Origin of the sequence: Adlercreutzia muris, from assembly GCF_008831045.1 — a bacterium.
Lineage (GTDB): Bacteria > Actinomycetota > Coriobacteriia > Coriobacteriales > Eggerthellaceae > Adlercreutzia > Adlercreutzia muris.
In genome coordinates this window covers 1-57,671 of the sequence record NZ_WAJS01000007.1, presented here as the reverse complement: position 1 = coordinate 57,671, position 57,671 = coordinate 1, and the positions used below count along the sequence as shown (strand labels likewise).

Here is a 57,671-nt window from a genome sequence, read left to right as displayed (position 1 = left end):
GGCGCGGCCTTCCTCATCGACTATAAGACCGGCGGCCGCGACGACGAGACCGCCGCGGAGCTCGATGCCAAGCATCGCCTGCAGGCCAGCTGCTACGCCTACGCGCTCATGCGCGCGGGCTACACCTCGGTGGAGGCCCACTTCCTGCGCATCGAGCGCCCCTCGGCCGAAAACCCCCGCGATCCGCAGATCGTGCCCTATCGTTTCGAAACGGCCGACCTGCCCGCCTTGGAAGCCCTTATAATCGGCAAGCAGAAAGAGGTGGCAACCTAGCGCAACCCCGTGGGCGCAAGCCCCGCGACAGACAAGGAGGCCCCCGTGGCCCGTGAGCATACCGGAACCAACCGCGAGCGCAGCGAATACTACGGCGCGCTCCAGGACATTGTGGACGCGCTGTTTGCGCAGTACGGCGATATGGACCCGACCATCGCCGAGGCCATCGGCGCCACGGTGCGCCGGCTCGATGTGGTGGTGGCCGCCGAGGCGGCTGATCTGCCCGAGGAGTTGTACCGCATCGTCACCCTGCTGCCGCCCGGCGACTACACTCGCGCCCGCCTGTGCACCCAGCTGAACAGCGCCATTGCCGGTCACGCCTGGGGCCAGGTCTACGGCACGGTGGAGTAAAACCTTCTCGGCGCCTCAATGCTCTATCGCCCGGAACGGCTGCCTCTTCTGAGAGGGCATCGTCGATGCAATAAAAGAGGGAGCCCCGCGGGGCTCCCTCGTGTGCTCGAGCTCTTCTGCTTCTAGAAGCGCAGGGAGAGGCAGGACAGGCCGCCGTCGACCTTGCGGTACTCGGAGGTGTCCACCACAAGCGTCTTGTAGCCGAGGTCCTGCACCGCTTTCAGCACGGTGGGATAGCCCTCGGGCACGATGACGGTGCCGTTCACCCAGATACAGTTGGCGCCGTAGGCCTCCTCCTCGGGCACGATCACCTTGTTGTACTCGGCAAAGTCGGGCTTGTCGATGAACTCGCCGGACACGAGCATGTTGCCGTCCTCCAGGTAGTTCACGCCGGTCTTCAGGTGCAGCACCTCCTCCAGCGGCACCTCGGAGCCGGACAGCCCCCAGCCTTCCAGGATCTCGATGAACTGGCGGATGCCCTCCTCGTTGGTGCGGGCCGAGCGGCCCACGAAGAAGTGGTCGCCCACCATCATGACATCGCCGCCGTCGAGGGTGCCCGGGGCCACGATGTGAGCCACGTGCTCGTCGTCGAAGAACTGGCGGATGGTCGGCTCGATCTCGTCCTTCTCGCCGTTGCGGGAGTCAGCGCCCGGGTTGGTGATGATGGCGCCGCAGCGGGTGATGACCGCCGGGTCCTCCACGAAGCAGGAGTCCGGGTAGGCCTCCAGGGCCGGCAGCTCGGTCACTTCCACGCCGCACTGCTTGAGGGCGGCGATGTAGTCGTCGTGCTCTTCCACAGCGCGCTCGTAGATGGGCTGGCCCAGCTCCGGGGCGCTCGTGATGCCGTCGCAGAGGGAACGGCCCGGCTTGCGGACGATGACGTTGCTGAACTTGGTCATAGATGACTCCTTGTCTCCGTGGAACGCGCTTTTTGTGCGCGGGAACAGTGTATCCCTAACCCGGGGCCGCGGGGCCGAGAATGACATCTTCTTCAAACGCGAAGCGCCGGTGCCGCCCGTGGCGGGCGACACCGGCGCTAGCATCGTCCCAGGTTGGGCTGGGCTAGCCCTCCTCGCGCTCCACGATGACGTCGCCGAGGAAGCGGATGATGTCGTCGGACTCGAACATCGGCTCGCCGTCCACGATCAGGCAGGGCACCTGGCCCTTGCCGGCGATGCGCATAAGATCGTCCTTCACGCCCGGCTCCAGGGTGTTGCGCATGGGCAGGGCGATATCCTCCTCTTCTATGAAGGCGAGCACCTTCTGGCAGAAGGGGCAGGTGGGCTTGTAGTACAGAACCATGTTGTCGAGATACATGGCGGACTCCTTTCGTTTGGCGATCTCGGTTTCCGCCCAAAGAGGAGAGCACTTTCGGGTTTTGTGGACAAAAAGCCGTCGAGTGAGCTGCCAAGGCGGTCAACCTGCATTCTAAAGGTCGTTTTGCGGGTGAAAAGACGGGTTTTTCGGCCTTAAACAAAGCGTAACCGTCGCTTTTTCCTTCTCCGGGGGGAATGGCGAGCTCACTCGACGACTTTTTGTCCATAAAATCTAAATGTGCTCGCCACTGCTGAAGGGAGCGGCACGGGCCAGCGGTTGGCGCATGGTGAAGGTGCCGCTCGGCCCTTACGTGGGGCTTTCCGCTCACCGTTGGGGGTACAATGGCCGGGCAAGCAACAGGTAGCCCGGGTCATGCGCCCGCGCGGCGATGCGGGCCTACGACGAAGGAGAACGAGAACATGGGTAGGGTCTACAACTTTTCCGCCGGTCCCGCCGTGCTGCCCGAGGAGGTGCTGCGCCAGGCGGCCGCCGAGATGCTCGACTACAACGGCACCGGCATGTCCGTCATGGAGATGAGCCACCGCTCTAAGCCCTTCGCCTCCATCATCGAGACCGCCGAGGCTGACCTGCGCGAGCTCATGGCCATTCCCGACAACTACCAGGTGCTCTTCCTCCAGGGCGGTGCCACCCAGCAGTTCGCCGCCATCCCCATGAACCTCATGAGGAACAAGAAAGCCGACTACATCGTGTCCGGCTCCTGGTCTAAGAAGGCCTTCAAGGAGGCCCAGCTCTACGGCGAGGCGCGCTGCGTGGCTTCCTCCGAGGACGAGAACTTCTCCTACGTGCCCGACGTGACGGGCCTCGCTTTCGACGCCGAGGCCGACTACGTCTACATCTGCCAGAACGAGACCATCTACGGTACCACCTATCCCGCGTTGCCCGACACCGGCGATATCCCGCTCGTGACCGATGTGAGCTCCATGTTCCTCTCCGAGCCCATGGACGTGTCCCGGTTCGGCCTCATCTACGGCGGCGTGCAGAAGAACATCGGCCCGGCCGGTGTGACCATCGTCATCGTCCGCGACGATCTGGTGCGCGAGGACGTGCTGCCCTTCACCCCCTCCATCATGCGCTACACCACCCAGGTGAAGGCGAAGTCGCTGTCCAATACCCCGCCGGCCTACGGCATCTACATCTGCGGGCTCGTGTTTCAGTGGCTGAAGGAGATGGGCGGCCTGGCCGTCATGGCTGAGCGCAACCGCGAGAAGGCCGCCATCCTCTACGATTACCTCGATCAGAGCAAGCTCTTCCGCGGCACCGCCCGCAAGGAGGACCGCTCCCTCATGAACGTGCCCTTCGTGACCGGTTCGGACGAGCTGGACGCCCTGTTCGTGGCCGAGGCGAAGTCCCACGGCATCGAGTCCATCAAGGGCCACCGCTCCGTGGGCGGTATGCGCGCGAGCATTTACAACGCCATGCCGAAGGCCGGCGTGGAGGCGCTCGTGGCCTTCATGGCCGAGTTCGAGGAGAACAACGGTTAGCAAGCAGGGCACGGGGCCCTCGGCATCGCATCGCGCGGTCCGGTAGGAGCGGAAGGGGACGCTGCCGTCTGCTCCCGGGCGGATCGCGTGACGGGCCGGGCCCCCTCAAGGCACTCCGAATTGAAAGGGAAGCCATGACGAAGAAGATCCTGGTCACGGAAGACTTGGTGCAGGAGGGCATCGACCTTTTGCGCGAGCACGGCTGCACGGTGGACTTCCTCATCGACCCCACGGCCGATGAGCTGGCCGGGGCCATTGCCCCCTACGACGGGCTCATCGTGCACCCGAACACCGTGGTGGACGCCGCGCTTTTGGCCGCGGCCGAGAACCTGAAGATCATCGGCCGGGCCGGCGTGACCGTGGACAACATCGACATCGACGCTGCCTCGGAGCGCGGCATCATCGTGTGCAACGCCCCGAACTCCAACGTCATCTCGGCCGCCGAGCACACCATGGCCCTGCTCCTGTCCGCCGCGCGGCGCATCCCCGAGGCGAGCGCCTCCATGCACGCCGGCCAGTGGCGCCGGGCCGACTTCATGGGCAGCGAGCTGTACGGCAAGACGCTCGCCATCTTCGGCCTGGGGCGCGTGGGAGGGCTCGTGGCCGAGCGGGCCGCGGCCTTCGGCATGAACCTCATCGGGCACGACCCCTACTGCTCGCCGGAGCGGGCGCTGCATCTGGGCGTCACCCTCTACGACGATCTGGCCCCGGTGCTGGCCCAGGCCGACTTCATCACCGTGCACCTGCCCCGCACCGTGGGCACCCGCGGCATGTTCGGCGCCGACGAGTTCGCCGCCATGAAGGACGGCGTGGTGCTCGTGAACGCCGCCCGCGGGGGCATCTTCGACGTGGCGGCCCTGGCCGACTTCGTGGCGGCGGGGAAGGTGGCCGCTGTGGCCCTGGACTCCTTCGAGGAGGAGCCCTGTACGGCCTCGCCGCTGCACGAGTTTCCCAACGCCATCCTGACGCCGCACCTATCGCCTATGACCCACGAGGCCCAGCGCCGGGCGAGCACCCAGATCGCCGAGGCCGTGGTGGCCGGCCTGGCCGGCGGCATGGTGGCCACGGCGGTGAACCTCTCGCCGCTGCCGCCGGAGGTGCTCGACGCCGTGGGGCCCTACGTGCCCGCCTGCCGCATGATGGGCACCATGGTCAGCCAGATCCTCGGCCGCACGCCGAAGTCCCTGAAGGTGGAGCTGGCCGGCGCCATCTGCGACGCCGACCCGGCCCCGCTCGTGGCCGCCGTGCTGGACGGGGGGCTGTCCTACCGCCGCATCGGCTCGTTCACCGCGGCCAACGCCGATGCCGTGGCCGCCCGCCACGGCATCGCCCTGACCACGTCGGCGGTGCGCGATGCCCAGGAGTACGCCAGCTCGGTGCGCCTGACCGCCGACGGCATCGAGGTAGGGGCCACGCTGTTTGGCACCGAGCACACCCCGCGCATCATCTCGCTGCTCGACTACAAGATCGATATCGCCCCGGCCCGCTGCTCCCTTGTGTTCGAGTATGTGGATGCCCCGGGTCGTATCGGCACCATCGGCACCATTCTGGGCGAGGCCGGCGCCAACATCACCACCATGCAGATCGGCACGAAGCCCGAGGACTCCTGTGCGCTCGTGTACATGAATGTGGAGGGGGATGTGGACGGGGCCGTGCTCGATCGCCTGCGGGAGGCCATCGACCTGCGCAATCTCTGGAAGATAATCCTGTAGGGGCATCCTGTGCGCTGGTTCTTGGCCCGAAGAGCCGCCCCGCCCGTCGCGCTTCCGGCTCGGTGCCATCCCGTTTTTCGCGCGGCGGCGCTGCGGTGGGGCGGGCGCCATCGGGCGCGCCGATGATAGGCCATCGGAACTTTTAACTGCTTTTGGCGGTGCCATCGCGAGGTGGCGCCGCTCGTTTTGCTATGATGCTCTCGGTCAGTTTTGCCCGCGCCGCGCGACGCGGGGCCACGGAAGGAAAGAAGGAACGGCATGACACGCAAGATCGACATCTTCGACACCACGTTGCGCGACGGCGAGCAGTCGCCCGGCGCTTCCATGAACACCGAGGAGAAACTGGTCATCGCGCGTGAGCTCCTTCGCCTGAACGTCGACGTCATCGAGGCCGGCTTCCCCATTTCCAGCCCGGGCGACTTCGAGAGCGTGCGCCGCATCGCCGAGCTGGCAGGTGACGCCGCCACGGTGTGCGCCCTCACCCGCGCGGTGGAGAAGGACATCGACTCGGCCGCCGACGCGCTGCGCTACGCCAAGCGCCCCCGCATCCACACCGGCATCGGCGTGTCGCCCTCGCACATGCGCGACAAGCTGCGCATCACCGAGGACGAGTGCGTCGAGCGCGCCGTGAAGTGCGTGAGCTACGCGAAGAAGTTCGTCGAGGACGTGCAGTTCTACGCCGAGGACGCGGGTCGTTCCGACTTCGCCTTCCTGGCGCGGGTCATCGAGGCGGTCGTCGCCGCCGGCGCCACGGTGGTGAACATCCCCGACACCACGGGTTACTCGCTGCCCGAGGACTTCGGCGCCCGCATCAAGTACCTCATGGACCATGTGAAGGGCATCGAGAACGTCACGGTGTCGGTGCACTGCCACAACGACCTGGGCATGGCTACGGCGCTGTCGCTCGCGGGCGTGCGCAACGGCGCCACGCAGATCGAGTGCACCATCAACGGCCTGGGCGAGCGCGCGGGCAACACGGCCATGGAGGAAGTGGTCATGGCCATGCGCATGCACGGCGCCGAGCTGGATGCCCACACCGATATCAACACCCGGGAGTTCATCAAGGCGAGCCGTCTGGTCAGCTCCATCACGGGCATGAACGTGCAGGCCAACAAGGCCATCGTGGGCGCCAACGCCTTCGCGCACTCCTCGGGCATCCACCAGGACGGCGTGCTGAAGAAGCGCGACACCTACGAGATCATCGACCCGGCCGAGGTGGGCGTGGGGGCCAGCCAGATCGTGCTGACGGCCCGCAGCGGGCACGCGGCCTTGAAGCACCGCCTGGAGGAGCTGGGTTATGTCTACGAGGGCGATGAGCTCGACCGCATCTATACCGCCTTTCTGGATGTGGCCGACAAGAAGAAGGAAGTCTACGACGAGGATCTGGAAGCCCTCGTCAACGAGAGCGACCGCGAGCTGACGGCGCTCTACACCCTGGAGGGCGTGCAGGTGAGCTGCGGCTTCCCGCTGAAGCCCACGGCTACCGTCACCCTGCGCGGGCCCGAGGGCGACGAGCGCACCGTGTGCGACTGGGGCACCGGCCCCATCGATGCGGTGTACAAGGCCATCGACCAGATCGTGCAGGTGAACAACGACCTGTCCGAGTTCGCGGTGACGGCCGTTACCCGCGGCATCGACGCGCTCGGCGAGGTGACCGTGCGCGTGAAGGCCGCCGGCGGCGAGGTGTACGTGGGCCGCGGTGCCGACGGGGACATCATCGTGTCCTCGGCCAAGGCCTATCTGAACGCGCTCAACCGCCTGCTTGCCGAGAAGCGCTAGGGCGCGGCGCGGCCGCGCGTCGGAAAGCGCCCCCCCTTGGCTCCGTGAAGCCGACGGCCCGTCCGTCGGCTTCTTCTTTTCCCAGGTGTTTTCGTGTATGATACGCCGATACCCTAGGAGAAGGAGAGGCTATGGCTGAGGACAACAAGCTCGGGCGCAAGATCACGACCCTGCGCGAGGCGCACCACCTGTCGGCCCAGGATCTGGCCGATCGCTGCGGTTGCGACGTGGCGCTCATCGAGCAGCTGGAAGGCGGGGAAGTGCCCGCGTCGCTCGCGCCCCTCATCAAGCTGACCCGCGCCCTCGGGGTGCGCCTGGGTACTCTGATGGATGACGACGAGGACTTCGGGCCGGCCTATATCAGCGCCGAGGCCATGGCCGAGGTGGAGCGCGTGAAATCGCTCCAGACTGCCAAGGACGCCGGCGACCTGGCCTATTTCAGCTTGGCCGCGGGCCGTCCGTCCCGCCATATGGACCCCTTCATCATCACGGTGACCCCCACCGGCGAGGCCACGCACAAGCTGGATTCCCATGAGGGGGAGGAGTGGCTCTATGGCATGGAGGGCTCCATCGAGATCGAGTATGGCAGCGAGACCTACGTGCTCGGCCCCGGCGAGTCCATCTACTACGACTCCATCGTGCCCCACCAGGTGCGCGCCCACGCGGGCCAGAACGCGAAGTTCCTCGCTTGTGTATATACCCCCTTTTAGGAGGCGCAATGACTGAAGAGCAGAACGCTGCGCCGGTGCCCGGGTCTCCGGATTACCCGCTGCACTCGGAGCTGACCCTTGGCGCCTACCTGAAAGAGCAGGTGGCGAAAGACCCCGACCACGAGTTCGTGGTGTATCCCGACCGCGACCTGCGCTGGACCTACCGCGACTTCGACGAGCGCACCGACAACCTGGCCAAGGGTCTCTTGGCCATCGGCATGAAGCCGGGCGATCACTTGGGCGTGTGGGCGCGCAACATCCCCGACTGGCTTACCTTCATGTACGCTTCCGCCAAGATCGGCGTGGTCATGGTGACGGTGAACCCGGTGTACAAGTCCCACGAGCTGGACTACGTGCTGAAGCAGTCGGACATGAAGGCGCTGTGCGTCATCGATGCCTATCGCGATGTGGACTACCTGCAGATCATCCGCGATTTGGTGCCCGAATCGCTCAATGTGCAGCGCGGGTTCCTGCGCTCGGAGGAGTATCCCTTCCTGGAGAACCTCATCTACATGGGGCCCGAGAAGCACCGCGGTTTCTACAGCGTGCCAGAGCTTCTGCTGCTCGGCCAGCACAAGCCCGACAGTTCCCTGGAGTGGGCCCAGGGCCAGTTCGACAACAACGACGTGGTCATGATGCAGTACACGAGCGGCACCACGGGCTTCCCCAAGGGCGTCATGCTCACCCACCGCAATATCCTGAACAACGGCTTCTACATCGGCGAGGGGCAGAAGCTGGGCGCGTGCGACCGCGTGTGCCTGCCGGTGCCCTTCTTCCACTGCTTCGGCTGCGTGCTGGGGGTCATGGCCTCGCTCACCCACCGCTGCACCATGATCATCGTGGAGGATTTCGACGCGGGGCTCGTGCTGCAGGCCCTGCACAAGGAGCGCGCCACGGCGGTCTACGGCGTGCCCACCATGTTCATCGCCGAGCTGAACCACCCGGATTTCGACTCCTTCGACCTGTCCCATCTGCGCACGGGCATCATGGCCGGCAGCCCCTGCCCGCCCGAGACCATGCGCGAGGTGATGGAGCGCATGAACATGCGGGATGTGACCATCTGCTACGGCCTCACCGAGACGAGCCCCGTGTTCACCCAGACCTCGGTGGACGACGACATTCCCCACAAGTGCGAGACCGTGGGCCGGGCGCACCCGCCTGTGGAGGTGCGCATCCTGGACCCGAACGACGGCCACATCTGCGCCCCCGGCGAGCACGGCGAGCTGTGCTGCAAGGGCTACAACGTCATGAAGGGCTACTACAAGATGCCCGAGGAGACGGCCAAGGCCATCGATGCGAACGGCTTCCTCCATTCCGGCGACATGGGCACCGTTGACGAGGACGGCTACTTCCGCGTCACGGGCCGCATCAAGGACATGATCATCCGCGGCGGCGAGAACATCTACCCCCTTGAGGTGGAGAACTTCCTGCTCACCATGCCCGGCGTGCTGGATGCCCAGGTGGTGGGCATCCCCGATGCGAAGTACGGCGAGATCGTCGGCGCCTTCATTCGCGTGCGGCCGGGCCACGAGGCCATGACCGAGGATGACGTGCGCGAGTATGCCATCCCGCGCATCGCCCGCTACAAGGTGCCCAAGCGCGTGTTCTTCGTGGACGATTTCCCCATGACGCCTTCTATGAAGGTGCAGAAGTTCAAGCTGCGCGAAATGGCCGAGGAGCTGGTGAGGGCCGGGAAGTAGCTGGCGCTCGGCGGAAAACGGGCTTCCTGCGCCACCCGCGCCAAGAAGGGCTCGCGGTTCGCTCGCGGGCCCTTCTGCGTTATCGGGGCGGCTTTTTCGCACCGCAGGGCGCCGATAGGCAAGGAGTTCGGCGACCGGCCCGACATCCCCAAGACCGATCCGGTGATCTCCATCACCCGCGACGGCGAGGAGGTCGATGCCATCGACCCCAGCCGTCCGGGCACCTATGTGGTGACGGCCACCTATATCGACGATGACGGCAACGTGAGCATCGTGCGACGCACCTACATCGTGGGCGCTGACGAGGCCCTGCGCGATCCTTCGGCCCCTCAAGAGCCGGCAGGGGAGGAGGCTGGCGGCTCCGACGGCACCACCCGCCTGAGGCTGCTCGCCGCTACGGGCGATGATGGTGCATGGCCCGTAGCGGCCGGCGCCATGGCCCTTCTCGGCGTAGGGGCGGCTCTGGGCGCTCGGCTCCGTCTGCGCCGTTCCTGAGGCTGAGCCTCTCTGCTCAAAGTCACCCGCACGGGAGCGGCCCTCGGGGCCGCTCCTCTTCGTCAGAGCCGCGGGCTCTGGCTCGTCCGGCGGGCTTTCTGCCGGCCCGCATCGCTCTCTTCGCTGGATTGAGGTCGGCGCTTCCGGCAAATCAGGTACACTGGGCCGTGCGAAAAACCCGCTGCGGCGGGATGGTCTCCCGAGAAAAGGAGCTGCTGTGAAGCGTGCGCTCACCCCCGGTACCTTCGACCCCATCACGGTGGGGCACCTCGATGTCATCACGCGGGCCGCCCAGCTGGTGGACGAGGTGGTGGTGGCCGTGGCCGTATCGGCGAAGAAGCGACCGCTGCTGTCCCTGGACGAGCGCGTGGCCCTGGCCCGGGAGGCCACGGCGCATCTGCCCAACGTCACCGTGGAGCCCTTCGATGAGCTGCTCGTGGATTTCGCCCATCGCATGGGGGCCCAGGCGGTCGTCAAGGGCCTGCGGGCTATCACCGACTTCGAGTACGAGTTCCAGATGACGGCCCTGAACTACCAGCTCGACCAAGAGTTGGAGACGCTGTTCATCATGTCCACGCCCCAGCACATGTACCTGTCGTCGTCCATCGTGCGCGAGATCGCGTCCCTAGGCGGCGATGTGTCGCAGTTCGTCACCCCTGCTGCGGCCGAGGCCCTGCGCCGCCGCTACGCCGAGCTGGCGGAGGCGCAGCGCTAGGGGTATGGATCTTCGCGGTCTCTGCCGTCAATGAGCAGAAGGCGCCCCGAGGGGCGCCTTCCGTGTTCCCGAATGAAAATGAGGCTGATCCGACCGAACTTAGGCCAGCGCGTAGGCGGCGGCGTTGGTGCCGGCGTTGCGGCCGAAGGTCATGCAGTCGGCGATGGCGTTGCCGCCCAGGCGGTTGGAGCCGTGGATGCCGCCCGTGACCTCGCCGGCGGCGTACAGGCCGGGGACGACCTCGCCGTCGGCGGAGACCGCCTCGGACTCCACGTTCACGTGGATGCCGCCCATGGTGTGGTGCACCGTGGGCACCTTGCGGCAGGCGTACCAGGGGCCGTCCACCATCTCGGCGTCGGCGGTGTTGTCGGCCACGAAGCCGAACTCGTCTTCCGCGCCGCCCACCACGGCGTTGTAGGCGTCGATGGAGGCCTGCAGGTTCACGGCGTCCACGTCCATGGCCTTGGCGAGCTCGTCGACGGTCTCGCCGGTCACGATGTGCTGCAGGGCCAGCATGTTGTTGATGGTGGCGCCGTTGGCGTCGGGCTCGTCGGGGTCGGGGTAGCGCAGGGTGTTCACGACTACCCAGTAGGTGCCGTCGGGCTGGGCGAAGATGTTCTTGCACAAAACGTCGCGCTCGGCGCCCTCGTTCACGAAGCGCTTGCCCTCCTTGTTCACGAAGATGCGGTTGCGGCCGGAAGTGCGGATGTCCTCCATGAGGCCCGTGCCCGGGGTGCCGCAGGGGTGCAGTTGGATGTCGGACAGGCCGATGAGCTCGGCGCCGGCCTCTTCGGCGAGCGCCAGGCCCTCGCCCTGGGCGCAGGGCTTGATGTTGGTGCAGCCGATGGAATCATCCAGCACGACTTCCTTCCACACGCCGTCGTTGACCGACTGGCGGTACTCCACATTGGCGCCGAAGCCGCCGGTGGCGATGACCGTGGCCTTGGCGTTCACGGTCACCTCGTCGGTACCGTCGTAGAGGGCCCTCACGCCCACGACCGCGCCGGCGTCGTCGGTGATGAGCTCGGTGGCCTGCATGTCGTTGAGCAGGGTGATCTTGTCGGCGTTGTCGGCGATGAATTGCTGGAACGAGCGGATGTAGGTGTTGCCCGACGGGGTGGCCGGGTAGTGGCTGCGCTCGCCGAGGGAGCCCGTGGCGCTGCCGCACTCGTCCTTGAACTCCACGCCCAGGCTCTCCAGCCAGTGGACGGAGTCGAGAGCGTTGTCGGTCAGGTAGTGCACCAGCTCCGGTGTGCCCTGCTCGTGGCCGCCCTTGATGGTGGTGTCGTAGAACACCTCGATGGAGTCCTCGATGCCCTGCTTGCCCTGGCGTTCGGGATCCACGGCGTTCAGCGCGCCCTCGGACACGTTCGTGGAGCCGCCAGTGATGCCGCACTTCTCCAGCACGATGACGTTGGCTCCGGCCTGCACGGCCGCAATGGCCGAGGCAAGGCCCGCACCGCCGCCGCCCACGACGCACACGTCGGTGTCGTAGGTGGCCTCTACGGCCGGCTTGGCCGGGGCGTCGGCAGCTTGGAGGGCTTCCAGAGCGCCGGCCTGCTCGGCGCAGTCGGCCAGGCCCTCCTGAAGCGACATGGAGGAGAGGGTGGCGCCGGTCACGGTGTCGATGTTGATGGTCTGGTTCTCGACAACCTGGTCGGAGAGGGCCTTCAGGGCATCGGCGCCCACGCCGAGGGATTCCTGATTGGCCGTGGTGTCGATGGCGGTGATGGCATCGTCGGAGAACGTCACGGTCATGGTGTAAGGGGCGTTGTGACCTGTCACCTCGGCGGTGTAGGTACCTGCCTTCCAACCGCCGACAGCTGCCTCCTCGCTGCCGGTGTGCGGTGCGCAACCGGAAAGTCCGAAGCTCGCCAGGCCTCCCCAGATGCCGAGCACGGCCGCGCCCTTGCAGAAGGTGCGGCGGGAGATGTCGTTTGTGGGAACGTGGGCGGATGTGCGGGTCATGATCGTTGCCTCCTTATATCGGCACTGCGGATTGTCAGCATCCGGAAAGCCGCTCGACCCAGCCGTGGTTTCAATTCGCCGAGAGCCCAGGCGAATGCCTTGGGTAGACTTTAAGGCGTCACGGTGATATAACCCTATGTCAATAGATCAGTGTTGTGCATGTGCATATTATGTGTTCCTATCTTGAAACGTGCGTTATGAAATTGTCTCTGCACGCGGGTCCCATCGTGCTACAGGGCACAGGATGGAAGCCGCCCGAAGCGGCTCTCGGAATATGCTTCAACGGCAGTTGCGGCGGAGGGCCGGCAAAAGAACGAAGCCGCCCGGAGGCGGCTTCGCGGCGGTGCGGGACGGATGTCCGACTTGCCAGAGCAAACGGCCCGGGGCGCCGGGATGCGCGGCGCCCCGGGCCGGCGCCGGGTGGGGCCGGGACTTAGCGGTTGCGGCGCAGGCGCCGGCGGGCGAGGAGGGCGATGCCCGCCGCGAGGGCCGCCCCGGCCCCGAGGGCGAACCCGGCCGCCAGGTCGTCGCCGGTCTGGGCGAGGCGCTTGAGGCGGATGGTGGTGCCCTCGTCGGGCGTCGCCCCGTTCTCGGCCGGGATCACGCCGCCCTTCTCATTGGTGCCGGGGGCGTAGGCGGTGGGGCTTACCACGCGCTCGCTCTCGCGCTCGAAGGACGACCAGCCCGCCGGCGGGTCGAAGGGCTGCCCCGCCTCGGGGTGCGTCCCGTCCGGATCCCAGGCTGAGGGCGGTACGCCCAGGGCCTGGGCCGTGTTGCCGATGTCGGCCCCCAGGGCCTTTTCGGTCACCAGCGCGTCGAAGACGAGCGTGACCGCCTGCCCGCCGTAGAGGTGCCCCGCGGCCACGGCCAGGATGCGGGTCTTGTCGTCGTAGGCCTCGTCGGAAACGGGGACGACCGTGCCGTCGGCCAGAGTCATCTGGATGCTCTCGCTCACCGGCTCTAAGCCCGCGGGCACGTCGTCGCGGATGACGGCGTCCATCCAGCTGGTGGCCGGGCCGTCGTTTTTGAGCGTCACGGTGTAGCGCACGATGTCGCCCACATAGGTTTTCCCGTCGCTGCGGGTGGTATTCTCGGCCTCCTTGGCCAGGGTGATGTCGCCTTCGGCGGGATCGGTGCCCACGAGGACGGGCGGCTCTACCGGCTCAGTGCCCTCCGTCGGCTCCCCGGCCGGGGGTGTGGTCGGCTTTCCCGGATCGGGATTGGCGGGCACGCTGTCGGGCCCGATCGAGGGCACGGTGCCATGGGCGAAGGCCACGTTGGCATTGTCGGCGCCCAGGGCGTCGGCACCGACGGTCACCTCGAAGGTGAGCCGTGCCTCCTCGCCGCCCCACAGATCGCCCGCGGCCACCGCGATGGTGCGGGATGCCCTGTCGTAGGCGCTGTCGTCCACGGCGATCTCGCGGCCGTCGGACAGGACGAGCTTGAGCGACTTCGCCACCGGCTCCATGCCCGCCGGCAGCGGGTCGGCGATGACGGCGTTCAGCAGGCAGCTGTGGGCGGCGCCGGTGTTCTTGAGAGACACGGTGTAGCGCAGCACGTCGCCGGGCTTCGTCACCTTGGCTCCGGGGTTCGCGACGTTCTCCACCGTCTTGGACAGCGTGGTGGAGGGGTCGGACGGCGCCACCGTGGCCGGTCCGGCCGGCAGCGCCGGATCGGAGGGACCGGGGTTCTCGGGCAGCTCCTGGCTCGGCTTGTCCGGGTCGGGGCGCGTGCCTGTGGCGCTGGCGATGTTCGCGAGGTCAGAGGCGATGTCGCGCCCGGCAGCATCGGTTCTGACGGTGCACTCGAAGGTGAGGGTCGCCTCGCCTTCGCCGTAGACCGCGCCGACGGGTACCGTAAGAGTGCGCTTGCCGTCCGCCCCGGCGGCTTCCAGCTTGTACTCGCCGAGCTTCGGGGCGCCGGTGGCGCTCGCGAGCTCCTTGTTGAAGCCCTGCGAGGGATTGGTCAGGTGCACGGTGCCCCCGTCCAATTCCAGGCAGCTCGGCAGGGGATCGACCAGCACCACGTCGTTCCAGGCAGAGCCCACGGCGCTGTTCGCGGCCTTCACGACGTAGCGGATGCGGTCGCCGGGCTGGGTGGGACCGTCTGGGTGCGTGAGATTCTTGGCGGTCTTGGCCAGCTGGGGCTCCGGCGCGATTTTCGGGTTCGGCTTCACGGTCACGTCGAACTCGAACACGGTGCCGGTGTAGGCGCCGTTGGGGGCCTGGCTTACCGTGAGCTTCGTGTTGCCGATGGCCTCGGGATCGACGACCAGGGTGATCTTCCCATCGGCATCGCGCACGGGGTTGCCCTCGTCGTCCCGCACGACATCGGCGGTGATGATGCGCCCGTCCTCAGTGGTCACGGTGATGGGGCCGGAAGAGGGGGTATCCAGCTTCAGGGTCACGCGGCCGGGGTTCGGCTCGTCCTCGCCGTGCTCCTGGTAGATAGCCTCGATGGTGCCGGTGTACACGGTGGTGCTCGGCTTGGAGGGGTCGGCGGGCTTCGGGTCGGGATTCACCTCGATCTCGGTACCGGCGGGGTTGGAGGGATCGTCGGGGGTGATCGACGGCTTCGGGTCGATGGGGTTGATGGCCACAGTATCGCTCGGGGCGCTCTCCGGGTCGTCAGCGGGGTTCACGCTCTCCCGGTAGTTGGCCGGGGCCGTGTCGCCGCTCTTCGGCGGCAGGTACTGCACCGACACCTCGTGCTTGCCGTCGCCGGTGGCGTCCGGTACGAGGAAGTCGGCGTCGGAGGGCTTGAACACGTAGGTGAAATCGGTGTAATGGCCCGTGGTGTCGTCGCCCTTGCGCTCGGCGTTCTTCTTGCCGGCCTCGGTGGCGGCCCGGGTGGTGACGGGTTTGTCCTCGAAGAGGATCTCGATGGGCTCTCCCACAGCCTCGCCGTCCACGAACAGCTGCACGTAGCCCTCCGGTGCGGCGCAGGTGGGCTTGGTGGCCACGCCGACCGGGTCGGTCTTGGCGCGGCTGATGCGGGCGTTTACCTGAAGCTCCTTGTCGGAGTCGTGGTGCTCTTCGCCGGGGGCCGAGTCTTCCACCCATTGGGCCTCAACGAGGGCCACGGCGGAGTTCGTGGGCTCGATGACGCACCAGCCCGTGGCGCGGTGGCCCCAGTAGCTCTCCTTGAAGCCCTCGGTGTTCGAGAATTCCGTGGAGGTCATGGTGAACTTCATGATGCCCGCGTCCGTGGGCATGTCCTTGTCGCTGTCCACTTCGGGTCCGATGGCCTGGGGCTCCGTGTCGCCGCCGGGCAGGCGGTCGAACAGCTGGTACTTGTAGGTGACGGCGTCGCCGTTGGTGAGCTCGCGGTAGATCGGCTCGCCCGTGTCCGGGTCCTTGCCGATCTCCTCCAGGGTGGGCAGCGTGTGGGTGGCACTGATGGTGTAGGCCTCGAACTCCGTGCCGTCGTAGTACTTTCTCAACTTGTCCAGGTACTCCGGGGGCAACTCGAAGTCGGCGTAGCGGCGCAGCTTGCCGTCGGTGCCGGTTCCGGGCGGCCGGAAGAGGGGGAGAGGAGTGATCTCGGTGGGCTTGCCGTTCTCGTCCAGCTTGTCGGTATTCAGGTAGGTGAAGTCGACGGTGATCTCGCTGTTTTGGATGACCTGCTCGGGCAGCCACAGGTACAGGTGTCCCTTGTCGAACTCGGCCGGGGCGCCGTAGTCGTACTCTTTGCCGTCTACCTTCAGCTGCCAATCGGTGAGCGCGTAGGTTTCGGCGCCCACATCGCTCGTGAGGTCGATCTCCACCATCTTGATGGGTTCGCCCTGGTCGTTGGTGGCGGTGCCGTCGAAGATGAAGGAGCCCGCCCCCAGGCTGTTGCCGATAGAGCCGCCGGTTATGGTCACCTTGGCGCCCGGCGCTCCGATGTCGGCGGGCTTGTAGGCGCGGCCTCCGGTGGGCAACAGCGTGCCGCCCGTGAGGATAATCTCGTATTCTGAGCTGTTGCCGCCGTCGCAGCCGGTGCCGAAGCCGCGGCCGTGGTCGCCGCCATTCGAGATGACGTAGCCCCCGTTGATACGGATGTTCCCGGTCTTCGCTTGCACGGGGCCGCCTCCGATGCCGGGGCCGTGGTAGGCGCCCTGTGCGGCAACGCGGCCTCCGTTAATGGTGATCCACTCGTCGGGACCGGTGCCGTCGGCGCCTTCCGGGCCGGCCGACCCTATGCCCGCCGCCCAGTCGTGGGTGCCCGAACCCGATCGGTCGTTGCGGCCTCCGATGGCGGTGATGATGCCGCCGTTGATGGTGATGTTGCCGCCTGCTTCGCCATAGGGCGAGCCGATGGCCGCCCCCATGCCGTTGCCGACGTGCTCGGCGTGCAGCTCGCCGGGATTGGCGCCGTCCATCTTCGTGAGCGGATCGCCCACCTGCACCTCCGTGCCGTTCTCAAGATGATAGGGCTCGAGGGCAGCGGGGTCGTCGGGGTCGAGATCGGGATTCTTCGGCATGAGGCCGTCGACGGGAGTTATGAGCGTGCCCTTGTCCGTGCGATTGGCCACGGCGTCATCGATGGAGAGGGACGATCCAGTGCCGCAATGAAGCACGGCGCGATTGTCGGTGGTGGCATCGCCGCTGGGATAATTGGCCTGGAAGATGTTTTTCGTTCCGTCGGCGAGCACCAGAGAGCAGGAGGCTCCTGTTTCCAAGTCGAGGGGCGCCTTCCCCAGAATGCCGATGCCGGCCAAGGTGATGTGCGCGTCACGTTCGGCAGGGATAAGGATGCCCACCGCTGATTTCGCCGCCGGCCAGCCCTGGGCGTCGGCGATCTGGTCGGAGTTTCGGATGGCGAAGTGCTTATCCGTGTTAACGGTGAGGGTCTTCGCTGCCTCGTCGTAGGCGAAGTCGCCGGCGGTCACCGTGTCGCCGTCCACTCCCCAGATGGTGAAGTCGGCGATGGTGAACGAACCGGCTCCTGGAGCGACCGCCGCTTGCGCTGTCGCGTCGAGCGGGAAAGCCGTAGGTCCTTCTTCAGAGGCGATGACTGCGGTGCCTTCTCCGCCGGTTGCGAAGGCGGTGGTGGCATCGGCCAGGGAGATTGCTGCCGCGGAGGCGGCTTCGCCAGCCCTGGCCTCGGCGGCCAGGGCGCCCGTGGGAAGCATGAGGCCGCAGGCGAGCACGGCAGCCAGGGCCGCTCGCAGGGGTCTTAGGGCTCTTCTCGTCATGGTGCATCTCCTTGGTATGTCGAGGGGCTCCCGCCGGTTGGGGGAATGGCAGAAGCCCCGAGGGGTCGTTTAGCGGGCGCGGCGCAGGCGTCGGCGGGCGAGGAGGAGGGCGGTGCCCGCCGCGAGGGCCGCCCCGGCCCCCAGGGCGAAGCCGGCCGCCAGCTCGTCGCCGGTCTGGGCGAGGCGCTTGGCGCGGATGGTGGTGCCCTCGCCGGGCCCGCCCTCGGCCGGGATCACGCCGCCCTTCTCATTGGTGCCGGGCGGGTAGACGGCCGCGGACTCGACGCGCTCGCTCGCGCGGTCGAAGGCCTCCCAGTCCGCGGGCGGGTCGAAGGGCTCGCCGGCGGCGGGGAAGCCCCCGTCGGCGTCGGGGTCCCACTGGGAGGGCAGCGTGCCCAGGGCCTGGGCCACGTTGCCGATGTCGGCCCCCACGGCCTCCTCGGTGACGAGGGCGTCGAACGCGAGCGCGATCTCCTGGCCCCCGTAGAGGCGCCCGGCCGACACGGACAGCCGCCGCGTCTTCTCGTCGTAGGCCTCGTCGGAAACGGGGACGACCGTGCCGTCGGCCAGGGTCATCTGGATGCTCTCGCTCACCGGCTCCAGGCCGCGGGGCACGTCGTCGCGTATCACGGCGTCCATCCAGCCGGTGCCCGGGCCGTCGTTCGCAAGCACGATGCGGTAGCGCACGGTGTCGCCCACCCGGGTCTTGCCGTCGGCGCTCGTGGCGTTCTCGGCGGTCTTGGCCACCCTCACGTCGCCGTCGGCCGGGTCGTTGGGGATGACTACGGGGGGCTCTACCGGCGGGTTCTCTGCTTGTGCGGGATCGTCAGGTTTGGGTGCGGGTGCGGGTGCGCCCGGCGTTTCATCGCTCACGTCCACATCGGGCGTCTGGGATGGCACGGTGCCCGTGAGAGCGGCCACGTTGGCAATGTCGGCGCCCAGGGCCTCGTCGGTCACGGTGCACTCAAAGGTGAGGGTGGCCTCCTCGCCGCCCCAGAGGTTGCCGGCGAAGACGGCCACAGTGCGAGACGCGCTGTCGTAGAGGTCATCCGTCAGCTCGACGGGTTTATCGGCGCCGGGCAGCGTCAGCCGCCAGCTGTTGGGCACCGGCTCCAGGCCCGTGGGTAGCGGGTCGGAGATGACGGCGTTCACAAGGCAGCTGCCCGCATCTCCGGTGTTCTTCACGGTAATGGTGTAGCGAAGCACGTCGCCGAGACGCGTGACCTTGGCGTCGGGGCTCGTCGTGTTCTCCACGGCCTTGCTCAGGGCAAGAGCCCCCTCGGCCGGATCGGCCGGGGCCACGGTGTCGCCGCCCTCGGGCACGGCCGGCTTCGATTCCACAGGATCCACCGGCTGCTGGTCGCCCTTGGGGTCGGTGGGGTGGTCGCGGGTGCCCTCCGCCTCGGCGGTGTTGGCCAGGGGCGCTGCCGCCTCGTCGCGGCCGGTTATGCCCTGCTTGACCGTGCACTCGAAGGTGAGAACGGCGCTTGCGGCGCCCCAGACGGTGCCGGCGGGGGCGGTGAGAGTGCGCTTGCCGTCGACACCCGCTGTGCCGAGCCCGTACTCGCCGAGCTTGGGGGTGCCCGTGGCGGCGGAGAGCTTCTTGTTGAAGCCGTCGGCGGCATTCTTCAGGAACACGGTGTCCTCTACCAGATCGAGGCAGGCGGGCAGATCGTCGGTGACCACCACGTTGTTCCAAGCGGAGCCGGCGGCGCTGTTCGATGCGGTGACGGTGTAGCGGATGCGATCGCCGGGCTGGGTGGGGCCGTTCGGATGGGTGAGGTTCTCGGCCACCTTGGTCACGGCCGGGGCCGGGGCGATGGAGGGGTCAGCCTTCACGGTCACGTCGTACTCGAAGGTGGTGCCCGTGTAGGCACCGTTGGGCTCCTGCTTGATGACGAGCTCGGTCTTGCCCACGCCCTCGGGGTTCACCCGCACGGTGATATTGCCGTCGTCGTCGCGCACGGGGTTGCCGTTCTCGTCGGTCACGACCTCGGCCTCAACGATGGTGCCGTCGGCCGTGGTGACGGTGATGGCACCGGAAGAGGGCGTCTTGATCTTGATGTCCACGGCCCCGGGGTTCTCGTCGGCGCCGGGGGTGGGCTTCTCGTAGATAAGGTTCAGATTGCCATGATAGGTCTTGTCGCCGGGCTTGGCGGGGTCGGCGCCGGGCTTGTCGGCCTCGGGATTGTCGTAGTCGGTGTCCAGGGAGGGTTGCGACTTGTCTGGATCGGCATCGGGGTCGGCGGGCAGGTCCACCGTGGGGTTCGGGTCGATGGGGTCGATGGCCACCTCGGCCTTGGGGGCGTCCTCGGGGTTGTCGGCGGGGTTCACGCTCTCCAGGTAGTTGGCCGGGGCCGTGCTGCCCAGATCGGCCACGTCCTCGTGGTCGGGGGGGAGGTACTGCACCGATACCACGTGCTTGCCGTCGGTGGTGGCATCGGGTACGAGGAAGTCGGCGTCGGAGGGCTTGAAGGTGTAGGTGAAGTCGGTATAGGAGCCGCCCTTGCCGTTGTCGACGCGGCGGGCATTGGGGGCAGGCTTGTCGCCATCGGCGTCGCCGCTGTCGGCTCCGTCGCCGGCTGCCAGGGTCGCCACGGCGCTCGTCAGGGCCGCGCGGGTGGTCGGGGCGGCAGCCTCGGGGAAGACGATCTCGATGGGGTCGCCTACCTTGTTGCCGTCCATGTACAGCTGCACATAGCCCTCAGGGGCCTTGCACGTGGGTTGGGTGGGTTTGCCGTCGGGCTGGGTGTCGGCGCGATCGATGGTGGCATGCAGGGCCAGCTCCAGATCGGAGTTGTGGTGCTCGGTGCCGGGGGCCTTGTCGTCGACCCACTCGGCGTTGATGAGGGACACCTTCGAGCCGATGGGCATGATGTCGCACCAGCCGATGGCACGATGCCCCCAGTAGCTTTCGCGGAAGCCGGCCAGGGCGGGGTCGTCGGAATTGGAATACTGGGTGGAGATCATCGTGAACTTCATGGTGCCCACATCCGAGGGCATGTCGTTGCCGGTGCTCACCTCCGGGCCGATGGCCTGGGAGCTCTCGTCGCCCTCGAAGGCGGGGCGCTTGGTGAAGCGCTGGTACTTGTAGGAGACGGCGCTCTTCATGTTCAGCACCTTCGGGAGCTCCTCGTCGGTGGTGATCCAGTTGTCCTTATCGTCCAGGTCGTAGGCGGCGAAGGGGGTGCCGTCATAGTACTTCGTCAGCTTGTCGGTGTACTGGGCGGGCAGCTCGAAGTCGACGTAGCGCTTCAGGATGTCGCCCTCGCCGGGGTTGCGGAACAGGGGGTTTACTTTCTGCACCTTGCCGTTCTCGTCCAGGTAGGACAAGGTGACCGACACCTGCTTCTCGGTGGCCGCGGGCGGCAGCCACAGGTACAGCTTGCCGTCGGTGAACTGGGCGGGCGCGCCGTACTCGTAGGGCTCGCCCGCCACGGTGAGCTCCCAGTCGATGATGGCGTTGTTGCCGTCGGTGATGGGTTTGCCGGCCTCGTCCTTCTTGATGACCTCGGCGGACAGGTCGATGGCGATCATGGACACGGCCGGATTGTCCGTGCGGTTGGTGTCCACAGGCCACACACCAAAGGCGGAGTCGTAGCTGTGGTCGCCGTTGATGAAGGCCTGGAACAGCTCCTTGCTGCCGTTGACATCGCCGATGCGCACGGAGCCGCCGATGACGCTGACGGCCCCGCCCTGGGCACCGATGGCCATGGAGACGCAGGAGGTGAGGGGCTTTGGATTGGTTTTATCAGCCTCTGCCCTGCTCGTGTCGGGGAGCACCGTGCCGCCGGCGATGACGATTTCGTGCCCCTCGTTCCAGGAGCAGCAACCCTGGCCGATGGCGTTGCCGTGCTTGTCGGAGTGGGGCTTCAGCACGCCGCCGTTGATGTAGATGTCGCCGGCCCAGGTTTTGCTTTCGGGGGCGACGGTGTCGGGGCTTCCCTGGCTCGTGTAGACGAGTTTGTTGGGCAGGGTGTCCTCGAAATGGTAGGCCCCCGACTTGGCGCATACGGCCCATCCGCCACCGCCGATGGAGGCGCCGTGGTAGGAGGTCCAGCTCTCGATGACGCCGCCGTTGAAGGTCATGGTGCCGCCGCTTCCGCAGCTGCCGCCGCCGATGGAGGCGGTGTAGGCGCTGCCGTTGCCGGCTCCGCGGGCATGGGTGGTGATGATGCCGCCGTTGAAGGTCATATCGCCGGCATCCTCGTACTGCACGCTGCCGATGGCGGCTTCCAGGGTATTGCCCGTCACGGTGAGCTTGCCCGTGGTGAGGGAGCCGTCGGGGTTGCGGTTGGCGTTCTCGAGCAGGGACAGGCGGTCGTCGCCATCTTCGGTGCCGGCGGTGCGGGTCACGCCGTCGTTGCCGATGAAGGTGGTGCCGGCGGGAATCTTGCCCGGATAGTTGGCGGGCTCCATCTTGATGGGCTCGCCGGCAGTGGTGACGTTGGGGATGTGGTCGTCGATGACCAGTTCGGTGCCCTCGCCGCAGTGGATGCCCGCGCCGCGCTGACCATCGGTGGCCGTAATGGTGTTGTCGGAATTCTCGGCAAGGGTGATATGAAGCCGCGTCTTGGGCTCGGCAGTGGTGCCGTCGTCGTTGCGGTTGCGCTCGATGTGCACGGGGATGGGAGAGTCGATGTTCACGTTGTCCAACGTGATGTTCGCCTGCACGCCCGGGTTCACCCAGATGGTGACGTTCTGCGTGGCGGTAGGGAAGCCGTCGGTGGTCAGGGTGAGTTCGGCTGTTCCCTTGATGACGAGTTTGTGCAGCTTGTCGGAACGGGTTCCCGAACCCTCGAAGGCGTGCCTGACGTAGTCCACTTCCTCGAACTCGAAGTCGACGCCGGGAGTGCCGCCGGTGACGGTGATACCGAACTGGTGGCGATCGGTCGAGTCGGCTGTCGGGGCCGCATCAGCGGCGGGAAGGGCGCTCGCGGGGGTGGCGAGAGCGGGGGAGGGGGAGCCGTCGGCCGCGGCCGACGGGTCGTCCGGGCTCCCGTCGGGGACGATGGCCTCGCGGGGAGCCTCGGAGAATTCAGTTACCGCGTCATGGGGGGTCTCGCTGTTCTCGCTGCCCGCGGCCAGGGCCGCCGTGGGCATCATCAGACCCCAGGCAAGCACGGCCGCGAGGGCTCCTCGCAGCAAACGCCCCTTCGGATTCGCCTTCATGTTCTGCTCCTTCTCTCGGTGAGCACAGCCCCGCCCGCACTTGGATACACGAAGCGTTGCCGATCTGTCAGCATACTGTGGCCGAGTGTACACCTTCGGCCACCTCATCGCAAGAAAAAGCCGTCATCCCAAGAGGAGCGGCCTCCCTGCCAAGGGCGGGACGGCTCCGCTACTATATATAGTATTGCGCCCGCGGCCAGCTGCCACGGTGGCGCCCGGTCTCGGGACGTCCCTCCGCGCTGCGCCGTCCGCTGCGCTCGCGGCCGCCGCTCTGCCACCTTCCGCCTTGCACCCGCTGGCGGCAGTTTTGGGCCTTGGATGGGGAAATTGCGGGCGATACTGGCCAAGGTTGGCCCGGTGTGGTATAAACAATGCACACTGCGCAAAGAGCCGCGCAGACATACTTTCGCGTTCGAGAAAGTGGGCATGTCCCGCTTTCTTTTGTTGTTAGGCCCCAAACGGCCGGCGCGGAAGCCGACAGCAGAGGCAACGGAAGGCGAAAGGAGGCCCCATGCTGACCGGTAAGGAGCAGATGCTCTTGGATGCCATGGAGCCGCGCGCTGCCTCCGAGGGCGTCGAGATCGTCACCGTGGAGATCGTGGGGTCGAAGAAGGCCCCCACCATCCGCGTGTACATCGACGCGGAGGGCGGCGTGAGTTTCGACGAGCTGGCCCGCACCCAGTCGTGGATCGGCGATCTCATGGACGAGCTGGACCCGTTTCCCGGCGCCTACATGCTGGAGGTGTCCTCCCCGGGCATCGACCGGCCCCTGCGCACGGCCGAGCACTTCAACCGCTTTGCGGGGCAGACCGCCAACGTGAAGACCCGCGGGCCCATCGAGGGGCGCAGCTCGTTCACCGGCGAGCTGGCCGGCTTCTCCGACGGGGCCGTGCGCCTCATCGTGGAGGGCGAGACCGTGGCCATTCCGCACGACCAGATCAAACGAGCCCGGCTCAAGGGCTCCGTTGATTTCAGCTCTTAGGGAAAGGAAGACAGAGAAAGTGGCAAGTTCAGAGTTGATCGAGGCATTGCAGGCGCTGGCCCATGAGCGCAAGATCGACGAGTTCTACCTCATCGAGCGCTTGGAGCAGTCGCTCGCCAAGAGCTACGAGCGCATTCTCGACCTGGAGTGGGACGCGCGCGTGACCATCGACCGCCAGACCGGCAAGATCTACGTCTACGAGCTCGTGCCCGTGGGCGAGCCCGATGAGGAGACCGGCGAGTACAGCGAGTTCGAGGAGCGCGACGTGACCCCGGCCGATGTGAGCCGCATCGCCGCCCAGAACGCCAAGGGCGTCATCTCGTCGCTGGTGCGCGAGGCGGGTCGCCAGTCCATCTACGACGAGTTCCGCAACCGCGTGGGCGATCTGGTGACCGGCACCGTGCTGCAGGGCACGCCGGACTTCACCATCATCAAGATCCGCGATGGCGTGGAGGCCGAGCTGCCCCACTACGACGCCAAGCGCAACCCCGGCGAGCGCAACGAGCGCCCGGCCAACGAGCACTACCGCCACAACCAGCGCCTGAAGGTGCTCATCATCGAGGTGCGCGATCCCAACGCCGACAGCCCCCGCGCCCGCGGCGAGCAGGCGCGCCCGTCCATCGTGGTCTCCCGCACCCACCCCGACCTCATCCGCCGCCTCTTCGAGATCGAGGTGCCCGAGATCTACGAGGGCGTCGTGGAAGTGAAGTCGGTGGCCCGCGAGCCCGGCGCCCGTTCCAAGGTGGCCGTGTTCTCGCGCGAGGCGAACCTGGATCCGGTGGGCGCCTGCGTGGGCCCGAAGGGCTCCCGCGTGCGCATGGTGGTGGAAGAGCTGCGCAACGAGCGCGTCGACGTCATCCAGTGGAGCCCCGACGCGGCTGTGTACGTGGCCAATGCGCTGTCTCCGGCGAAGGTGAACCATGTCACCATCGACGAGGATAACAACTACGCCACGGTCGTCGTTCCCGACGACCAGCTGTCCCTGGCCATTGGCAAGGAGGGTCAGAACGCGCGTCTGGCCGCCCGCCTCACCGGCTGGCACATCGACATCAAGCCGGTAAGCTACCAGGGAAGCTCCCTTGTCAGCGACGAGCTCATCGACGAGGTGGAGGAAGACGACGACTTCTGCATCTTCGTCGGCGAGGACGGCGCGCGCTGCCGCAACCATGCCCGTCCGGGCAGCCAGTACTGCGGCGTGCATGCCGACGAGGAAGCCGAGTAGGACGAGGAAGCGGGAAGAATCGCACCGATGCCCATTCAGACGAACAAGCGCCAGCGCACCTGCATCGCCTGCGGGGCCACCCAGCAGAAGGGGGCCTTTCACCGCATCGTGCGCACGGCCGAGGGCGCAGCGGCCTTCGATCCGACGGGCCGTGCGGCCGGTCGGGGCGCCTACGTCTGCACGGGAGCCTGCCTTGCGGCGGCAAAGAAGACCAGGAAACTTGAGCGCGCCCTGCGCTGCAAGGTGACCGACCAAGATTACGAGCGGCTCGCTCGCGAGATAGCTCTCGTCGAGGCACCGGGAAGAAACGAGGAGTGATATATGGCCAGCATGCGAGTACATGAGTTGGCGAAAGAATTCGATATGTCGAGCGGGGATCTGCTCGACCGCCTGAAAGAGATGAAGATCCCGGCGAAGTCCCACGCGAGCATGCTCAACGAGGCCTACGTCGATAAGATCCGCAAGAACCTCGAGCCGGAGATCCGCGCCCGCGCCGGCGCCCTGGCGGCTGAGGAGGAGGCGGCGCTGGCGGCCGAGAAGGAAGAGGCCGAGCGCCAGCGCGCCGAGGAGGAGGCCGCCCGCAAGGCCGCTCGCGAGAAGGAGCTCGCCGAGCGCGAGGCCGCCCGCGCCCAGCGCGAGAGCGCCCGGGCCGATGAGCCGGCGCGCGAGGGAGAGGGCCGCACTGTGCGCAAGGCGCCGGTGACGAACTCGTCCTTCGCGAGCCTCGAGCAGCAGATCGCCTCCGAGAAGGAGCGCGTGGAGCGCGAGCGCGAGGAGGCCCGCGCCCGGGCCCGGGCCGAGAAGGCCGCCGCCGAGGTGGCCAAGAAGCGCGCCGTGGAGGAGGCACTTCGCCGCGGCCACAAGAAGTCCGCCAAGGCCGCCGCGCCCGAGGCTCCCAAGCACGCTCCGGCCCCGGCACCCGCGCCGACGGTCCGCAAGGCCAACTTCGACTCGCTGCTGTCGCAGATCGAGGCCGAGAAGCAGCGCATGGAGGCCCAGAAGAGCGCCGAGGCCGAGGCCCGTCGCTCTGGCCGCGGTGCCGGCAAGAAGGGCAAGAAGGGCTCGGGGCATCAGGTGGTGCCCGAGCTGGAGGCCCAGCAGGCCGCGCCCGAGGACCGCTACGCCCAGATGGCCGTCCAGGCTGAGAAGCTCCAGCGCGACAAGGTGCTCGCCGAGGCTCGCGCCGCCGTGGCCGCCGCCACTACCCACGAGGGGGAGGGGCGCCGCAAGAAGCGCAAGGAGAAGCGCGAGGCCGAGGCCCGCGAGCGCGCCGAGGCCGAGGCCATCGAGCGGGGCCTGGACCCGACGCTGGTGCTGGACGACTCCGTGGTAGAGATTCCCCAGGGCGCGACCGTGGCCAAGTTCGCCGAGCTTCTGGGCGTGCAGCCCAACGACGTCATCAAGCGCCTGTTCATGCTGGGCCAGGTGCTCACGCTCACCCAGTCCATGAACGACGAGACCATGGAGCTCATCGCCGACGACATGGGCCGCAAGGTGCGCGTCGTGTCGCCGGAGGAGGAGTACGCCGTGGTGTACAACGACTCCGAGGCCGACCTGAAGCCGCGCCCGCCGGTGGTCACCGTCATGGGACACGTCGACCACGGCAAGACCTCGCTGCTGGACGCCATCCGCGACACCGGCGTGGTGGCCAGCGAGGCCGGCGGCATCACCCAGCACATCGGCGCTTCCGTGGTGAACATCGGCGACCGCCAGATCACCTTCATCGACACCCCGGGCCATGAGGCCTTTACCGCCATGCGCGCCCGCGGCGCCCAGGTCACCGACGTCATCGTGCTCGTCGTGGCCGCCGACGACGGCGTGATGCCGCAGACCATCGAGGCCATCAACCACGCCAAGGCCGCCGAGGTGCCCATCGTGGTGGCCGTGAACAAGATCGACAAGCCCGGCGCCAACCCCGACCGCGTGCGCCAGGAGCTCACCGAGTACGGCGTCATCCCCGAGGAGTGGGGCGGCTCCAACATGTTCGTGGAGGTGTCGGCCAAGAAGAAGCTGCACATCGACGATTTGCTGGAGACCATCATCCTCCAGGCCGACGTGCTGGAGTTGAAGGCCAACCCCGACGCGGAGGCCTCCGGCTTCGTCATCGAGGCGAATCTGGACAAGGGCCGCGGTCCTGTGGCCACGGTGCTCATCCAGCGCGGCACCCTGCACACGGGAGATGTGGTAGTGGCCGGCACGAGCTACGGCCGCGTGCGCGCTTTGGTGAACCCCCGCGGCGAGCACGTGGGCGAGGCCTGCCCCGCCGACCCGGTGGAGATCTTGGGCCTGAACTCGGTGCCCACCGCCGGCGACGAGTTCCGTGTGTTCGAGGACGAGCGCGATGCCCGCAAGCTGGCCGAGGAGCGTGCCCTGCGCGCCCGCCTGGCCGCCCAGGAGACCAAGAGCCACATGAGCCTGGACGACCTGTTCAGCCGCATCGAGGATGGCAAGACCACCGACCTGAACCTCATCGTGAAGGCCGACGTCCAAGGCTCCATCGAGGCTCTGCGCGACGCCTTCGACAAGATGGACCAGTCCGAGGTGCGCATCAACATCGTGCACTCGGCCGTGGGCGGCATCACCGAGACCGACGTCACCCTGGCCGCCGCCTCCGACGCCATCATCATCGGCTTCAACGTGCGCCCGACGGGCAAGTCCCGCGTCCAGGCCGAGAAGGAGAAAGTGGACATCCGCCTGTACCGCGTCATCTACCAGGCTATCGAGGACATCAACGCGGCCCGCGTGGGCCTGCTCTCGCCCGACATCGTGGAGGTGGACACCGGCATCGCCGAGGTCCGCGACACCTTCAAGGTGCCGAAGGTGGGCACCATCGCCGGCTGCTACATCATCGAGGGCGAGATCAACCGCGACGACAAGGTGCGCATCGTGCGCGACGGCACGGTCATCTTCGAGGGCCACATGGCCAGCTTGCGCCGCTTTAAGGACGACGTGAAGAGCGTGAAGCAAGGTTACGAGTGCGGTATCGGCATCGAGAAGTTCCAGGACCTCAAGGTGGGCGACACCATCGAGGGTTATCAGGCCAAGGAAGTCGAGCGCACCGAGTAGGCAAATCTTACAGTTCATTGCGGCTTTCCCGAGTCGACAAGGCTCGGGAAAGCCTTTGTCTATACTAGAACTATCTGTCCGCCACTACTTAAGGAGATGGCGTTATGAAACAGAGCGCTTCCAATCGCAAGGTGAACGAGCAGGCCCGCGAGGTGATCGCCTCCATTCTGCTGTTCGATGTGTCCGATCCGCGGCTGCATCTGGTGACCATTACCGGCTGCGAGGTGAGCTACGACCGCTCGGCCTGCAACGTGTACTACACCACCGATCCCGAGCGCTATGCCGACGTGCAGGCCGCCTTCGAGCAGGCCGCCGGGCATATCCGCTCGCTCATGGCCAAGAAGCTGTCCTGGCGCGTGGCGCCGGAGCTGCGCTTCCATCGCGACAAGTCGGTGGACCAGGCCGAGGCCATCGGCGCCGCCCTGGCCTCTGAGCGCGAGCACCAGCAGCAGCGCATCGTGGAGGAGACCATCGGCGAGGATCGGGAGTTCTAGACCGATGGCGGTAACTCCCCAGACCAACACCACCCTGGCCGCCATCGCCTGCGCCCTGCGAGAGCGGGACCATTTTGTGATCTGCGGCCATGTGAGCCCCGACGGCGACTGCCTCGGCTCGCAGCTGGCCCTGGCCGCCGCTCTGCGTCAGGCGGGCAAGCAGTGCGCCTGCGTGCTCGCCCGCGACGAGGAGCCGCCGCGCGACCTGGCCTTCCTGCCCGGCTTCGACGGGCTGGTGCCTGCTGCCCGCTACGAGGGCCCCTGCGAGGTGTTCGTGGCGGTGGACGTGCCCACGACCGAGCGCGTGGGCGATGCGGCGCGGCTGCAGGCGGCCGCCGATCTCACGGTGACGGTAGACCACCACGCGGTGCCCGAGGCCATGAGCGCGCTCAGCTACACCGACCCGGACGTCGCTTCCACGACTATGCTCGTCTGGGAGCTCGCGGCGGTTCTGGGCGCCGAGCGCGACCGCATCGTCGCCACCTGTTGCTACACCGGGCTCATGACCGACACGGGTCGCTTCCAGTATCAGAACGCCGACGCGGCCGCCTTCGCCGCTGCTGCCGAGATGGTGGCCGCCGGCGCCGAGCCCGCGGTCATCTCCCGCCGCATCTACCAGAGCCGCTCGCTCGCCTCTATCCTCTTGGAGGGGCGCAACGTGGACCACATGGCCCTCTCGGCCGACGGAGCGGCGGCCCTCTCATGGCTGTCCCAGGCCGACTTCGAGGCGTGCGGCGCGTGCAAGGCCGACGCCGAGCCCATGGTGGACGTGCTGCGGGCCATCGACGGTGTGGAAGTGGCCTGCATGCTGCGGGAGCAGCCCGACGGCGAGGTTCGCGGCAGCCTGCGGGCCAAAGGCGACGCCGATGTGGCCGCCATCGCCCGCGCCTTCGGCGGGGGAGGCCACACCGCCGCGGCCGGCTTCACGTTCGCCGGAACCCTCGTCCAGGCCGTCGATGCCCTGGCGGAGCGGCTCGGCATCGAATGCCCCGTGCGCCCCGGCGAAGGGGTGCACTAGATGGCCAAGCGCGGAACGACCGACCTGTCCCTCATGGTGGCCGTGGACAAGCCCTCGGGGCTTACGTCCCACGACGTGGTGAACCGCGTGCGCCGCATCTTCGGCGAGCACCGGGTGGGGCACACCGGCACCCTGGACCCGCTGGCCTCGGGCGTGCTTCCCGTGTGCATCGGGCCGGCCACGCGCCTGGACCACTACCTCGTGGGTCACGAGAAGTCCTACGTGGTGTCCATCGTCTTCGGCGCCGCTACCGATACCGACGATGCCGCCGGCGAGGTCATCCGCACCGGCGAGGTGCCCGAAGAGGTGTTCGACCCCTTCTTCGCTACCACCTTCGTGGCCAGCTTGGTAGGGAAGTCCAAGCAACTGCCCCCGGTGTACTCCGCCATCAAGGTAGGCGGCAAGAAGGCCTGCGACGAGGCACGCCGCGGCCGCATCATCGATCTGACGCCTCGCGACATCGAGGTGTTTACCGCCGAGCTGCTCGGCATCTGGGGGGCCGACGGCACCGAGGCGCCCCGCTGGGACGTGGCCTTCACCGTGTCGGCGGGCACCTATATCCGCTCGCTCGCCCGCGATGCGGGCAATGCCCTCGGCTGCCCGGCCCACGTGGGGGCCCTGCGCCGCACGGCCGTGGGGGCCATCGTCCTGGACGAGTGCGTGAGCTTGGAGACGCTGGAGGATATCGGCCTGCGGGCGGCCCTCGACCCGCTGCGGGCCCTCGGTTGCCGCTTCGCCTATGTGGGCGACGAGCTGGCCGCCAAGGTGCGCAACGGCAACGCTGTGGCCGCTGCCGGGCTCACGATCTGCGAGCGCCGCTGCGCCGATGCCGCTTCAGAGCTGTGCGCCTGCACGGCTGGGGTGCGCGAGAGCTGCGAGCCCTTGACCCGTGACGAGACCATCGCCTTGGTGTACGATAACCGGGTCATCGCCCTGTACGCATACGACGCCGATCGCCGCCGCCTGGCGCCGCGCTGCGTCTTTCCGATAGGAGTCATCCGTGGCCATAGTGATCTCTAGGAACGATCCTGCCTACGACGAGGCCTTCCTCGCCGGAGCCTCCGTGGCTTTCGGCGTGTTCGACGGCGTGCACGAGGGGCATCGCTTCATCATCGGCGAGGCCGTGGCCTCGGCGCGAGAGGAGGCGGCCCGAAGCGCCGTCATCACCTTCAACATCGATCCGGACGAGGTGTTCGCCCCCGGCGGGCTGAAGAAGCTCATGACCAACGAGGCCCGCATCGCCAAGCTCGCCGAGCTGGATGTGGATGCGGTGGTGCTGCTGCCGTTCTCCCGCGAGTTCGCGGCCCAGGCGCCGGCCGATTTTCTGGAAGCGTGCTTCGGGGGCGGCGCTCCCCGCCACATCCACATCGGCCACGATTTCCGTTTCGGAGACCGCGCCTCGGGCAACGTGGCCGATTTGCGGGCATGGGGTGCCGAGCGCAATATGGAGGTGCACGGCCACGACCTGGTGGCCGAGGGCGGCGAGCCGGTGACGGCCACGCGCATCCGCGGGGAGCTGGCACAGGGCCACGTGGCCGAGGCCGCCGAGCTTTTGGGCCGTCCCTACAGCGTGACCGGTATCGTGCGCCCGGGCCGGGGCGACGGCCGCGACTTCGGCTTCGCCACGGCGAATTTGGAGATCCCGCCGATGCTGAACGTCATCGGGCCGGGGGTCTACGGTTGCTACGCCATGGTGGAGGGCGCCCGCTACAAGGCCGCCGTGTCCACAGGCGTCCCCCCTATGTTCGCCGACCGCACCACCGCCAACATCGAAGTGCACATCCTCGATTTCGACCGGGATATCTACGGTCAGCCCATCGAGGTGGAATTCATCGAATGGCTGCGCCCCATGATCGATTTCCCCACGGTAGACGAGCTCATCGAAACCACCATGGGCAACATCGCCTGGGTGCGCGAGAATTTGTAACCCGTCGGCCGATCATCCCAGCTCCGAGGGGGGTGCCGTGCAACCCGTAGGGCAACGGCGCGGCCCGTGGCGCGTCTCTCGGCTTACTCCCCGAACAGCTGGGCGTGCTGGATGATGCGGTAGCTCTTGAGGGCGTCTTCGGCCCGCTGCTGGACGTCGCCCTCGACGGCCTCGCCGAACCAGTGCCAGGCCCCCTCGCCGTCCCGATAGCCATTCAAATTGATGGCCGGCAGGACCCCGCGCAGGGCCCGCTGGTAGCGGTCCTGCGGGGTTTCGGGCAGGCCAGCCGCCTCGGTGAGCAGGCTGCGCAGGTAGTTCAGGCTCGTCACGTCGGCATCCGCGATCTTGGCGAGCCGGTTGCCGTACTGAGTCCGGGCCACCGCGTTCGCCCAGATGAAGTAGGGGGTGCGGTAGCGCTGCTGCACCTCTTCCAAGGGCGATCCGTCCACGCTATGGCCGTAGGTCTTCTGGAACAGCCAATCGGCGAAGCCGGGCTGGTGGTCGCCGAAGAACACGACGATGGTGGGCTCGTCCCGGGCGTTCAGCTCGTCCACAAGCCAGCGCAGATCCTCGTCGGACTGGCGGATGGCGGCCAGAAACTCGTCCACCTCGGCGCTTTCCACCTGCTCGGATTCCAGGTGCACCGCATCGGCCGGGGGCACGAGGCCGGTGTCGTAGCCGCCGTGGTTCTGGATGGTCACATCGAAGACGAACTGGGGCGCCTCACCCTCGTCGATCTTCTGGAGCGCCCGCTCGTAGGTGACCCGATCGGTCACGAGGTCGCGGAACGTGGCGGCCCCTTCCATGGTGGTGATGTCGTCGAAGTCATCGAAGCCGAGCTGCTCGTAGATGCGGTCGCGGCGCCAGTTCGACGCCTCGGCCGGATGAATGGCGTGGGTGCCGTAGCCCAGTGCCCGGAAGGCAGCGGCCAGGTTGTCCACCCCTTCCAGATCGTAGAGCACATAGGGGTACACGCCGCCGCCCATGTTGCCCATGGAGGCGCCAGTGAGGAACTCGAACTCGCTGTTGCAGGTGCCCCCGCCCATGGCCGATACGTACACGTCGCCGCTGGCCAGGGCATCGGCGGCCACCTCGCGGAAGAAGGGAGGGGCGGCGTTGGCGTCCTCCAGGCCGGGGTAGCTGGACAGGTCCGAGAAGGTCTCGTTCATGATGGCGATGACGTTGGGGCCGTCGTAGGGGAGCATGCCCTCGACTGCTGCGGTCTCCCCGTCGTCGGTCGCCGCTGCGGGGAGGGTGGGGATGTCCCCGCTCGGAGGCACCGTGTCGGGAGGAGCTCCCACGGGCCCGTCGGCGAAGGGGGCGAGGATAGCGTCCACGGCCTCGGCTGAGTAGCCCTCCGGCGGCTTGGGGGTGAGCTCCTGGGCCCGGGACAGGAAGCACAGCGCGGTGCCTTGGGTGCCGTAGGAGCCCCGCACGTCCCACACGTCCACCTTCACGGCGCACTGCTCGCGGATATCCACGGCGTTGAACTGGAGCGCCCCCGCAACGACAAGCAGTATGGCGCCGAGGCAGTTCACCGCCGCATCCCACCGCGTTACCTTCCGTTGGGGGCAGCCCAGGGCGAGCGCGACGGAGAAGGCGGCGAAGGTCCCTAGGCACGCGGCCAGGCGCGGTGTGAGGAACAGGCTGTAGCCGCCGGCCACCGAGGCGGCTGTGGACAGGGCGAACAGATCGGCTGGTACGATGGGCTGGCCCTTGAACTCGATGAGGAAGAAGTTGGCCGTGCCGGCGGCTAGGCACAGCCCGACGAACACCGCCAGGGAGGCGCGGGTGCGCTGGCCGACGAGGAAGACGATGGCGCAGCCGAGGGCGAGGATCAGCAGATTCGGTATCATGTGGGAACGGGGAATAGCAAGGAATTCGGCGTTCCAAGGCGCTTCCAGCAGACAGAAGCCGAGTAGTACCGCACCGCAGAAGAAGGCGAGGCGCGCAAAGGCGGTTCTCGTGCCAACTAGCGATGCGGAAAAGGGCCCGCGCGGCCGATGGGCGACCGTGCGGGCCGCATCGGCTGCGCTGCCGGCAGTTGATGTGTTGCCCGCGGCTTCGGCTCGGTCGTCTCGATTGCCAGTTGCGCCGCCGTTCGGCTTTTGAGTAGCATCGTTTCGCTTGCGCGATCGGCCGCCGCCCGCCGTTGTCCCTGTATCCATCGACCCTCCGAGTATTGAAAGCATTGCAGCTGCACAACATAGCATGCCCACAGTCGATCGTCGGCACCATGAGGCGCGAATAGGCCGCGTACCGGCCATTTTCCAGCACTTCTTCATGTTTGGGGTGAGAAGAAGCCCCGCTCGACGATGACCGTCGAGCAGATCCAACCGCGCCATCGCCCCGCTGATGGCGGCCCGAGGGCCTCGGTACGGCCGCGAGACGGCCCGCGCGAGCCGAGCGGTCACGGGCTGCGCTCGTACAAGCAAGATAGGCCTTCTCGTCAAAATCTGAGACTTTTTAGGGTGGCATCCGTCGCGGGAAGGGGATCGTGCGGAGGAGCCGTGATTCGTCCGAAGAATTGACCTGGTATTTCTTTGTAACCAAGATGCGGAAAGGGAAACGGGGCTTTCCCGGGACGCATGACGGGGCATCGGAACCCTAAAAAGTCCCGATTCTTGACGAAAATGAGGTTCGGCGCAACTTCGAGTGCCGGAGTACGGCCACAAGGGAGGGGGTGGAGAGGTGCCGCGGCGGGACGAAGGCGCAGGAGGGCGCCCGCGGAGGCAGGAACCGTGCGGACCGAGGGGCGCCCGCGGAGGCAGGGGGCCGTGCGGGTCGAGGGCGCCCGCGGAGGCGGGGGCCGTGTAGATTGGGGGACGCCCCCGACCCCGCGTCCCATCGGTGGGACAGGCTCGCTATACTGTTCCCATGGAAAAAGAGACCCAACAGGAGAAGATCGAGCGCATCAAGCGGGAGCTGGCGGCCGTGCCCGCCGAGCCGGGTGTGTACTTGTGGAAGGATGCAGCCGGCGAGGTCATCTACGTGGGCAAGGCCAAGCAACTGCGGGCCCGCATGCGCCAGTACGTGAACTTCCAGGACGACCGCGCGAAGATCCCCCTGCTCGTGGAGGCCATCCACAGCTTCGACTACATCGTAGTGGACAACGAGCACGAGGCGCTCGTGCTGGAGAAGAACCTCATCAACCAGTACAGCCCCTTCTTCAATGCCGACTTCAAGGACGGCAAGTCCTACCCCTTCATCGCGCTCACCAAGGGCGACGTGTTCCCGGCTATCAAGTACACTCGGGAGAGGCACCGCTCCGACACCAAGTACTTCGGTCCCTTCACCGATGCCCGGGCCGCCCGGGAGATGATCGACATCGCCCGGCGGGTGGTGCCCTTGTGCGCTGCCACCTGCGCCGATTGGCGCCAGCTGGCGCGGGCTCTGGAGAAAGACCCCCTCGCCTTCATGAAGCGGGACGTTCGCCCCTGCTTCGACGCCCATGTGGGTCTGGGGCCCGGGGCCTGCTGCGGGGCCATCACGCCGGAGGAGTACGCCGTCAACGTCCGGCGCATCGAGCGCTTCCTGGCGGGCAGCCACCGCGAGTTCGTCGATGAGCTCGCGGCCGAGATGCGCGCCGCCGCCGAGGAGCTCGACTTCGAGCGCGCGGGCCGCTTGAAGAGCCGCATCGGCACCATCAACTCGCTCACCGACAAGCAGCATGCGGTGTGCTGCCGCGACCTGAACGCCGACGTGATCGGCTTTTTCCGCGAGGAGACCGTGGCCGGGGTGCACGTGCTCGTCATCCGCGAGGGGCGCATCGTGAACTCCAACGAGTTCGTGCTGAACCGCGGCACCGACGTGCCCGACCAGGACCTGCTGCGCAACTTCCTCATGCGCTACTACGACGCCACCACCACCATTCCCCGCGAGGTCATCGTGCGCACCCTGCCCGAGGACGCCGAGGCCATGGGGGAGTGGCTCACGGCAAAGCTGGACTCGGCTCACGGCGCGAAGGTGCGCTTCACCGCCCCGCAGAAGGGGGAGAAGGCCGACCTTCTAGCCATGGCCGAGACCAACGCCCGCCACGCCCTCATGCGCTACAAGGTGCGCACCAACTACGACGACAAGCGCATCAACAACGCCCTTCTGCAGCTGGAGAGCGCCCTGGCCCTGGACGCGCCGCCCATGCGCATCGAGTGCTTCGACATCTCCACCATCCACGGGTCCTACACCGTGGCCTCCATGGTGGTGTTCACCGGCGGCAAGCCGGACAAGAACCAGTACCGCCGCTTCAAGATAAAGACGCCGCTTTCCGAGGCCAATGACTTCCTCTCCATGCAAGAGGTGATGCGGCGGCGCTACGCCCCGGAGCGCTTGAACGACGAGCGCTTCGGCAGCAAGCCCGACCTCATCATCCTGGACGGCGGTAAGCCCCAGCTGACGGCGGCCTTGGCCATGTTCGAGGAGATGGGTATCGACGACATCGCCATCTGCGGCCTTGCGAAGCGCGACGAGGAGCTGTTCGTGCCCTGGCAGGACACGGGGCCTGTGGTGCTGCCGAGCGGCTCGGCCTCGCTGTACCTCGTGAAGCAGGTGCGCGACGAGGCCCACCGCTTCGCCATCACCTTCCACCGCGAGCTGCGCGGCAAGGGCATGACGGCGAGCATTTTGGACGAGGTGGCCGGCCTGGGCCCCGTGCGCAAGAAGGCCCTGCTCGCGCACTTCAAGTCCTTCAGGAACCTGAAGGAGGCCACCCTGGACGAGATAAAGGCGGCCCGGGTGGTTCCCGAAGAGGTGGCCGAGGAGCTGGTGGCCGTGCTGGCGCAGTATAATGGGCAGAAGGAAGCCAAGGAGGCGCGGCTCGCCCGGGCCGCCCGTACCGACGAGAACGCGGGGGCGCGTGACGCCGACGCCGCGGAAGGGAGCGAAGATGGCCGAGGAGCCAACTGAGATCGACCGGATGCCCGACTTCGTCATCGTCACCGGCATGTCCGGGGCGGGGCGCACCGAGGCCATGCACGTCTTCGAGGACTTGGGCTACTTCTGCGTGGACAATCTGCCCTCCAGTCTGCTGGGCGAGCTCGTGCGCGTGAACGACGAGACCGATGCCGCAGGCGGCCGGCGCCGTCTGGCCGTGGTGTGCGACTCGCGCAACGGTGACTTCTTCGGCGACTTGGACGCCGAGCTGTCCGCCATGGCGGCTCGGGGCATCTCCTACAAGACGCTCTTTTTGGATGCGGCCGATGACAAGCTCATCGCCCGATACAAGTCGAGCCGGCGCCGGCACCCCCTGTGCACCGACGGCACCACCATCTGGCAGGGCATCCAACGGGAGCGCCACCTGCTCATGGGCCTGCGCGATAAGGCCGATTTCGTCATCGACACCACGGACATGCTGCCCCAGAAGCTGCGCAGCACCATCCGCGGCCTGTTCTCCACGGGCAGCGAGCGGAAGGGTCTGGCCGTCACCGTGTACTCCTTCGGCTTCAAGCACGGAGCGCCCTACGACGCCGATCTGGTGATGGACGTGCGTTTCCTGCCGAACCCCTACTACGATCCGGAGCTGCGGCCTCTGACGGGGCTGGACGCCCCGGTGCGCGACTTCGTGCGCCTGCGCGAGGAGACCATCGAGTTCGAGCGCCGCTGGCACGACCTGCTGGACGTGGTGATGCCGGGCTATGTGGCCGAGGGCAAGCAGCAGCTGGCCATCGGCGTGGGCTGCACCGGCGGCCAGCACCGCAGCGTCGCTTTGGCCGAGGCCACGGGCGACTACCTGAAGTCCAAGGGCTACCGCGTGAGCGTGGCCCATCGCGATCTGCGTCTGGCCGAGCGCGGCGACGGCGCCGCGGCGGCCGCGGGGAAGGAAGCGTAGGTCGCGATGGGCATTCGCAAGACCGACGCCTTCCGCGTGGACCCGGCGGCCACGGCGGCCTTCTCGGCCCTGAAGAGCGCCCTGCCGAACCTGCGGGGGCTCGATGAGGACGACCGGGCCCTGCGCGCCGTGGTCATCGGCGGCGGCACCGGGGCCCCGGTGTCCATCCGCACCCTGCTGTCCTTGGGCGTGCAGACGAGCGCTGTGGTGGCCATGGCCGACGACGGCGGTTCCACCGGCGTGCTGCGGGAGGAGGCCGATGCCACGCCCCCCGGCGACATCCGCAAGTGCCTCGTGGCCTTCGCCCAGGATCCGTCCGACCCGCTCGTGCGGGCGCTGAAGTACCGCTTCGCCGTAGCCCGCGACCATGCTCTGGGAAACCTTCTGCTCACGGCCTTGGAAGATGCCTGCGGCTCGTTCCCCGAGGCCATCGCCATCTGCGAGCGGCTCGTGAACGCCCAGGGGCACGTGTACCCCTCCACGCTGGACCACGTGGTGCTGTCGGCCCGCACGTGCGACGGCCGCGTGCTCGATGGCCAGGCCGTGGCGTGCCATTCCAAGACGGCCCTGGAATCGGTGCGGCTCGCCGCCGAGGACGGCCGTCCGCCGGCCCCCTACGAGCCGGCCTGCCAGGCCATCCGCGAGGCCGACCTCATCGTGCTGGGGCCCGGCTCGCTCTTCACCTCCATCATCCCGAACCTGCTCATTCCCGGCATCGTGGACGCCATCCGCGCCAGCCGGGGGCGGGTGCTGTTCGTGTGCGCCCTGGCCGACGTGCAGGGAGAGACCTGGGGGCTCACGGCCCGAGAGCATTTCGAGGCCCTGGCCTCCCACGGCATGGAGGGGCTCATCGACTACATGCTCGTGCACTCGAAGGTGCCCCTGCGGGCCGAAAGCCCCGCCACGGGCAGCTTCGCGGCTCTGTCGGGGGCCGAGCTGGAGCACGCTTCCACGTCGGACCTGAACGACAGCCAGCTCACCTGCGGCGTGCGGCCCATCTCCATCAACTATGGGGATATGCTGGCCATCCAGTCCCGCGGGCCCATCGTCATCAGCCGCAACCTCGTCGATGCCGAGCGTCCCACGTGGCATTCGCCCTTCGCCCTGCGTGATGCCTTCCAAAGCGTCATCAAGCTCTCGCGGGCCCGGCGGGGGTAGGCCATGTCGTTCACGGCTCAGGTGAAAGACGAGCTGGCCCGGGTTGTTCCCGGGTGTGCCGCCTGCGAGAAGGCCACGCTGGCGGCCCTCGTGCGCATCGAGGGCACGCTGTTCGTGAGCGGTCCGGACCGCTATCGGGTGGAGATCGCCACCGACGCGCCTGCCGCCGCCCGGCTCGTCGTGCGCCTGCTGCACAGTATCTACCGCCTGAAGACGAACCTCACCATGCGCCGCAGCGTGCTGCACAAGACCCCGAACTACCTTATCGAGGTGCCGGCCCAGGCCCATCTGGCCGACGCCCTGCGGGACATGGGGGTGCTCTCGGCTGAGGGCGGCCTGGAAATGGGCATCAAAGAGTCCCTCGTGGCCCGGCCCTGCTGCGCGGCGGCCTACCTACGGGGGGCCTTCCTCGGCAGCGGCTTCATCTCGAACCCCAAAAGCGACTTCCACTTCGAGATCACCGTGGAGTCGGAGTCCCTGGCCGCTGGGCTCGTGGAGCTCCTGGCCCGCAAGGACATCGGCGCCCGCATCATGCAGCGGCGCAACTCCTACATGGTCTACCTCAAGAGCGGCGCTTCCATCCTCGAGTTCCTCGCCTGGACCGGGGCCCATCAGGCGGCCCTGTCCATGGAGGAGGAGCGGGTGGTGAAGAGCGTGCGCAACGACGTGAACCGCATGATAAACGCCGAGATGGCCAATCAGGCCAAGGCCGCCGGGGCCGCTGTGGGCCAGATTCACACCATCCGCACCGTGGTGGAGCACTACGGCATGGAGGAGCTGCCTCCGGCCCTGCAGGACTTCATTCGCCTGCGCGTCACCTACCCGGAGGCCTCCCTGAAGGAGCTGGGGGAGCGGGCGAACCCGCCGCTCTCGAAGAGCGCCGTCTACCACCGCGTGCGCCGCATCGAGCAGATGGCCGCCGAGATCGAGGCGGGGAAGTAGGGGCGGTGGCCACGGCAATGACGGCGAGCATGGCCGCGCAGAGGGCGCCCAAACCGATGACGAGGCCCTTTCTCCGTGAACGGTCAATCCGTCAATGACGATGAGGCCTTTTTTGCTTTGTGCAGGTACGACGCTTTTAGGGGCCGTCTGACCGAGAATCGTTACGGAAGAGTGACGTTCGTAGTACACTGGCAGGGCCTCACGGCATATCAACGCCAGTTTTCCGGCATCTGTGGCATCTTGTGAAAGGAGATACCCGTGACAACCAAGGTAGGCATCAACGGATTCGGCCGCATCGGCCGCCTCGTGTTCCGCGCCATGGCCGACGATCCCGAGATCGAGGTGATCGCCGTCAACGACCTGGGCGAGAAGGCCACCGCTGCTCACCTGCTGAAGTACGACTCCATCCACGGCATCCGCAACTTCGACATCGAAGTGGTGGACGACGGTCTGGTGGTGGACGGCAAGCATGTGACCATGCTCTCCGACCGCGATCCGGCGAATCTGCCCTGGGGCGAGCTGGGCGTGGACGTGGTCGTCGAGGCCACCGGTATCTTCAAGACCGGCGAGCTGGCGCGCAAGCACCTCGATTCCGGTGCGAAGAAGGTCGTCATCACCTGCCCGGCCAAGGACGAGGACATCACCATCGTCATGGGCGTGAACGACGATCAGTACGATCCGGCGGTGCACAATATCATCTCCAACGCCTCCTGCACCACCAACTGCCTGGCTCCCTTCGCCAAGGTGCTGCTGGAGAACTTCGGCATCAAGCGCGGCTACATGAATACCATCCATTCCTATACGAATGACCAGAAGATCCTCGATCTTCCCCACAAGGACCTGCGCCGCGCCCGCGCTGCCGCCGTGTCCATGATCCCCACCACCACCGGCGCCGCCCGCGCGGTGTCGCTGGTGCTCCCCGAGCTGCAGGGCCGTCTCGACGGCTTCGCCACCCGCGTTCCCACCCCCGACGGGTCCATGGTGGACCTCACGGTGGAGCTGGAGAAGTCGGTGACCGCCGAGGAGATCAACGCCGCCATGAAGGCCGCGGCCGAGGGCCCCTTGAAGGGCATCCTGGAGTACACTGAGGACCCCATCGTGTCCATCGACATCGTGGGCAACGCCCATTCCTCCATCTTCGACTCCCAGCTGACCATGGTGCTCGGCGGCGAGGGCAACTTCGTCAAGTGCATCAGCTGGTACGACAACGAGTGGGGCTATTCCAACCGCGTGAAGGATCTTGTCAAGATTCTGCTGCCCTAAGGTTCAACCCGGCATTGACTTCGAAAACCCAGCTCCCATCTCGAGCTGGGTTTTCCCGTATAGAAGGAAAGGATGAGACATGGCCGATATCAAGACCATCGACGACGAGAACTTCGCGGGCAAGCGGGTGCTCGTGCGCGTCGATTTCAACGCGCCGGTAGATGCCGAGGGCAACGTGACCGACGATACGCGCATCCGCGCGGCGCTGCCCACCATCAACAAGCTCATCGGCGACGGCGCCCGGGTGATCCTCGCGAGCCACCGCGGCCGTCCGGCGGGGGAGGGCTTCGAGGAGTCCTTCAGCCTCGGCCCCATCGCCCGCCGCTTGCAGGAGCTGCTCGGTCGCGACATCGTGCTCTCCCGCGCCCTTGTCGGCCCCGATGCCCAGGAAGTCGCAGACGCCCTGGAAGACGGCGATGTGCTGCTGCTGGAGAACATCCGCTTCGACGCGCGCGAGAAGAAGAACGACCCCGCGTTCGCCCGTGCCCTGGCCGATCTGGCCGATGCCTATGTGAACGACGCCTTCGGCACGGCGCACCGCGCCCACGCCTCCACGGCCGGCGTGGCGGAGTTTCTGCCGTCGTACGCGGGCTATCTCATGGAGCGCGAGGTGGCCACGCTCACCGGCATGCTCGACGAGCCGCGCCGCCCCTTCGTCGCTATCCTCGGCGGCTCGAAGGTCTCCGACAAGATCAAGGTGATCGACGCCCTGCTCGACAAGGCCGACACCCTCATCATCGGCGGCGGCATGTGCTTCACCTTCCTGCTGGCCCAGGGCAAGGCCGTGGGCACCTCGCTTAAGGAAGAGGATTGGGTGGAGCGCGCGGCGGCCATGATCGAGAAGGCCCGCGAGCGCGGCGTGGCCCTGCTGCTGCCCACCGACGTGGTGGCGGCCGACAGCTTCGCCAACGACGCCCGCACCGCCATCGTGTCCGTGGACGACATTCCCACCGATATGATGGGGCTGGACATCGGCCCCGAGACCGCGGCCGCCTACGCCCAGGCCATCGGCGAGGCGAAGTCCGTGTTCTGGAACGGCCCCATGGGCGTATTCGAGATGCCCTCCTTCGAGGCCGGCACGCGCACCGTGGCCGAGGCCGTGGCGGCCAACGAGGCGGCTGACACCATCATCGGCGGCGGCGACTCCGTGGCCGCGGTGAACAAGTTCGATCTGGCAGACGCCATGACCTTCATCTCCACGGGCGGCGGCGCCTCCATGGAGCTGGTCCAGGGCGAGGCCCTGCCCGGCGTCGAGGCCCTGCGCTAGCGGGAAGAAAGGAAGTCCCATGACCCGAAAGCATCTGATTGCCGGCAATTGGAAGATGAACGAGACCATCCCCGAGGCCGTGGTGCTGGCCCAGGAGATCTCCAACCTCATGGAGCGCGACTGGCTGGAGATGGTGGATGTGGCCGTGTGCCCGCCCTTCGTGGATCTGAAGCCGGTGAAGACCGTCTTCGAGTTCGATCGCGTCGATATCGCCCTGGGCGCCCAGAACGTGTACTGGGAGCCGGCCGGCGCCTTCACCGGCGAGATCTCCATCCCCATGATCAAGGAGATCGGCTGCGCCTACTGCATCGTGGGCCATTCCGAGCGCCGCAACCTGTTCGGTGAGACGAACGAGGACGTGAATCGCAAGGCCCGCGCCCTCATCGAGGCCGGCGTCACTCCCATCATCTGCGTGGGCGAGTCTCTGGCCGTGCGCGACGAGGGCGCCTACCTCGACTTCGTCTGCGCCCAGGTGCGGGCCGCCTACGCCGGCATCGACGGCGACGATGCCCTGGCCACGGTGGTGGCCTACGAGCCGGTGTGGGCCATCGGCACGGGCCGCACGGCCACGCCGGAGCAGGCCGAGGAGGTGTGCGCTGCCATTCGCGCCACCCTGGCGGAGCTCTTCGGCGCCGAGGCGGCCGATAGGGTGCGCGTGCTCTACGGCGGCTCCATGAACGAGGGCAACGCAGCACTTCTGCTGGCCGAGGCCGACATCGACGGCGGTCTCATCGGGGGCGCCGCCCTCAAGGCCGGCTCCTTCACCGAGATCGTGAAGGCGGCCCTGTAGATGACCGCGACGTTTCGCGCTGCCAGCGCGGCGGAGAAGGCGACCCTGCGACTGCCGGCCTGCCTCATTATCATGGACGGCTTCGGCCTGGAGGCGCCCGGCGCGGGCAATGCCATCTCCCTGGCCGACACGCCGAACCTCGATCGCCTGTTTGCCGAGGCCTCCACGACGCGCCTGGCCGCGTCCGGCGAGGCCGTGGGCCTGCCCGAGGGGCAGATGGGCAACTCCGAGGTAGGGCATTTGAACATCGGCGCCGGCCGGGTGGTGTTCCAGGAGCTCACTCGCATCAACCGTGCCTGCCGCTCCGGCGAGCTGGCTGCCAATCCCGTGCTGTCCGAGGCCTTCGCCGCGGCCCGGAAGCCGGGATGTGCCCTGCACCTCATGGGGCTTCTGTCGGACGGGGGCGTCCATTCCTCCAACGAGCACCTCTACGCCCTGGTGGATGCGGCCGTGGCCGCCGGCGTGGGCCATATCATGATCCACTGCTTCATGGATGGTCGCGACGTGCCCCCCGCAAGCGGTGCCGGCTACATGGCCGAACTCGTCGATTACATCGAGCGGGCCGCCGGTCGCGCAGATGGCGCGCCGGTCACCATCGAGGTGGCCTCGGTGTGCGGCCGTTACTACGCCATGGACCGCGACAACCGCTGGGAGCGCGTGGGCCGCGCCTGGGAGGCGGTCGTGAACGCCGAACCCTGCCGCGATCTGGGGGCCGTGGCCGCCATGGAGTCTTCCTACGCCGACGGGGTCACCGACGAGTTCGTGGAGCCTGTGGCCCTGCGCCCGCGCGGCGTGCAGGATGGCGATGCGGTGGTGTTCTTCAACTTCCGCCCCGATCGCGCCCGCGAGCTGACCCGGGCCCTGGTGGATCCCGCCTTCGACGGCTTCGAGCGGCCGCGCTTCCCCGGAGTGCATTTCGTGTGCCTCACGGAGTACGACCCGGCCATTCCCGCACCGGTGGCCTTTGCCAAGGAATTCCCCGATCATGTGTTGGCCGACGTGCTGGCCGAGGCGGGGCTTGCCCAGTACCATATCGCCGAGACGGAGAAGTACGCCCATGTGACGTTCTTCTTCAACGGCGGCGTCGAGGCGCCGCGGCCGGGGGAGAGCCGCAAGCTCATCCCGAGCCCGAAGGTGGCCACCTACGATCTCCAGCCCGAGATGAGCGAGCCCGAGGTGGCTGCCGCCCTGGTGGCGGCCATCGAGGCCGACGAGGCCGACGTGTACATCGTGAACTTCGCCAACTGCGACATGGTGGGCCACACCGGTGTGGTGGATGCCGCCCGGGCCGCCGTGGAGGCCGTGGACGCCGGCGTGGGCGCGGTGCTCGGGGCCATTGCGGCCAAGGGCGGCGTGGCCCTCGTGACCGCCGACCACGGCAATGCCGACAAGATGATCGCCGATGACGGAGGCGCCTTCACGGCCCACACGACCGCTCCGGTGCCCCTCGCGCTGGTGGACGCGTCGGGGGCGGCCTTGCGCCTGTCGGGGGCCGAGGGGCGCCTGGCCGACATCGCCCCCACGCTGCTGGCCATGATCGGCGTGCCGCAGCCCGTGGAAATGACTGGCGAGAGCCTGCTGGCCTAGGGTCCCTGGGGTCCGAGGAGAACCGTTCCCGCAACCTTCTTGCGCGAGGAGGGCGGGAACGGTATACTGAATAACTTGCGTACACCGACACACCTACGAAAGAAGCGTGACATAGTGAGTCCTTTGGCAATCGTCTTTTTGGTTCTGCTGGTGCTCTCGGGCATCGGCCTCATCATCTTCATCCTCATGCACTCGGGCAAGGGAACTGGCATCTCCGACATGATCGCTAGCTCCATGTACTCCACTCAGACGGGTACGAGCATCATCGAGAAGAACCTGGACCGCATCACCATCGGCTGCGCCATCGTGTTCCTCCTTTCCCTGGTCGTGCTCATGATCGTGTACCCCCACGGGACCATTTCCCAATAAGGGAAAATTACCCCTTGCATCGACGGCCGGTTCTGTTAGAATAATCGTCGCTGCAAATCGCACGTCGGAGTGGTGGAACGGCAGACACGCTAGCTTGAGGTGCTAGTGCCCATTTACCGGGTGTGCGGGTTCAAATCCCGCCTCCGACACCAGAACAGAGACAGGGAGCCTAAGGGCTCCCTTTTCGTATAGGAGGTTTCCATGACGGCCATGACGGCGAAGAAGGCCCACGGGCGGCAGGTGGAGCGGGTCCTCTGGATCGTCCTCGTCTTGAATTTGATGGTGGCCGCGGCGAAGTACTTCTACGGCCTGGCCTCGGGATCGGCCTCCATGCAGGCCGACGGCATCCACTCGGTCTTCGATTCCCTCGGCAATGTCATCGGCCTTATCGGCATCTCCCTGGCGGCGCGGCCGGCCGATGACGGGCACCCCTACGGCCACTCGAAGTTCGAGACCTACGGGTCGCTCGCCATCGGGGTTCTGCTGCTCCTGGCCGCCTTCGAGGTGGGCTCCGGGGCCGTGGAGAAGCTCGTGAGCCAGCACTACACCGCCCAGGTCACACCCGTCTCCTTCGTGGTCATGGTGGGCACGTTGATAGTGAACCTCGGCGTGACCTTCTGCGAGCGCCGCGCCGCCCGGCGCCTCAAGAGCGAGATCCTGGCCGCTGATGCCGCCCATACTTTGTCGGATGCCTTCGTATCCATCGGCGTCATTGTCGGTCTCGGCCTGGTGGCCGTGGGCTTTCCCATGGCCGATCCTATCATGGCCCTGCTCGTGACCGGGGCCATTCTGGTCTCGGCCGCCGGGGTATTCCGCACGGGATTGCGCACCCTGTCCGACCACGCCCGCATCCCGGCCGCCGACATCGTGGCCGTGGCCGAGGCGGTTCCCGGCATTGTGGAGGTGCACTGCGTGCGCACCCGCGGTACCGAGGGGGAGGTGTACGGCGACATGCACGCCCTTGTGGACCCGGCCATGACGGTGCTGGCCGCCCATTGCCTCGGGGACGAGATCGAGCGACGGCTTCAGGAGGCCTTCCCTGAGCTGAAGGAGATGCTCGTGCACATCGAGCCCGCCGGGGCCGATGAGAGCGCGGCGGGGGAGCATCGCGGGGCAGGGGAGAAGCCCGAGGCCTTCTAGGGCCCGGGCTTCTTCCCGAGTCGTCTTCGGGCTCCTCCGAGATCCCGGCCATCCGCGCCTTCCGGTCGCAGCCTTCCGTGGAAGAGAAAGGGACGCCCGCGGGCGTCCCTGGTCGTTCGAGCGGGGTGCCGGACGCTGGCTTAGGCCGCGGCGCCGAAGCGGATGCCGACGAAGAAGGCGGTGTTGGGCAGCCCCGAGATGTCGTACATCTCAGACAGCTCGATGGCCGACACGCGCCAGTTGTAGGTGCCGCTGTCGGTGGCCACGGTGCCGGCCTGGAAGGTGTTGCCGGAATCGTCCACGCCGTTGTCGGTGATCTCGGCACTCTCGAGGCCCTCGGCCTGCATGGCGCCCTGAACGGCCTTCTCGATAGTGCCGGAGTCGAAATCGGCGTAGCGCAGGCGGATGCTCTCGCCGGCCTTGCGCGACACATCCAAGGTCCAGGCGCCCTTGAGCAGCCGCACGGCATCGGCGGCCGACAGTTTGTCGATGCCGGTCATGTACATGAGCCCCGCTTCCTCCACGGTGAGGTCGGCCGGCAGCTTGATGACCTCGAAGCCGCCCTCGGGATTGGTGCCCACGGGGGTGCGCTCGTAGAGAGTGTAGCCGGCCTCGGTGAGAGACGCCATCATGGCCTCGTCGTCCAACGGCATGAGCGCGGCCAGGGAGGGCAGGTCGTAGGAAACCTCGCGGGCAAGGTTCTCTTGGAGGGCCTCCTGCTGGCGCAAAGGCTCGTTCATCACTTGGTCGAAGTACTTCGATAGGAACAGGCCGCTGGCCACGGCCGCCACGGCCATGGCCGCGAGCATGACCGCCTTCACGCGCACCGGCATCTCCAGGGGGCGCGAGAGCTCGGCGCCATCGTGGTAGCGCACGTCGCCGATGCGCACGGTGCTCTTCTCGCGGTGGAACAGCGAGTTCTTGATGCTCTCCCACACGTCTTCCGCATTCAAGCGCGAATGGCTCGCGTCGGCGCGGGCGTGGGAGCGGCGGCCGGTCCCTGGCGAGCTGGGGCGAGGGGCCTCTTCGGGCCCATCGGCGGGGGGCAGCGCGTGGTTCGCGGATTCACGGGTCATGAATGGTACTCCTATGGTGCTTCTGAGCAGTCACGGTATCGTTGCCGATTATACCATTGCCCCGCCCTGTGCCCTTTGATAGGATAGGGAAACCCCATGGGGGAGTAGCTGGCGCGGTGCGCGGCTCGTTCAACATCGTGGTCACAGTTTTCCGCGCAGGCGGCAACGGTGGCCTGGCGAGCCTTAAATAGCGAGACTCATGGTGCAGACTGACCCGTTAGGGAGCCGGCTGCACCATGAGTCTTTTTTGTTGCCGCCTTGCGCGCCCCGCCGAGACGAGAGCGGGCCTTGCGGCCCCGATGAGACGAGGAGAATGTCTGTGGACCTGTCGATTTTCGCCACCCCGGAGGCTTGGATCAGCCTGCTGACCCTGATCTTTCTGGAGATCGTGCTGGGGGTGGACAACCTGGTGTTCATCTCCATCACCACGAACCGCCTGCCCGAGGATAAGCGCCACATCGGCCGCAAGCTCGGTTTGGCTGGCGCCCTGGTAATGCGCGTCCTGTTCCTCTGTTTCGCCTCGTACCTCGTGCACATGACCACGCCGCTGTTCACCGTGGATTGGGGCTTCTTCAGCCACGGCTTCTCCGTGCGCGATATCGTGATGCTCATCGGCGGCGCCTACCTCATCTACAAGGGCATCCGCGAGCTCATCGATGTGCTCGCCCTTACCGAGATCAAAGCCGAGACCTCCGAGGAGCACAAGGCGCGCCACCTTATCTCGCTGCCCCAGGCCGTGGGCACCATCATGGTCATGGATCTCGTCTTCTCCATCGACTCGGTCATCACCGCTGTGGGCCTGGCCGAGCACCTCATCATCATGATCCTGGCCGTGATGATCGCCGTCATCATTATGATGGTGTTCATCGATCCCATCTCTAACTTTATCAACGCCCATCCCGAGATGAAGATCCTCGCCCTGGTGTTCATCTGCGCCATCGGCGTGCTGCTCGTCCTCGATTCCGCCGGTATCCACACCTCCATTGAGGTGCTCGACATGCACATGGAGAAGCTCATGGTGTACTTCGCTATGATCTTCGCTGTCGCGCTGGAGCTCATCCAAATGCGGTTCAATTCCAACCTGAATCGCTGGAAGAAGGAGCTCGCCGACGCTGCCATCGATACGGCTGTGGCCCGGGCCGAGGCCGGAGAGGCCCCGGCCGAGGTGGGCGAGCGGGCGAAGCGCTGCGTGGATGCCGCCATCGAGACGGGGGAGCGCGTGGAATAGGTGTCCTTTGGGCCCGCTTGAAAGTTTTTTCAAAAAAGGGCTTGCATCCTCCGGTGCGATACCGTATAGTATCTCCTCGCGATGCGGACATGGCTCAGCTGGTAGAGCATCACCTTGCCAAGGTGAGGGTCGCGGGTTCGAATCCCGTTGTCCGCTCCATTGTCATCAGAAGGCCGGTCAGGCACTTGTTTGACCGGCCTTTTCAATGACAGCCGCCAAGGAAATGGCGACGTGGCCAAGTGGTAAGGCAGAGGCCTGCAAAGCCTTCACCCCCGGTTCGAATCCGGGCGTCGCCTCCAACCTTGCACCAAATGCGGACATGGCTCAGCTGGTAGAGCATCACCTTGCCAAGGTGAGGGTCGCGGGTTCGAATCCCGTTGTCCGCTCCAGAACTTCCAAGCTCCCTGCGGGGAGCTTTTCTTTTGCGTCTCTCGGATGCGCGGGACGACGGCCCTGGGGGCTTTGGGACGCGGCGGCGCTCGGCTCCCTTGCTCACGTGCACAAAAAAGAGAGGGGCTCTGTGGTACTATGGCGGTAGACGAACCGATTGGCCGAGAGAGGCGGTGCCCTATGGAGACGAGCAAGGTGAAGTGCCGCGAGTGCAAGACGCGGGCGACCCAGTACGAGGGGATGCTGCCTACGGCGGGCATTGCCAAGGTGCTCGTCGCCGGCATCGCCATCTATGTGGCGGGCCTGTGGGTGCTCGTGGCCCTCGCGGGGCTCACGACTGGCAACGAGGCCGAGGCCGGCTTCATGGATATGCTGCTGCTCCTGGCTGTGGCCGTCACGGCGGCAACGGCGGGCGTCGTATGGTGGATGGTGCGCCCCAAGTGGGGGAAGGTGGTCGTCTGCGGCAAGTGCGGCGCCCGTTACGCGGTCACACTGCCGCCCAAGTACGCTAACGGCTGGAACTACGACAAGATCGCCCCGCGCACGGCTCGGGAGCTGCCCGAGGGCGCCGATGGGCCGGCCGCGGTGGACGATGTGGAGCGGTAGGCGGTTCTTTTCCAAGTTCGTTGAAAATTTCCTTTGACAGCGAGGCGGTTTCTGATAAACTACTAACTCGCTGCAACGGAGACGGGCAGCGCACCTTGAATGCGCGATTAGCTCAGGGGGAGAGCACTACCTTGACACGGTAGGGGTCACAAGTTCAAATCTTGTATCGCGCACCATTGAATGCAGAAGTCGGTGGCACTGTGCCACCGGCTTTTTTTTGCTCAAGCGGGCCGACGGCGCCTTTCGCTGCCCAATTTGTAACGCAGCTGTTACGGAGGGAAAATCCCCCTCCGTTTGCCCGAAGGGTCGGGTATTATGGATGGCAATGCTGATTACCCCTATCAAGGAGCTGCATCACCATGAGCAAGGAAGCAGTGGTATCCGCCGGGGCCGAGGCGCCCCAATCCCAGGATGGCGTGACCAACCCGAACGGCATCGGCCTGTTCCGCATGGTCACCACCGTTATCACCCTCATCGTCGGCGCCGGCGTGTTCTCGCTGTCCGGCGATGCGGCGGCCGGGGGCGCGAGCGGCTGGGCCATCCTCACGGCCTGGGGCATTTCCGCCGTCGGCGTGCTCTGCCTCGTCCTGACGTTCTTCGCGCTGTCCCGCGTGAAGCCCGATCTGAAGGGCGGTATCTACACCTACGCTGCCACGGGATTCGGCGACTTCCTCGGCTTCAGCAGCGCCTGGGGCTATTGGATCTCGGCCCTGCTGTGCACGGTGAGCTTCTCGGCCCTGCTGTTCGGGGCCCTGTCCTACTTCTTCCCCATCTTTGGCAACGGCACGAACATCTACGCCGTCATCGGCGCCTCGTGCATCATCTGGTTCTACGCCTTCCTCGTGAGCCGCGGCATCAGCGAGGTGACCCTCATCAACGCGGTCATCACCATCTCGAAGTTCGTGCCGCTTCTGGTGGGCATCGTCGCCATCATCTTCATCGGTGCCTTCAAGCCCGATATCTTCATCGCGAACCTCACGACCGGCGCCGACCCGTCGCTGGCCTTCGTCGATCAGGTGCAGACGGCCATGATGGTCACCATCTGGGTGTTCATCGGCATCGAGGGGGCCGTGGCCATCTCCGGCCGTGCCAAGAAGGCCAAGGACGTGGGCAAGGCCACCATCATCGCCTTCTGCTGCGTGCTCGCCCTGTATCTGACCGTCTCCATTCTCTCCATGGGCGTCATGCCCCTCTCGGAGCTCGCCACGCTGGAGAACCCGGCCCTGGCCTATGTGATGCAGGCGGCCGTGGGAGATTGGGGCGCCATCCTCATCAACTTCGCCGTGTCCCTGTCGCTCATCGGCGCCATGCTCGGCTACACCGTGCTGGCCAGCGAGTCGCCCTTCGAGGCGGCCGAGGAGGGCGTGTTCATTAAGGCCTTCACCAAGACCAACGAGAAGGGCGCCCCGGTGGTGACCCTCGTGGTGACGAACATCATCATCGAGCTCTTCCTCATCACCTGGCTGTTCACCGATTCCACCTACCAGTTCTTCTACACGCTGTCGGCTGGCATGATCCTGCTGCCGTACCTGCTGTCGGCGGCCTACTTCGCGAAAGTGGCCTTCAAGGAGCCCGAGGCCTTCCGCGGCCGCCTGAGCGGCCCGCTGCTCCTGTGGCGCATCCTGGGGTGCGTGGGCGTGGTCTACAGCCTGTTCCTCTCCTGGGCCGCCGGTGTGCTCGGCGTCATTCTCATGTGCCTGCTCTACGTCCCGGGCGTCATCATGTACATCTGGGGAAAGCGGGAGCGCGGCGAGAAGTACTTCCAGAGCACGCTCGACAAGGTGGTGCTCGCCATCATGGTGCTGGCCGCCTGCCTGTCCATCTACCTGCTCGCGACCACGCCGGGTCTCGTGTAGGCCTTCGGCGCATCTTCCAGCGTGCAACGAAACGCGGCCCCGATGTCTCGTCGGGGCCGCGTTTGCGTCCGGTAGCGGTTGCGCAAGGGTATTGCGGGGGCCGGGCGGGGCCGACGACCCTAGTCGTCCAGGCGCAGGGGCTCGGCGCTCTCTTCTCCGTAGAGGGCGAGGCACTCCTCGCTCACGACGAAGCGGGCGGCCTCGGGGAGCATCCGGGCGGTGAAGGGGGTCGTGGTGCCGGTTACCTCGCCGTCGAACTGCACGGCCAGGGGAGGGTCGGCGACTACGGTCACCTCGCGGCCGCGGTGCACCTCCAAGCTTCCCGGTCGGGCGGGGAACTCGCCGCCGCGGTCGAGCATGCAGCTGAGCAGGGCGGGGATGAGCCCCACGGCGTCGTGGGTGTTCATGACCACGATGTCGAACATGCCATCCCGGGGCTTGTTCTCGTGGATGAGGGAGATGTCGAACTGGATCTTCGAGAAGTTCACGACGAGCACGCCCACGCCCTGGGTCTCGATGGTCTCGCCGTCGATGGCCAGCGTGATCCGGGAGAACTGCGGGGCCGGGTTGGCAACGGCCGAGGTGAAGTAGGCCATGGGTCCTAACAGCTTCTTGGAGGCCTCGGCTCCCTGCATGATGGTGGCGTCGTAGCCGGCCCCGGCGATCATGGTGAAGCCGAAGTGCTGGCCGTCGGCCAGTTCGATCTCGCCGATGTCGAAGTCCATGAGCAGGCTTTGGCGCATGAGCTTCGCCAGGGCATGGGGCTCGGCCGGAGAGGCGAGGTTCAGTGCCAACAGGTTCGCGGTGCCGGCGGGGAAGGGCAAAAGGGGAATGCCCGTCTCGGCCAAGAGGTAGGCCGCGGTGGCCACGGTGCCGTCGCCGCCGGCCGCCACCACGGCATCGAAGTCCTCGGCATCGTGGAGGAACCCGGCCAGATCGGTGCAGCCGCTCGTGCAGCGCACGCAGATCTCGTCGCCGTCCTCGCTGAAGGCGCGCATGAAGTCGTAGATGGCGCCGTCGCGGAAGCCCGAGGACAGATTGTTAACGATGAGCAGTTTCACACAATTCCTTTCCCTTTGCTATCATGGGATGGTACTACAACGCAGACCCCAAGGAACAAGGACCGACGTGGAATACATTGCGAACCAAGAAAACCTCGAGGCCTTCGTCCGCCGCGCCCGCTCTTCGGCGGTGCTGGCCGTCGATACGGAATTCTTGCGCGAGAAGACTTACTACGCGAACCTGTGTCTGCTGCAGCTGGCCACCGATACCGAGGTGGCCGTGGTGGACCCCTTCGCTATCGAGGACCTCTCGGTGCTCGTGCCCCTTATGGAGGATCCCACCATCGTGAAGCTCTTCCATGCCGCCGGCCAGGATCTGGAGATCATCTACCGCGAGCTCGGCGTGCTGCCGAGCCCCGTGTTCGACACCCAGGTGGCCGCGGCGCTGCTCGGCCACACCCAGCAGATCGGCTACGGGCCCCTCGTGCACAGTCTGTGCGGGGTGAGCCTGAAGAAGAGCGACTCGTTCACCGATTGGTCGCGGCGGCCCCTGTCCGACTCCCAGCTGGACTACGCGGCCGACGATGTGATCTACCTGCCGAAGATGTACCGCGTCATGCGGGAGCGCCTCGAGGCGAAGGGGCGCCTCGGTTGGCTCGACAACGATTTCGCCGCCCTGTCCGACCCGGCCAATTACGTCTGCGACGTTGCCTCCCGCTTCAAGCGGCTCAAGCGGGTGGGGCAGTTGAGCCGCCGCCAGCTGTCGGCCGCCCGGGAAGTGGCTTCCTGGCGCGAGCTGACGGCCCAGGCCCGCGATCTGCCCCGCAAGTGGGTGCTCACCGACGAGCAGGTGGTGGAGTCCTGCCGCCGCGAGGCCCGCACCATCGACGAGCTGTTCATGGTGCGCGGCATGCGCGAGAAGCTGTGCACCCGCGATGCCCGGGCCGTGGTGGCCGCTCTCGTGCGCGGCCTGGACGCGCCGCCCGAGCAGTGGCCCGAGCTGGACAAGTCCCTGAAGAGCGAGCCCAACGTGGATGCCGAGCTGGACCTCATGGAGGCCCTCGTGCGCCTGCGGGCCCGCGAGAACGACATCGCCATGCAGACCCTGGCGAGCCACGGAGAGCTCGCCCGCGTGGCTCGGGGGTACCGAACCGACGTCGATGTGCTCAAGGGCTGGCGCCGGGCCATCATCGGGGAGGAGCTGCTCGACCTGCTCGCCGGCAAACTCGCCCTCTCCCTGGGTCCTGATGGCCTCGTCGTGACCCGCACAGGGGAGTAGGGGATCTTTGCGCCATCGGTTACGAAGGTTTCACACATTTCGGCGCGAGGGGCCTCGCTGGCTGATTCCTTCCCTATAATAGCCTCCAAATAATTCGGACGCATGTTCCCAAGGAGTGAGAGACTATGCCTATAATGCCCATGAACAGCAGCTACCTCATGCTCGTAGTGGTCACCCTCATCATCGGTTTAGGGGCCCAGTGGTACGTGAACCACAAGCTGAAGGTCTACAACCACGTGGCCAATTCCACGGGGCTCACCGGCTCCGAGGCCGCCCGCCAGATGCTCGCCTATTACGGCATCACCAATGTGCAGGTGTTCCGCGGCGGCCCGGGCCAGGACTACTTCGACCCGCGCAGCAATTCGGTGACCCTGTCGCCGGAGGCCTACGACGGCCGCACCATCACGGCGACGGCCACGGCCTGCCACGAGGTGGGCCATGCCTGCCAGTTCGCCCAGGACTACACCCCCATGAAGATTCGCGGCGCCATCGTGCCGGCGGTGAACCTGGCCTCCAATGCCTGGATCTTCCTGCTCATGGCCGGCATCTTCCTGCACATCTCGGGGCTGACCACGGCTGCCATCATCATGTACGCCGTGGTGGTGCTCTTCCAGCTGGTTACCCTGCCCGTGGAGTTCAACGCCTCCCAGCGGGCCATGGTGTACATGGGCCAGATCGGTCTGCCGGCCGCCGAGCGCAAGGGCGCCTTCGACGTGCTGCGCGCCTGCGCCTTCACCTACCTGGCCGCCGCCCTCACCTCGGTGCTCCAGCTGCTCTGGCTGCTGAACCAGCGCGAGGACTAGCGGGCCTGGGGGATCGCCGTGGTTGAGCGGGATATGACGGGCGTCCCGGGTGCCGAGGGGCCGGGCGGGGAGGCCCCTGCCGCCTTGTCGGTATCGGCGGCCATGGGGCTTGCCAAGGGCGCCCTGGAGTCGGTCGTCGTGCGCCTGGTGGGCGAGGTCTCCGAGCTCAGCGACAAGCCCGGCTACAAGGCCGTCTACTTCACGGTAAAGGACGAGAAGGCCGCCCTGCCCTGCATGATGTGGATGAACCGCTACCAGGCCGCCGGCGTGCCCGTGGCCGTGGGCTCGCTCGTGGAGATGACGGGACGCTTCTCGCTGTACGCGGCCAAGGGGCGCATGAGCTTCGACGTGTTCACCATCGCCCTGGCCGGGGAGGGGCAGCTGCGCCTCCAGGTGGCGAATCTGGCCCGGGAGCTGGAGGCCATGGGGCTCATGGCCCCCGAGCGCAAGCGGCCGCTGCCCGCCTATCCGCAGACCGTGGGCATCGTCACCTCGCCCCGGGGCAGCGTCATCCACGATATGCTGCGCACCCTGCGCCGCCGCTACCCGTTGGCGAAGGTGCTCGTGGCCGGCGTGCCCGTGGAGGGACCCGGCGCCGCCGATGCCATGGTGGACGGCTTGGCGAAGGTGGTGTTCGGCGGTGCGGAGTTGGTGCTTCTGGGTCGCGGCGGCGGCTCCTTCGAGGACCTCATGCCCTTCAACGACCGGCGGCTCGCTCGCACCATCGCCGCCTGTCCCGTGCCCGTGGTCACGGGCATCGGCCACGAGCCTGATACCACCATCGCCGACTTGGTGGCCGACGTGCGGGCGAGCACGCCCACGGCGGCAGCCGAGGCCGTGGCTCCCACCCGCCAGGAGACCGACGGCCGGCTCGCGGGCCTCGGTCAGCGCCTCGGTCGCAGCATGGAGCTTCGCCTGACTGGGGCGGCCCGTTCGGTGGAGCGCATCGCCGCCCTTTCGCTGTTCCGCGAGCCGGAGCGCCTGTTCGACGGCGAGGCCCTGGCCCTGGACGATCTGGCCGGCCGCCTCTCCCGGGCGCTGCCTGCGATGCTGCGGGAGGATCGCCATCGCGTGGGGCTTCTGGCCGAGGGGCTCGCTCGCATGCTGCCCAGCGCCCTGGCCGCCCCCGGGGCCGCCGTGGCCGCCTCCCGCGATCGCCTCGCCGTGCGGGGCGCCACCCTGACCGACCGCTTCGCCGGGCAGCTTGCGGCGGACCGCCAGCGCCTCTTAGGAGCGGCCGAGCATATGGCCGATCCCTTCCGCAGCGCCCTGTCGGTGAGCGCCGCCCGCCTGCATGACCTGTCGCCGCTTACGGTGCTGGCCCGCGGTTACGCCATCGCCCGGGATGGGGAAGGGGCCGTGGTGCGCTCGACGGCGCAGGTGGAGCCCGGGGCACCCCTCACGGTGACCGTGGCCGACGGCGCCATCGACTGCGTGGTGGAGAAAACCCGCTGATGCCCGATGCCGACTCGCCGCCCCGGCCCGCGCCCGGAGGCCGCGATGAGGCGAGAGAGCCTTCGCTCAGAAAGGAAGAACGATGACCGATACCGAGAAGATCGCCGAGGAGGGCGCCCCCCGCGCCGTCGGGGAGCTGACGTTTCGCGAGGCCCTGGCGGAGCTGGAGTCCATTGTGGCCGTGCTGGAGAGCAACACTCTGGAGCTGGAGGACAGCCTGACCGCCTACGAGCGCGGCGTGGCGCTTTTGGGATCGCTCCAGAAGCGCCTGGCCGGCGCCGAGCAGCAGGTGGAGGTGCTCATGGGCGAGCTTGTGGCCGCCCCCACCGACGAGGAGCGCGACACCACTCTGTCCTAGGGCAATCGGCCAGCGGCAGCCCGCTCGCCGATGAGGGCCCGCCCGCACTCGGGGCGCCCTTCCCGTACTCCTAGAATAGGTCAATACCCATTGATTAGGAGGTAAGTCTTGAACGTCCTCGTTATCAACGCTGGTTCCTCGTCGTTGAAGTACCAGCTCGTCAATGTCGAGACCCATGAGGTGCTCGCCAAGGGCATCTGCGAGCGGGTCGGCTCCGCCGAGGCTTTCCACAAGCACGGCATCGATGAAAACGAGCTCGTCATCGACGAGCCCATGGAAGACCACAACGCCGCCATGGCCGTCGTACTCGAGGCGCTCACCTCCGGTCCGAACAAGGCCATCGACTCCCTCGACGACATCGACGCCATCGGGCATCGCGTGGTGCAGGGCGGCAAGTACTTCGATCGCTCCGTTGTCATCGACGACGACGTCGTCGCCAAGATCGACGAGCTGGCCGAGCTGGCGCCCCTGCACAACAAGGCGGCGCTCATGGGCATCGAGGCCTGCCGTGCCCAAATGCCCGGCAAGCCCATGGTGGCCGTGTTCGACACCTCGTTCTTCCAGTCCATCCCGCCGAAGGCCTACATGTACCCCCTGCCCTACGAGCTGTACGAGAAGTACGCCATCCGCAAGTACGGGGCCCATGGCACCTCCCACCGCTACATCTCCGAGCGGGCCGCCGCCTTCATGGACGAGCCCATCGAGGACTTGAAGCTCATCACCTGCCACCTCGGCAACGGCTGCTCTATCTCCGCCATCGACCACGGCGTGGCTGTGGATACCTCCATGGGCCTGACGCCCCTGGACGGCCTTATGATGGGCACCCGCTGCGGCGCCATCGACCCAGCCATCGTGCCCTTCATCATGGAGAAGGAGAACCTCACCACCCAAGAGGTGAACGATCTCATGAACAAGAAGAGCGGGCTGTTGGGCATCTCGGGCATCTCCAACGACCTGCGCAGCGTGAAGGAGGCCTCCGAGGCCGGCGACGAGCGGGCCCAGCTGGCCTATGAGATGTACTCGAACTCCGCGAAGAAATACATCGGCCAGTACATCGCCGTCATGGGCGGCGTGGATGCCATCGTGCTCACTGCCGGCGTGGGCGAGAACTGCGAGAAGATGCGCCGCATGATCTTCGCGGGCCTGCAGCCTCTCGGCATCAAGATCGACCCGGAGAAGAACAAGCTGCGCGGCCATGAGCGCGAGATCTCCACCGATGACTCGGCCGTGCGCATCGTGGTCATCCCCACCAACGAGGAGTACATGATCGCCCGCGACACCTATCAGCTCGTGAAGGAGGGTTCCCTCGAGATCACCGAGATGTAGCCTCGCGCCGCTTTGAGGTTGACCCCGCGCGCCCCGTCAGGCCCAGGCTTGGCGGGGCGCTCTCATGTGTCCGGACCCAGGGCGCCTGAGGACTTTTCGGGCGGCGGCCGCAGGACCGGGGCGCCGCCGCGTTCCCTTCGCGGTCCCGTCGCGCGGCCTTGCCGGCTTTCCGTTGGGGCGTGCCAACGCCAACGGAAAGGACCCCACGTATTGTACTGCCTCCCATTTCTTGGACACGAGAAATGGGAGGCTTCTTTATGCCATCAGACCTTAGGATCAGATACGACGTCGATGTCCGCAGGGCCGCAGCGGAGCTCTTCGAGGAGGGCTATGGGTATCACGCGGCCGCGACCGTCCTAGCGCTTCCTCCT

43 protein-coding genes and 5 tRNA genes (1 of these 48 running past the window's edge) are annotated in these 57,671 nt (G+C 66.9%); 40 read left to right on the top strand and 8 right to left on the bottom strand.

Annotated elements, in window-relative coordinates; all coding sequences use genetic code 11:
• Together F8D48_RS03355 and F8D48_RS03350 are read left to right on the top strand one after the other, a co-directional pair.
• On the top strand, positions 1-273 hold the 3' portion of the coding sequence (locus F8D48_RS03355; RefSeq protein ID WP_151429953.1) for a UvrD-helicase domain-containing protein. Its footprint begins 3,543 nt before the window's first position; 273 of the gene's 3,816 nt are visible here — the last part of the coding sequence; its start codon lies beyond the left edge, outside the window; the stop codon is at positions 271-273.
• 45 nt (positions 274-318) lie between these two features.
• The gene (locus F8D48_RS03350) at positions 319-624 is read left to right on the top strand and encodes a hypothetical protein (protein WP_135970855.1); all 306 of its coding nucleotides are present in this window, start codon (positions 319-321) and stop codon (positions 622-624) included.
• 122 nt (positions 625-746) lie between these two features.
• On the opposite strand, the gene F8D48_RS03345 is transcribed toward F8D48_RS03350, so the two are convergent.
• Together F8D48_RS03345 and F8D48_RS03340 are read right to left on the bottom strand one after the other, a co-directional pair.
• A complete protein-coding gene (locus F8D48_RS03345) occupies positions 747-1,523 on the bottom strand; it encodes a dimethylarginine dimethylaminohydrolase family protein (protein ID WP_135970856.1) in 777 nt (258 codons plus the stop codon).
• A 163-nt stretch (positions 1,524-1,686) separates the two neighbouring features.
• Complete coding sequence (locus tag F8D48_RS03340) at positions 1,687-1,941, bottom strand: glutaredoxin family protein (RefSeq protein WP_151429952.1); 255 nt, start codon at positions 1,939-1,941, stop codon at positions 1,687-1,689.
• A gap of 419 nt (positions 1,942-2,360) precedes the next feature.
• Between F8D48_RS03340 and serC the strand changes: the two genes are divergently transcribed.
• From serC to coaD, 7 genes are all read left to right on the top strand, one after another.
• Entirely contained in the window at positions 2,361-3,443 is a 1,083-nt protein-coding gene (gene serC / locus F8D48_RS03335) for a 3-phosphoserine/phosphohydroxythreonine transaminase (protein ID WP_151429951.1), read from the top strand.
• 134 nt (positions 3,444-3,577) lie between these two features.
• Positions 3,578-5,155, top strand: coding sequence for a phosphoglycerate dehydrogenase (gene serA, locus F8D48_RS03330; protein ID WP_135970859.1), 1,578 nt, complete (start codon positions 3,578-3,580; stop codon positions 5,153-5,155).
• Between the two features lie 258 nt (positions 5,156-5,413).
• Complete coding sequence (locus F8D48_RS03325; RefSeq protein WP_151429950.1) at positions 5,414-6,934, top strand: 2-isopropylmalate synthase; 1,521 nt, start codon at positions 5,414-5,416, stop codon at positions 6,932-6,934.
• Between the two features lie 131 nt (positions 6,935-7,065).
• Positions 7,066-7,644: a helix-turn-helix domain-containing protein gene (locus F8D48_RS03320; RefSeq protein ID WP_016308678.1), complete on the top strand. Its 579-nt coding sequence runs from the start codon at positions 7,066-7,068 to the stop codon at positions 7,642-7,644.
• An 8-nt stretch (positions 7,645-7,652) separates the two neighbouring features.
• Positions 7,653-9,344 carry an AMP-binding protein gene (locus tag F8D48_RS03315; protein ID WP_151429949.1) on the top strand — a complete coding sequence of 564 codons (1,692 nt, stop codon included), beginning with the start codon at positions 7,653-7,655 and terminating at the stop codon, positions 9,342-9,344.
• A gap of 162 nt (positions 9,345-9,506) precedes the next feature.
• Positions 9,507-9,839, top strand: coding sequence for a DUF5011/hyalin repeat domain-containing protein (locus F8D48_RS03310; RefSeq protein ID WP_135970863.1), 333 nt, complete (start codon positions 9,507-9,509; stop codon positions 9,837-9,839).
• Positions 9,840-10,056: 217 nt separating this feature from the next.
• Positions 10,057-10,554 (top strand): pantetheine-phosphate adenylyltransferase, encoded by a 498-nt coding sequence (gene coaD / locus F8D48_RS03305; RefSeq protein ID WP_151429948.1) that lies wholly within the window; start codon positions 10,057-10,059, stop codon positions 10,552-10,554.
• Positions 10,555-10,653: 99 nt separating this feature from the next.
• Here coaD and F8D48_RS03300 read toward each other — a convergent pair whose 3' ends face one another.
• From F8D48_RS03300 to F8D48_RS03290, 3 genes are all read right to left on the bottom strand, one after another.
• The gene (locus tag F8D48_RS03300; RefSeq protein ID WP_151429947.1) at positions 10,654-12,522 is read right to left on the bottom strand and encodes a flavocytochrome c; all 1,869 of its coding nucleotides are present in this window, start codon (positions 12,520-12,522) and stop codon (positions 10,654-10,656) included.
• 433 nt (positions 12,523-12,955) lie between these two features.
• On the bottom strand, positions 12,956-17,701 hold the full coding sequence (locus F8D48_RS03295) for a DUF11 domain-containing protein (RefSeq protein WP_151429946.1): 4,746 nt from the start codon (positions 17,699-17,701) through the stop codon (positions 12,956-12,958).
• 69 nt (positions 17,702-17,770) lie between these two features.
• Positions 17,771-22,873, bottom strand: coding sequence for a DUF11 domain-containing protein (locus tag F8D48_RS03290; protein ID WP_151429945.1), 5,103 nt, complete (start codon positions 22,871-22,873; stop codon positions 17,771-17,773).
• Positions 22,874-23,384: 511 nt separating this feature from the next.
• On the opposite strand from F8D48_RS03290, the gene F8D48_RS03285 reads away from it, so the two are divergent.
• From F8D48_RS03285 to ribF, 8 genes are all read left to right on the top strand, one after another.
• Complete coding sequence (locus tag F8D48_RS03285; protein ID WP_135971719.1) at positions 23,385-23,855, top strand: ribosome maturation factor RimP; 471 nt, start codon at positions 23,385-23,387, stop codon at positions 23,853-23,855.
• A 19-nt stretch (positions 23,856-23,874) separates the two neighbouring features.
• Entirely contained in the window at positions 23,875-25,077 is a 1,203-nt protein-coding gene (gene nusA / locus F8D48_RS03280; RefSeq protein WP_151429944.1) for a transcription termination factor NusA, read from the top strand.
• 27 nt (positions 25,078-25,104) lie between these two features.
• Entirely contained in the window at positions 25,105-25,395 is a 291-nt protein-coding gene (rnpM, locus tag F8D48_RS03275) for an RNase P modulator RnpM (protein ID WP_136432924.1), read from the top strand.
• 3 nt (positions 25,396-25,398) lie between these two features.
• A complete protein-coding gene (gene infB / locus F8D48_RS03270) occupies positions 25,399-28,143 on the top strand; it encodes a translation initiation factor IF-2 (protein WP_151429943.1) in 2,745 nt (914 codons plus the stop codon).
• Positions 28,144-28,247: 104 nt separating this feature from the next.
• On the top strand, positions 28,248-28,637 hold the full coding sequence (gene rbfA / locus F8D48_RS03265; protein ID WP_151429942.1) for a 30S ribosome-binding factor RbfA: 390 nt from the start codon (positions 28,248-28,250) through the stop codon (positions 28,635-28,637).
• A 4-nt stretch (positions 28,638-28,641) separates the two neighbouring features.
• A complete protein-coding gene (locus F8D48_RS03260) occupies positions 28,642-29,655 on the top strand; it encodes a DHH family phosphoesterase (RefSeq protein WP_151429941.1) in 1,014 nt (337 codons plus the stop codon).
• Positions 29,656-30,675: a tRNA pseudouridine(55) synthase TruB gene (truB, locus tag F8D48_RS03255; RefSeq protein ID WP_151429940.1), complete on the top strand. Its 1,020-nt coding sequence runs from the start codon at positions 29,656-29,658 to the stop codon at positions 30,673-30,675.
• Positions 30,656-31,582 (top strand): riboflavin biosynthesis protein RibF, encoded by a 927-nt coding sequence (gene ribF, locus F8D48_RS03250; RefSeq protein ID WP_151429939.1) that lies wholly within the window; start codon positions 30,656-30,658, stop codon positions 31,580-31,582. The genes truB and ribF overlap by 20 nt, the downstream gene beginning before the upstream one ends.
• Before the next feature lie 83 nt (positions 31,583-31,665).
• Here the strand turns inward: ribF and F8D48_RS03245 are convergent, their stop codons facing one another.
• The gene (locus tag F8D48_RS03245) at positions 31,666-33,438 is read right to left on the bottom strand and encodes an LTA synthase family protein (RefSeq protein ID WP_170272708.1); all 1,773 of its coding nucleotides are present in this window, start codon (positions 33,436-33,438) and stop codon (positions 31,666-31,668) included.
• A gap of 1,021 nt (positions 33,439-34,459) precedes the next feature.
• Here F8D48_RS03245 and uvrC point away from each other — a divergent pair.
• The 11 genes from uvrC to F8D48_RS03190 all read left to right on the top strand — a co-directional run bounded on the left by uvrC (position 34,460) and on the right by F8D48_RS03190 (position 45,922).
• The gene (gene uvrC, locus F8D48_RS03240) at positions 34,460-36,484 is read left to right on the top strand and encodes an excinuclease ABC subunit UvrC (RefSeq protein ID WP_151429937.1); all 2,025 of its coding nucleotides are present in this window, start codon (positions 34,460-34,462) and stop codon (positions 36,482-36,484) included.
• Positions 36,465-37,406 carry an RNase adapter RapZ gene (gene rapZ, locus F8D48_RS03235; protein ID WP_151429936.1) on the top strand — a complete coding sequence of 314 codons (942 nt, stop codon included), beginning with the start codon at positions 36,465-36,467 and terminating at the stop codon, positions 37,404-37,406. The genes uvrC and rapZ overlap by 20 nt, the downstream gene beginning before the upstream one ends.
• Positions 37,407-37,412: 6 nt before the next feature.
• Positions 37,413-38,564 (top strand): gluconeogenesis factor YvcK family protein, encoded by a 1,152-nt coding sequence (locus F8D48_RS03230; RefSeq protein ID WP_151429935.1) that lies wholly within the window; start codon positions 37,413-37,415, stop codon positions 38,562-38,564.
• Between the two features lie 3 nt (positions 38,565-38,567).
• Positions 38,568-39,506 carry a DNA-binding protein WhiA gene (gene whiA, locus F8D48_RS03225; protein ID WP_151429934.1) on the top strand — a complete coding sequence of 313 codons (939 nt, stop codon included), beginning with the start codon at positions 38,568-38,570 and terminating at the stop codon, positions 39,504-39,506.
• Between the two features lie 258 nt (positions 39,507-39,764).
• Positions 39,765-40,769: a type I glyceraldehyde-3-phosphate dehydrogenase gene (gene gap / locus F8D48_RS03220; protein ID WP_135971460.1), complete on the top strand. Its 1,005-nt coding sequence runs from the start codon at positions 39,765-39,767 to the stop codon at positions 40,767-40,769.
• Positions 40,770-40,848: 79 nt separating this feature from the next.
• Positions 40,849-42,036 (top strand): phosphoglycerate kinase, encoded by a 1,188-nt coding sequence (locus tag F8D48_RS03215; RefSeq protein ID WP_151429933.1) that lies wholly within the window; start codon positions 40,849-40,851, stop codon positions 42,034-42,036.
• Between the two features lie 19 nt (positions 42,037-42,055).
• A complete protein-coding gene (gene tpiA / locus F8D48_RS03210) occupies positions 42,056-42,826 on the top strand; it encodes a triose-phosphate isomerase (RefSeq protein ID WP_135971458.1) in 771 nt (256 codons plus the stop codon).
• On the top strand, positions 42,827-44,413 hold the full coding sequence (gene gpmI, locus F8D48_RS03205; protein ID WP_151429932.1) for a 2,3-bisphosphoglycerate-independent phosphoglycerate mutase: 1,587 nt from the start codon (positions 42,827-42,829) through the stop codon (positions 44,411-44,413). It abuts the gene before it with no gap.
• Between the two features lie 114 nt (positions 44,414-44,527).
• Positions 44,528-44,782 (top strand): preprotein translocase subunit SecG, encoded by a 255-nt coding sequence (gene secG, locus F8D48_RS03200; protein WP_135971699.1) that lies wholly within the window; start codon positions 44,528-44,530, stop codon positions 44,780-44,782.
• Between the two features lie 63 nt (positions 44,783-44,845).
• A tRNA-Leu gene (locus F8D48_RS03195) sits at positions 44,846-44,934 on the top strand.
• Between the two features lie 49 nt (positions 44,935-44,983).
• Positions 44,984-45,922, top strand: coding sequence for a cation diffusion facilitator family transporter (locus tag F8D48_RS03190; protein ID WP_151429931.1), 939 nt, complete (start codon positions 44,984-44,986; stop codon positions 45,920-45,922).
• Between the two features lie 140 nt (positions 45,923-46,062).
• On the opposite strand, the gene F8D48_RS03185 is transcribed toward F8D48_RS03190, so the two are convergent.
• On the bottom strand, positions 46,063-46,998 hold the full coding sequence (locus tag F8D48_RS03185; RefSeq protein WP_151429930.1) for a teichoic acid transporter: 936 nt from the start codon (positions 46,996-46,998) through the stop codon (positions 46,063-46,065).
• A 319-nt stretch (positions 46,999-47,317) separates the two neighbouring features.
• On the opposite strand from F8D48_RS03185, the gene F8D48_RS03180 reads away from it, so the two are divergent.
• From F8D48_RS03180 to F8D48_RS03150, 7 genes are all read left to right on the top strand, one after another.
• The gene (locus F8D48_RS03180) at positions 47,318-48,226 is read left to right on the top strand and encodes a TerC family protein (protein WP_135971507.1); all 909 of its coding nucleotides are present in this window, start codon (positions 47,318-47,320) and stop codon (positions 48,224-48,226) included.
• Between the two features lie 83 nt (positions 48,227-48,309).
• Positions 48,310-48,385: transfer RNA gene (locus F8D48_RS03175), tRNA-Gly, on the top strand.
• Between the two features lie 66 nt (positions 48,386-48,451).
• Positions 48,452-48,525, top strand: a tRNA-Cys gene (locus tag F8D48_RS03170).
• A 14-nt stretch (positions 48,526-48,539) separates the two neighbouring features.
• A tRNA-Gly gene (locus F8D48_RS03165) sits at positions 48,540-48,615 on the top strand.
• A 181-nt stretch (positions 48,616-48,796) separates the two neighbouring features.
• Positions 48,797-49,222, top strand: a complete 426-nt coding sequence (locus F8D48_RS03160; protein WP_151429929.1) for a hypothetical protein — start codon at positions 48,797-48,799, stop codon at positions 49,220-49,222.
• Between the two features lie 101 nt (positions 49,223-49,323).
• Positions 49,324-49,398, top strand: a tRNA-Val gene (locus F8D48_RS03155).
• Positions 49,399-49,581: 183 nt separating this feature from the next.
• Positions 49,582-51,078, top strand: coding sequence for a basic amino acid/polyamine antiporter (locus F8D48_RS03150; protein WP_151429928.1), 1,497 nt, complete (start codon positions 49,582-49,584; stop codon positions 51,076-51,078).
• Between the two features lie 119 nt (positions 51,079-51,197).
• Here F8D48_RS03150 and F8D48_RS03145 read toward each other — a convergent pair whose 3' ends face one another.
• The gene (locus tag F8D48_RS03145) at positions 51,198-52,139 is read right to left on the bottom strand and encodes a diacylglycerol/lipid kinase family protein (RefSeq protein WP_151429927.1); all 942 of its coding nucleotides are present in this window, start codon (positions 52,137-52,139) and stop codon (positions 51,198-51,200) included.
• Between the two features lie 67 nt (positions 52,140-52,206).
• Here F8D48_RS03145 and rnd point away from each other — a divergent pair, with 67 nt between their 5' ends.
• The 5 genes from rnd to F8D48_RS03120 all read left to right on the top strand — a co-directional run bounded on the left by rnd (position 52,207) and on the right by F8D48_RS03120 (position 57,300).
• A complete protein-coding gene (gene rnd, locus F8D48_RS03140; protein WP_240806199.1) occupies positions 52,207-53,358 on the top strand; it encodes a ribonuclease D in 1,152 nt (383 codons plus the stop codon).
• A 125-nt stretch (positions 53,359-53,483) separates the two neighbouring features.
• Positions 53,484-54,161, top strand: coding sequence for a zinc metallopeptidase (locus F8D48_RS03135; RefSeq protein ID WP_201757688.1), 678 nt, complete (start codon positions 53,484-53,486; stop codon positions 54,159-54,161).
• An 18-nt stretch (positions 54,162-54,179) separates the two neighbouring features.
• Positions 54,180-55,616: an exodeoxyribonuclease VII large subunit gene (gene xseA, locus F8D48_RS03130; protein ID WP_240806198.1), complete on the top strand. Its 1,437-nt coding sequence runs from the start codon at positions 54,180-54,182 to the stop codon at positions 55,614-55,616.
• 82 nt (positions 55,617-55,698) lie between these two features.
• Positions 55,699-55,974 (top strand): exodeoxyribonuclease VII small subunit, encoded by a 276-nt coding sequence (gene xseB, locus F8D48_RS03125; RefSeq protein ID WP_135971480.1) that lies wholly within the window; start codon positions 55,699-55,701, stop codon positions 55,972-55,974.
• Positions 55,975-56,082: 108 nt separating this feature from the next.
• Positions 56,083-57,300, top strand: a complete 1,218-nt coding sequence (locus F8D48_RS03120) for an acetate/propionate family kinase (protein ID WP_151429925.1) — start codon at positions 56,083-56,085, stop codon at positions 57,298-57,300.
• Positions 57,301-57,671: the final 371 nt, after the last annotated feature.

Bases quoted from the DNA above. Each gene is read 5' to 3' on its own strand.
- F8D48_RS03345 (WP_135970856.1), bottom strand. From the start codon at position 1,523: ATGACCAAGTTCAGCAACGTCATCGTCCGCAAGCCGGGCCGTTCCCTC.
- F8D48_RS03135 (WP_201757688.1), top strand. From the start codon at position 53,484: ATGCCTATAATGCCCATGAACAGCAGCTACCTCATGCTCGTAGTGGTC.
- F8D48_RS03215 (WP_151429933.1), top strand. From the start codon at position 40,849: ATGGCCGATATCAAGACCATCGACGACGAGAACTTCGCGGGCAAGCGG.
- gpmI (WP_151429932.1), top strand. From the start codon at position 42,827: ATGACCGCGACGTTTCGCGCTGCCAGCGCGGCGGAGAAGGCGACCCTG.
- F8D48_RS03320 (WP_016308678.1), top strand. From the start codon at position 7,066: ATGGCTGAGGACAACAAGCTCGGGCGCAAGATCACGACCCTGCGCGAG.
- infB (WP_151429943.1), top strand. From the start codon at position 25,399: ATGGCCAGCATGCGAGTACATGAGTTGGCGAAAGAATTCGATATGTCG.
- F8D48_RS03315 (WP_151429949.1), top strand. From the start codon at position 7,653: ATGACTGAAGAGCAGAACGCTGCGCCGGTGCCCGGGTCTCCGGATTAC.
- F8D48_RS03150 (WP_151429928.1), top strand. From the start codon at position 49,582: ATGAGCAAGGAAGCAGTGGTATCCGCCGGGGCCGAGGCGCCCCAATCC.
- rnpM (WP_136432924.1), top strand. From the start codon at position 25,105: ATGCCCATTCAGACGAACAAGCGCCAGCGCACCTGCATCGCCTGCGGG.
- F8D48_RS03295 (WP_151429946.1), bottom strand. From the start codon at position 17,701: ATGACGAGAAGAGCCCTAAGACCCCTGCGAGCGGCCCTGGCTGCCGTG.
- rapZ (WP_151429936.1), top strand. From the start codon at position 36,465: ATGGCCGAGGAGCCAACTGAGATCGACCGGATGCCCGACTTCGTCATC.
- F8D48_RS03300 (WP_151429947.1), bottom strand. From the start codon at position 12,522: ATGACCCGCACATCCGCCCACGTTCCCACAAACGACATCTCCCGCCGC.
- F8D48_RS03325 (WP_151429950.1), top strand. From the start codon at position 5,414: ATGACACGCAAGATCGACATCTTCGACACCACGTTGCGCGACGGCGAG.
- F8D48_RS03190 (WP_151429931.1), top strand. From the start codon at position 44,984: ATGACGGCCATGACGGCGAAGAAGGCCCACGGGCGGCAGGTGGAGCGG.
- whiA (WP_151429934.1), top strand. From the start codon at position 38,568: ATGTCGTTCACGGCTCAGGTGAAAGACGAGCTGGCCCGGGTTGTTCCC.
- xseB (WP_135971480.1), top strand. From the start codon at position 55,699: ATGACCGATACCGAGAAGATCGCCGAGGAGGGCGCCCCCCGCGCCGTC.
- serC (WP_151429951.1), top strand. From the start codon at position 2,361: ATGGGTAGGGTCTACAACTTTTCCGCCGGTCCCGCCGTGCTGCCCGAG.
- uvrC (WP_151429937.1), top strand. From the start codon at position 34,460: ATGGAAAAAGAGACCCAACAGGAGAAGATCGAGCGCATCAAGCGGGAG.
- F8D48_RS03245 (WP_170272708.1), bottom strand. From the start codon at position 33,438: ATGATACCGAATCTGCTGATCCTCGCCCTCGGCTGCGCCATCGTCTTC.
- truB (WP_151429940.1), top strand. From the start codon at position 29,656: ATGGCCAAGCGCGGAACGACCGACCTGTCCCTCATGGTGGCCGTGGAC.
- F8D48_RS03260 (WP_151429941.1), top strand. From the start codon at position 28,642: ATGGCGGTAACTCCCCAGACCAACACCACCCTGGCCGCCATCGCCTGC.
- F8D48_RS03230 (WP_151429935.1), top strand. From the start codon at position 37,413: ATGGGCATTCGCAAGACCGACGCCTTCCGCGTGGACCCGGCGGCCACG.
- F8D48_RS03290 (WP_151429945.1), bottom strand. From the start codon at position 22,873: ATGAAGGCGAATCCGAAGGGGCGTTTGCTGCGAGGAGCCCTCGCGGCC.
- F8D48_RS03185 (WP_151429930.1), bottom strand. From the start codon at position 46,998: ATGACCCGTGAATCCGCGAACCACGCGCTGCCCCCCGCCGATGGGCCC.
- F8D48_RS03285 (WP_135971719.1), top strand. From the start codon at position 23,385: ATGCTGACCGGTAAGGAGCAGATGCTCTTGGATGCCATGGAGCCGCGC.
- serA (WP_135970859.1), top strand. From the start codon at position 3,578: ATGACGAAGAAGATCCTGGTCACGGAAGACTTGGTGCAGGAGGGCATC.
- rbfA (WP_151429942.1), top strand. From the start codon at position 28,248: ATGAAACAGAGCGCTTCCAATCGCAAGGTGAACGAGCAGGCCCGCGAG.
- F8D48_RS03340 (WP_151429952.1), bottom strand. From the start codon at position 1,941: ATGTATCTCGACAACATGGTTCTGTACTACAAGCCCACCTGCCCCTTC.
- F8D48_RS03160 (WP_151429929.1), top strand. From the start codon at position 48,797: ATGGAGACGAGCAAGGTGAAGTGCCGCGAGTGCAAGACGCGGGCGACC.
- tpiA (WP_135971458.1), top strand. From the start codon at position 42,056: ATGACCCGAAAGCATCTGATTGCCGGCAATTGGAAGATGAACGAGACC.